Source organism: Enterobacter sp. Li2LvB3 (genome assembly GCF_056156645.1).
In genome coordinates, this window is record NZ_JBSICG010000020.1 from 1 (window position 1) to 56,291 (window position 56,291).

Annotated in this window: 58 protein-coding genes (1 of these 58 running past the window's edge); 25 read left to right on the forward strand and 33 right to left on the reverse strand. The window is 54.0% G+C overall.

Going from position 1 to position 56,291, the window contains the following annotated elements; all coding sequences use genetic code 11:
- The coding region (tssD, locus tag ACS603_RS16320) for a type VI secretion system tube protein TssD (RefSeq protein ID WP_474944571.1) at positions 1–224 on the forward strand (224 nt) is incomplete at its 5' end.
- 86 nt (positions 225–310) lie between these two features.
- On the opposite strand, the gene ACS603_RS16325 is transcribed toward tssD, so the two are convergent.
- The 3 genes from ACS603_RS16325 to trpS form a co-directional block, all read right to left on the reverse strand.
- The gene (locus tag ACS603_RS16325; protein ID WP_474944572.1) at positions 311–682 is read right to left on the reverse strand and encodes a hypothetical protein; all 372 of its coding nucleotides are present in this window, start codon (positions 680–682) and stop codon (positions 311–313) included.
- 45 nt (positions 683–727) lie between these two features.
- Entirely contained in the window at positions 728–1,072 is a 345-nt protein-coding gene (locus ACS603_RS16330) for a hypothetical protein (protein ID WP_474944573.1), read from the reverse strand.
- A 177-nt stretch (positions 1,073–1,249) separates the two neighbouring features.
- Positions 1,250–2,251 (reverse strand): tryptophan--tRNA ligase, encoded by a 1,002-nt coding sequence (gene trpS, locus ACS603_RS16335; protein WP_474944574.1) that lies wholly within the window; start codon positions 2,249–2,251, stop codon positions 1,250–1,252.
- Positions 2,252–2,449: 198 nt separating this feature from the next.
- Here trpS and fosA point away from each other — a divergent pair, with 198 nt between their 5' ends.
- Complete coding sequence (gene fosA / locus ACS603_RS16340; protein WP_474944575.1) at positions 2,450–2,872, forward strand: FosA/FosA2 family fosfomycin resistance glutathione transferase; 423 nt, start codon at positions 2,450–2,452, stop codon at positions 2,870–2,872.
- On the opposite strand, the gene ACS603_RS16345 is transcribed toward fosA, so the two are convergent.
- The 3 genes from ACS603_RS16345 to ACS603_RS16355 all read right to left on the reverse strand — a co-directional run bounded on the left by ACS603_RS16345 (position 2,869) and on the right by ACS603_RS16355 (position 5,029).
- On the reverse strand, positions 2,869–3,678 hold the full coding sequence (locus ACS603_RS16345) for a GNAT family N-acetyltransferase (RefSeq protein ID WP_474944576.1): 810 nt from the start codon (positions 3,676–3,678) through the stop codon (positions 2,869–2,871). The two genes, fosA and ACS603_RS16345, sit on opposite strands and share 4 nt — an antisense overlap.
- Positions 3,679–3,736: 58 nt before the next feature.
- Positions 3,737–4,660, reverse strand: coding sequence for a hypothetical protein (locus ACS603_RS16350; protein WP_474944577.1), 924 nt, complete (start codon positions 4,658–4,660; stop codon positions 3,737–3,739).
- 189 nt (positions 4,661–4,849) lie between these two features.
- Entirely contained in the window at positions 4,850–5,029 is a 180-nt protein-coding gene (locus ACS603_RS16355; protein WP_474944578.1) for a hypothetical protein, read from the reverse strand.
- A gap of 96 nt (positions 5,030–5,125) precedes the next feature.
- On the opposite strand from ACS603_RS16355, the gene ACS603_RS16360 reads away from it, so the two are divergent.
- Both ACS603_RS16360 and ACS603_RS16365 read left to right on the forward strand, forming a co-directional pair.
- Positions 5,126–5,896, forward strand: a complete 771-nt coding sequence (locus ACS603_RS16360; protein WP_474944579.1) for a DeoR/GlpR family DNA-binding transcription regulator — start codon at positions 5,126–5,128, stop codon at positions 5,894–5,896.
- Between the two features lie 63 nt (positions 5,897–5,959).
- The gene (locus tag ACS603_RS16365) at positions 5,960–6,565 is read left to right on the forward strand and encodes an ATP-dependent Clp protease proteolytic subunit (RefSeq protein ID WP_182059419.1); all 606 of its coding nucleotides are present in this window, start codon (positions 5,960–5,962) and stop codon (positions 6,563–6,565) included.
- A 27-nt stretch (positions 6,566–6,592) separates the two neighbouring features.
- Here ACS603_RS16365 and ACS603_RS16370 read toward each other — a convergent pair whose 3' ends face one another.
- Positions 6,593–6,889, reverse strand: coding sequence for an SH3 domain-containing protein (locus ACS603_RS16370; protein WP_315687745.1), 297 nt, complete (start codon positions 6,887–6,889; stop codon positions 6,593–6,595).
- Between the two features lie 203 nt (positions 6,890–7,092).
- Between ACS603_RS16370 and ACS603_RS16375 the strand changes: the two genes are divergently transcribed.
- Positions 7,093–8,214 (forward strand): ribosomal protein uL16 3-hydroxylase, encoded by a 1,122-nt coding sequence (locus ACS603_RS16375; protein WP_315687746.1) that lies wholly within the window; start codon positions 7,093–7,095, stop codon positions 8,212–8,214.
- 149 nt (positions 8,215–8,363) lie between these two features.
- Here ACS603_RS16375 and ACS603_RS16380 read toward each other — a convergent pair whose 3' ends face one another.
- Complete coding sequence (locus ACS603_RS16380; protein WP_315687748.1) at positions 8,364–9,281, reverse strand: LysR family transcriptional regulator; 918 nt, start codon at positions 9,279–9,281, stop codon at positions 8,364–8,366.
- Positions 9,282–9,527: 246 nt separating this feature from the next.
- On the opposite strand from ACS603_RS16380, the gene ACS603_RS16385 reads away from it, so the two are divergent.
- The 3 genes from ACS603_RS16385 to ACS603_RS16395 all read left to right on the forward strand — a co-directional run bounded on the left by ACS603_RS16385 (position 9,528) and on the right by ACS603_RS16395 (position 16,084).
- Positions 9,528–10,691: an MFS transporter gene (locus ACS603_RS16385; RefSeq protein WP_474944580.1), complete on the forward strand. Its 1,164-nt coding sequence runs from the start codon at positions 9,528–9,530 to the stop codon at positions 10,689–10,691.
- A 235-nt stretch (positions 10,692–10,926) separates the two neighbouring features.
- Positions 10,927–14,598 carry a hypothetical protein gene (locus tag ACS603_RS16390; protein WP_474944581.1) on the forward strand — a complete coding sequence of 1,224 codons (3,672 nt, stop codon included), beginning with the start codon at positions 10,927–10,929 and terminating at the stop codon, positions 14,596–14,598.
- A gap of 1 nt (position 14,599) precedes the next feature.
- Positions 14,600–16,084: a hypothetical protein gene (locus ACS603_RS16395; protein ID WP_474944582.1), complete on the forward strand. Its 1,485-nt coding sequence runs from the start codon at positions 14,600–14,602 to the stop codon at positions 16,082–16,084.
- A gap of 258 nt (positions 16,085–16,342) precedes the next feature.
- Here the strand turns inward: ACS603_RS16395 and ACS603_RS16400 are convergent, their stop codons facing one another.
- Complete coding sequence (locus ACS603_RS16400) at positions 16,343–17,758, reverse strand: aminotransferase-like domain-containing protein (protein WP_474944583.1); 1,416 nt, start codon at positions 17,756–17,758, stop codon at positions 16,343–16,345.
- Positions 17,759–17,934: 176 nt separating this feature from the next.
- On the opposite strand from ACS603_RS16400, the gene ACS603_RS16405 reads away from it, so the two are divergent.
- Positions 17,935–18,096, forward strand: a complete 162-nt coding sequence (locus ACS603_RS16405; protein WP_182059423.1) for a DUF1127 domain-containing protein — start codon at positions 17,935–17,937, stop codon at positions 18,094–18,096.
- 40 nt (positions 18,097–18,136) lie between these two features.
- Here the strand turns inward: ACS603_RS16405 and pdxR are convergent, their stop codons facing one another.
- Positions 18,137–19,525, reverse strand: a complete 1,389-nt coding sequence (gene pdxR, locus ACS603_RS16410; RefSeq protein WP_474944584.1) for a MocR-like pyridoxine biosynthesis transcription factor PdxR — start codon at positions 19,523–19,525, stop codon at positions 18,137–18,139.
- Positions 19,526–19,627: 102 nt separating this feature from the next.
- Between pdxR and ACS603_RS16415 the strand changes: the two genes are divergently transcribed.
- Positions 19,628–20,107 (forward strand): carboxymuconolactone decarboxylase family protein, encoded by a 480-nt coding sequence (locus ACS603_RS16415; protein WP_182059425.1) that lies wholly within the window; start codon positions 19,628–19,630, stop codon positions 20,105–20,107.
- Here the strand turns inward: ACS603_RS16415 and ACS603_RS16420 are convergent.
- Positions 20,094–20,996 (reverse strand): LysR family transcriptional regulator, encoded by a 903-nt coding sequence (locus ACS603_RS16420; protein ID WP_474944585.1) that lies wholly within the window; start codon positions 20,994–20,996, stop codon positions 20,094–20,096. The two genes, ACS603_RS16415 and ACS603_RS16420, sit on opposite strands and share 14 nt — an antisense overlap.
- Positions 20,997–21,095: 99 nt before the next feature.
- Here ACS603_RS16420 and ACS603_RS16425 point away from each other — a divergent pair, with 99 nt between their 5' ends.
- The 10 genes from ACS603_RS16425 (at position 21,096) to bglB (ending at position 30,841) form a co-directional block, all read left to right on the forward strand.
- On the forward strand, positions 21,096–22,511 hold the full coding sequence (locus ACS603_RS16425) for an aldehyde dehydrogenase family protein (protein WP_474944586.1): 1,416 nt from the start codon (positions 21,096–21,098) through the stop codon (positions 22,509–22,511).
- Between the two features lie 132 nt (positions 22,512–22,643).
- Positions 22,644–22,967: an antibiotic biosynthesis monooxygenase family protein gene (locus ACS603_RS16430; RefSeq protein WP_182059428.1), complete on the forward strand. Its 324-nt coding sequence runs from the start codon at positions 22,644–22,646 to the stop codon at positions 22,965–22,967.
- Complete coding sequence (locus ACS603_RS16435) at positions 22,960–23,358, forward strand: amino acid-binding protein (RefSeq protein WP_315687761.1); 399 nt, start codon at positions 22,960–22,962, stop codon at positions 23,356–23,358. The genes ACS603_RS16430 and ACS603_RS16435 overlap by 8 nt, the downstream gene beginning before the upstream one ends.
- Entirely contained in the window at positions 23,330–24,025 is a 696-nt protein-coding gene (locus ACS603_RS16440; protein ID WP_474944587.1) for an ArsR/SmtB family transcription factor, read from the forward strand. The genes ACS603_RS16435 and ACS603_RS16440 overlap by 29 nt, the downstream gene beginning before the upstream one ends.
- A 151-nt stretch (positions 24,026–24,176) precedes the next feature.
- Positions 24,177–24,644, forward strand: coding sequence for a MarR family winged helix-turn-helix transcriptional regulator (locus tag ACS603_RS16445; protein WP_474944588.1), 468 nt, complete (start codon positions 24,177–24,179; stop codon positions 24,642–24,644).
- A 2-nt stretch (positions 24,645–24,646) separates the two neighbouring features.
- Positions 24,647–25,711, forward strand: coding sequence for an HlyD family secretion protein (locus tag ACS603_RS16450; protein ID WP_315687763.1), 1,065 nt, complete (start codon positions 24,647–24,649; stop codon positions 25,709–25,711).
- Complete coding sequence (locus ACS603_RS16455) at positions 25,701–26,768, forward strand: DUF2955 domain-containing protein (protein ID WP_182059436.1); 1,068 nt, start codon at positions 25,701–25,703, stop codon at positions 26,766–26,768. The genes ACS603_RS16450 and ACS603_RS16455 overlap by 11 nt, the downstream gene beginning before the upstream one ends.
- A 69-nt stretch (positions 26,769–26,837) precedes the next feature.
- On the forward strand, positions 26,838–28,511 hold the full coding sequence (locus ACS603_RS16460) for a hypothetical protein (protein WP_474944589.1): 1,674 nt from the start codon (positions 26,838–26,840) through the stop codon (positions 28,509–28,511).
- Positions 28,512–28,748: 237 nt separating this feature from the next.
- Positions 28,749–29,756, forward strand: coding sequence for a hypothetical protein (locus ACS603_RS16465; RefSeq protein WP_474944590.1), 1,008 nt, complete (start codon positions 28,749–28,751; stop codon positions 29,754–29,756).
- A complete protein-coding gene (bglB, locus tag ACS603_RS16470) occupies positions 29,753–30,841 on the forward strand; it encodes a beta-galactosidase BglB (RefSeq protein WP_474944591.1) in 1,089 nt (362 codons plus the stop codon). Before ACS603_RS16465 ends, bglB begins: the two co-directional genes overlap by 4 nt.
- Before the next feature lie 10 nt (positions 30,842–30,851).
- On the opposite strand, the gene ACS603_RS16475 is transcribed toward bglB, so the two are convergent.
- The gene (locus tag ACS603_RS16475) at positions 30,852–32,123 is read right to left on the reverse strand and encodes a DUF445 domain-containing protein (protein WP_474944592.1); all 1,272 of its coding nucleotides are present in this window, start codon (positions 32,121–32,123) and stop codon (positions 30,852–30,854) included.
- 171 nt (positions 32,124–32,294) lie between these two features.
- On the opposite strand from ACS603_RS16475, the gene ACS603_RS16480 reads away from it, so the two are divergent.
- The gene (locus ACS603_RS16480) at positions 32,295–32,582 is read left to right on the forward strand and encodes a BrnT family toxin (protein ID WP_166717774.1); all 288 of its coding nucleotides are present in this window, start codon (positions 32,295–32,297) and stop codon (positions 32,580–32,582) included.
- Positions 32,569–32,871, forward strand: a complete 303-nt coding sequence (locus tag ACS603_RS16485; RefSeq protein ID WP_166717775.1) for a BrnA antitoxin family protein — start codon at positions 32,569–32,571, stop codon at positions 32,869–32,871. The genes ACS603_RS16480 and ACS603_RS16485 overlap by 14 nt, the downstream gene beginning before the upstream one ends.
- A 35-nt stretch (positions 32,872–32,906) precedes the next feature.
- Here ACS603_RS16485 and ACS603_RS16490 read toward each other — a convergent pair whose 3' ends face one another.
- The 17 genes from ACS603_RS16490 to hpaG form a co-directional block, all read right to left on the reverse strand.
- On the reverse strand, positions 32,907–33,545 hold the full coding sequence (locus ACS603_RS16490) for a LysE family translocator (protein WP_474944593.1): 639 nt from the start codon (positions 33,543–33,545) through the stop codon (positions 32,907–32,909).
- Positions 33,546–33,592: 47 nt separating this feature from the next.
- A complete protein-coding gene (locus ACS603_RS16495; protein WP_474944594.1) occupies positions 33,593–34,336 on the reverse strand; it encodes a helix-turn-helix domain-containing protein in 744 nt (247 codons plus the stop codon).
- A 179-nt stretch (positions 34,337–34,515) separates the two neighbouring features.
- Complete coding sequence (locus tag ACS603_RS16500) at positions 34,516–35,061, reverse strand: YfaZ family outer membrane protein (RefSeq protein ID WP_182059443.1); 546 nt, start codon at positions 35,059–35,061, stop codon at positions 34,516–34,518.
- Positions 35,062–35,449: 388 nt separating this feature from the next.
- Complete coding sequence (gene yjiA / locus ACS603_RS16505) at positions 35,450–36,403, reverse strand: GTPase (RefSeq protein ID WP_182059444.1); 954 nt, start codon at positions 36,401–36,403, stop codon at positions 35,450–35,452.
- Between the two features lie 10 nt (positions 36,404–36,413).
- The gene (locus ACS603_RS16510; protein ID WP_003856610.1) at positions 36,414–36,617 is read right to left on the reverse strand and encodes a YbdD/YjiX family protein; all 204 of its coding nucleotides are present in this window, start codon (positions 36,615–36,617) and stop codon (positions 36,414–36,416) included.
- Between the two features lie 99 nt (positions 36,618–36,716).
- Positions 36,717–38,870: a carbon starvation CstA family protein gene (locus ACS603_RS16515; RefSeq protein WP_182059445.1), complete on the reverse strand. Its 2,154-nt coding sequence runs from the start codon at positions 38,868–38,870 to the stop codon at positions 36,717–36,719.
- Positions 38,871–39,077: 207 nt separating this feature from the next.
- Positions 39,078–39,977, reverse strand: a complete 900-nt coding sequence (locus ACS603_RS16520) for a helix-turn-helix transcriptional regulator (protein WP_474944595.1) — start codon at positions 39,975–39,977, stop codon at positions 39,078–39,080.
- Between the two features lie 181 nt (positions 39,978–40,158).
- Positions 40,159–40,671, reverse strand: coding sequence for a 4-hydroxyphenylacetate 3-monooxygenase reductase subunit (locus ACS603_RS16525; protein WP_182059447.1), 513 nt, complete (start codon positions 40,669–40,671; stop codon positions 40,159–40,161).
- Between the two features lie 17 nt (positions 40,672–40,688).
- The gene (gene hpaB / locus ACS603_RS16530; RefSeq protein WP_182059448.1) at positions 40,689–42,251 is read right to left on the reverse strand and encodes a 4-hydroxyphenylacetate 3-monooxygenase, oxygenase component; all 1,563 of its coding nucleotides are present in this window, start codon (positions 42,249–42,251) and stop codon (positions 40,689–40,691) included.
- Between the two features lie 178 nt (positions 42,252–42,429).
- Positions 42,430–43,362, reverse strand: coding sequence for a 4-hydroxyphenylacetate catabolism regulatory protein HpaA (gene hpaA, locus ACS603_RS16535; RefSeq protein ID WP_315687777.1), 933 nt, complete (start codon positions 43,360–43,362; stop codon positions 42,430–42,432).
- Positions 43,363–43,371: 9 nt separating this feature from the next.
- A complete protein-coding gene (gene hpaX / locus ACS603_RS16540; protein ID WP_182059450.1) occupies positions 43,372–44,718 on the reverse strand; it encodes a 4-hydroxyphenylacetate permease in 1,347 nt (448 codons plus the stop codon).
- Positions 44,719–44,739: 21 nt separating this feature from the next.
- Positions 44,740–45,537 (reverse strand): 4-hydroxy-2-oxoheptanedioate aldolase, encoded by a 798-nt coding sequence (hpaI, locus tag ACS603_RS16545; protein ID WP_182059451.1) that lies wholly within the window; start codon positions 45,535–45,537, stop codon positions 44,740–44,742.
- 9 nt (positions 45,538–45,546) lie between these two features.
- On the reverse strand, positions 45,547–46,350 hold the full coding sequence (gene hpaH, locus ACS603_RS16550) for a 2-oxo-hept-4-ene-1,7-dioate hydratase (protein WP_108089514.1): 804 nt from the start codon (positions 46,348–46,350) through the stop codon (positions 45,547–45,549).
- A gap of 8 nt (positions 46,351–46,358) precedes the next feature.
- Positions 46,359–46,739, reverse strand: a complete 381-nt coding sequence (locus ACS603_RS16555; protein WP_446492082.1) for a 5-carboxymethyl-2-hydroxymuconate Delta-isomerase — start codon at positions 46,737–46,739, stop codon at positions 46,359–46,361.
- Positions 46,740–46,748: 9 nt separating this feature from the next.
- Positions 46,749–47,600 carry a 3,4-dihydroxyphenylacetate 2,3-dioxygenase gene (gene hpaD, locus ACS603_RS16560; protein WP_474944596.1) on the reverse strand — a complete coding sequence of 284 codons (852 nt, stop codon included), beginning with the start codon at positions 47,598–47,600 and terminating at the stop codon, positions 46,749–46,751.
- A gap of 1 nt (position 47,601) precedes the next feature.
- Positions 47,602–49,068, reverse strand: coding sequence for a 5-carboxymethyl-2-hydroxymuconate semialdehyde dehydrogenase (gene hpaE / locus ACS603_RS16565; RefSeq protein ID WP_182059454.1), 1,467 nt, complete (start codon positions 49,066–49,068; stop codon positions 47,602–47,604).
- Positions 49,065–50,342, reverse strand: a complete 1,278-nt coding sequence (gene hpaG / locus ACS603_RS16570; protein WP_474944597.1) for a 4-hydroxyphenylacetate degradation bifunctional isomerase/decarboxylase — start codon at positions 50,340–50,342, stop codon at positions 49,065–49,067. Before hpaG ends, hpaE begins: the two co-directional genes overlap by 4 nt.
- 268 nt (positions 50,343–50,610) lie before the next feature.
- Between hpaG and hpaR the strand changes: the two genes are divergently transcribed.
- On the forward strand, positions 50,611–51,054 hold the full coding sequence (gene hpaR / locus ACS603_RS16575; RefSeq protein WP_182059456.1) for a homoprotocatechuate degradation operon regulator HpaR: 444 nt from the start codon (positions 50,611–50,613) through the stop codon (positions 51,052–51,054).
- Position 51,055: 1 nt separating this feature from the next.
- Here the strand turns inward: hpaR and ACS603_RS16580 are convergent, their stop codons facing one another.
- The 4 genes from ACS603_RS16580 to ACS603_RS16595 are packed head-to-tail and all read right to left on the reverse strand — an operon-like array spanning position 51,056 to position 54,591.
- Positions 51,056–52,312 (reverse strand): FAD-dependent oxidoreductase, encoded by a 1,257-nt coding sequence (locus ACS603_RS16580; RefSeq protein WP_474944598.1) that lies wholly within the window; start codon positions 52,310–52,312, stop codon positions 51,056–51,058.
- The gene (locus ACS603_RS16585) at positions 52,299–52,553 is read right to left on the reverse strand and encodes a (2Fe-2S)-binding protein (protein WP_474944599.1); all 255 of its coding nucleotides are present in this window, start codon (positions 52,551–52,553) and stop codon (positions 52,299–52,301) included. Before ACS603_RS16585 ends, ACS603_RS16580 begins: the two co-directional genes overlap by 14 nt.
- Positions 52,550–53,653, reverse strand: a complete 1,104-nt coding sequence (locus ACS603_RS16590; RefSeq protein ID WP_474944600.1) for an NAD(P)/FAD-dependent oxidoreductase — start codon at positions 53,651–53,653, stop codon at positions 52,550–52,552. Before ACS603_RS16590 ends, ACS603_RS16585 begins: the two co-directional genes overlap by 4 nt.
- Positions 53,650–54,591, reverse strand: coding sequence for a 4-hydroxyproline epimerase (locus ACS603_RS16595; protein WP_315687792.1), 942 nt, complete (start codon positions 54,589–54,591; stop codon positions 53,650–53,652). The genes ACS603_RS16590 and ACS603_RS16595 overlap by 4 nt, the downstream gene beginning before the upstream one ends.
- 308 nt (positions 54,592–54,899) lie before the next feature.
- Here ACS603_RS16595 and ACS603_RS16600 point away from each other — a divergent pair, with 308 nt between their 5' ends.
- Both ACS603_RS16600 and ACS603_RS16605 read left to right on the forward strand, forming a co-directional pair.
- Positions 54,900–55,715 carry a helix-turn-helix domain-containing protein gene (locus ACS603_RS16600; protein ID WP_315687793.1) on the forward strand — a complete coding sequence of 272 codons (816 nt, stop codon included), beginning with the start codon at positions 54,900–54,902 and terminating at the stop codon, positions 55,713–55,715.
- Between the two features lie 138 nt (positions 55,716–55,853).
- Positions 55,854–56,291, forward strand: partial view of a dihydrodipicolinate synthase family protein gene (locus ACS603_RS16605; protein WP_182059462.1) — the start only. 483 nt of this gene lie beyond the right edge of the window; the window shows 438 of its 921 coding nt (coding positions 1–438); the start codon lies at positions 55,854–55,856; its stop codon lies off the right edge, out of view.

Below are 56,291 nucleotides of genomic sequence, written 5' to 3' on the forward strand. Positions count from 1 at the left end.
GCTGGTATCGCATTAACCATGCAGGACAAGAAGAGTGCTACTTCGTCATGACCATTGAGGGCGTGAAAGTGACGGGGATTAACCCAGGGATGCCAAACGCTAAAATGGCAGGTAACTCGCAGATCAACCACATGGAATCTGTTTCCCTGATGTATGACAAAATCACCTGGCGTTATGTTGATGGTAATGTTCAGTATACGGACGATTGGAACGTAAGAGCGTAGTAAATAGAAAAGGGGGCATTGAGTGCCCCCTCTGTATTTACGCCTGTCCTCTCAAAGGAGCCTGTCCGCAATTCGCGAAAAGTAACTCAATCATGATGTATTTGTTCTCTTACAACTTTAACCAGCACAGCATGGAGTTCGCCAACGGTTAAATCGCGTATCACAGGTTCGGGAATGCCACGTAGCCTGCGAATTAAACGGCAGATACCGAAGTAATCTATGCCCTCAGTGCTAAAAAGAAATTCGTTTTCAGCGAGGGAAAAAGTTTTCTCATAGCCATCTTCTTCAGTGACGAGCGTAACGCCAAACGCTTCCTCGCAGTCTTCAATCAGGGCATCGCCATCCATGCCGCAGATATCAAGGTCAGCTTCGATTAGGGTGTACTCATCAATGCGCTTGCGATGATGTCCAGAGGACTGACGTACAACGTCAATGACCTGCGAAAGAGTGGGTTTCATTATGTTGGATGCCTTTGGTGAAGAAAAATGTTTAAATTTATTAAGTTAGCGTCTGGAACTTAGTATCGATGGTCCAAAAAAAATTAAAATAACCCATGCAAACATCCCAATGATTTTCAGCGGCCAGGGTTCGAATACATCAAGGCACACCATTGCGCCTACCACTAATAGTGGTCCTCCTACTAATTCAAGGATCCCATCTAAAATACATAACTTATGAGGTAGTACACGATTCAGTAAAACGGCCATGAAATGTGCGCTTCCTAAAATGATGATTATTGCTATAGTGCAGTCTTTCCAGTTTTCAGTGAAACCTACGCAAATAATACAAAGTGCAATCACTAAAACACAAAGTAACGTATTCAGCATGGAAATAATAAACTTACTCATATCATTTTTTGCCACCTATTAAAAACCTAAAAAACCATGAATATAGCTTTCTCATAAAGAAAGACAAACGACAACGGCTAATAATGTATTTCAGAATTTATTGCGTCTCGCTTATTTCCGTAATAATCGAGTTAGCGGCTTCATGCCAATCTCACGCATTCCACCGCACCATCTAACTTAACTAAACACCGGCACCCCCAGCCCAACCTTCACCTCCCTCAACGTCCCCTGCGTCACTCCCTGCGCCCGTTCCGTTCCGCGTTTCAGCATCGCCATTAATTCCCCCTTGTCCTGCATATACATCGCCCGCCGCTCGCGCATCGGGGCAATCAGCTCCTGCAGGCACGCTTCCAGTTCGTTCTTACACACCCGGTCACCCAGCCCGCCCGCCTGATAGTGCGCCTTCATCGCCGCCACCTTGTCTTTGTCCGGATGAAACGCGTCGAGGTAAGTAAACACCACATTCCCCTCAATCTGCCCAGGGTCGTTCACTTTCAGGTGATTCGGGTCGGTGTACATCGCGCTCACCGCGCGGTGGATCGTCTCTTCGCTGGCGGAAAGGTGCAGCGTGTTGCCGAGCGATTTCGACATCTTGGCGCTGCCGTCGATGCCGGGCAGGCGACTGGTGTCGCTCAGCATCGCCTTGCAGTGGCGCAGCACCGGGGCGGGCAGCAGGCTGTTCATCTTGTGCACAATCTCGTTGGTTTGTTCAATCATCGGCAGCTGGTCGTCGCCGACGGGCACGCATTCGGCCTTAAACGCGGTGATGTCCGCCGCCTGGCTGATGGGGTAGGCCATAAACCCGACCGGCAGCGAGCGGGCAAACCCTTTCTGCGCGATCTCATTTTTCACCGTCGGGTTACGCTCCACGCGGGCAACGGTGACGATGTTCATATACAGCATCGTCAGCTCGGCAAGGGCGGGCAGGGCGGATTGCAGGCAGATAGTGGTCAGGCTTGGGTCGATGCCCGCGGCCAGGTAGTCGGCCAGCACTTCGGGGATGTTGTCGCGAATTTTCTGCGGGTTGCTGCCGTTGTCGGTCAGCCCCTGCAAATCGGCAATCAACACAAACTGGTTGTGCGTCTGTTGCAGCGCCACGCGCTGGCGCAGTGAACCGACATAGTGACCAAGGTGCAGCGGGCCGGTCGGGCGATCGCCGGTAAGAATAGTGGTGCTCATAAAGACTCCTTAACGTATCAATGCCGAAAGGGGTCTTTAAAACACAATAGCCGCCTTTCGGCGGCTATCTGGAAATGGGTAAAACAACTCCGGGCCGCCTTAAAAAGGCTGCCACCAACGGTTTACGGTGAGCACGGCGTGGTTTATGTTCATCCGGTTACCGTACCATGTCTCACACAAAAAACAACAGGGCACATCATGCTGCAATCGCTCAACCACCTGACCCTTGCGGTCAGCGACCTGCAAAAAAGTCTGACTTTCTGGCACGATGTACTGGGTTTAACGCTCCATGCCCGCTGGGATTCCGGGGCGTATCTCACCTGCGGTGATCTGTGGCTCTGCCTCTCTTACGACGAGGCGCGCCGTGTCGTGCTGCCGCAGGAAAGTGACTATACCCATTACGCGTTTAGCGTCGCGGAACAGGATTTTGTGCTTTTCTCGCACAAGCTTGAACAGGCGGGCGTCACCGTCTGGAAGCAGAATAAAAGCGAGGGGGCGTCGTTCTATTTTCTCGACCCGGACGGGCACAAGCTGGAGCTGCACGTGGGCAACCTCGCCGCGCGGCTGGCGGCGTGTCGGGAAAACCCCTACGCAGGAATGACGTTCTATCCGCAGGGTTAACCCTGCGTCATCTCAAACTGGGTGATCGCCAGCGGCTGATACCCGGCCGAGGTAAACAGCGGGGCAAACCGCTCAGGTACGGCAACGGGCGTGCAGATACCAGGATACAGGGCGCTAAGATTTTGCAGCATCCGGCGCGCGTGGCCCTGACCACGGGAACCTGGCTCCACAAACAAGAACCGCAGCAGCGGTTTCGTGCCAGGCGTGGTAATGGCGGCCCAGGCTCCGGTGCTATCGCTGATTATTTCACAGGGGATCAGGGGCAATGAAAGCGGATCAAGCTGCCACGGCATGTGTTCACCGGGAGCGGACCACACCACCCGCAGCAGGTCATGAAGTGTGGCCTCACGAAGCTCCCCGTTCATCGGCACATCTGCTGTTCCGCCTTTAAAGCCCCACAGGCCCTGAGAAACGTGAAAACCCAGCGCTTCATACAACGCAATCGCGACGGTATTTTCGTGGATAACTTCCAGATAAAACGGGCTGATGCCTTTGGCTTTCAGCGCTGCGAACAGCGGCGTTAGCATCCCTCGCGCCAGCCCTTTGCCACGGTATTCCGGGAGGATAGCAAACGCACCCAGCCGGGCTGCACCCGCGCGGCGCGTGATAAGGGCGATGGCGACTGGCTCGTCGCCACGCAGCCAGACGCACGAGTCTTCATAACTTAACCCTTCAGAGCCAAAGCGCTGGGCAAAGGCTTCGGGCGTCAGCGAAAACGGAACGAAATAGTCCTGAAAGCAACGCTCCAGAATGTCGGTAAGAATGGCGGCACTAAAGTGAAGTGCGCTCACGGCGGTCAGTTCCATTACCATTGCCCTGTGTCGTGGGTAGACCATCAGTGTAGTGGAACACCCGCTTTCTTTCTCACTGAACTTCCAGCGTTTTTAGCTCATTAGTGATGGCGGTATTGCGTGATTTAAGCGATTCGCACATCTGCTTGTCAGTATCCTTTTTCCCGGAACAATAGATATTCATTTGGGCATTATTAAGTAGCATACGGTTGTTGAGGGTGTTGATTTTGTTTTCGGTCGGGTTTTGTGTGCCCTCTGCCAGTGCCAGGCGTAGTCCTTCTGTAAACGAACAGCTGTTGTGGTAATCCATAAAGTCCTGAATACCCCGTGAGAGCGGATAACTGTCCAAACCGTCATCTTTTAAGTGCTGGACAATAGCTTGTGCTTTGGTATCACGTGTTTGCTGAATTTTGGTATCTACAGCGGTCAATATCATTTGCTTGTAAACGACTTCATTCACCAGCGAGCGCTCTGAGTTAAAGAACATCGCCAGTGCTGAGAAAATGGATTTGGTCACTGTGGGGGTTACAACGGTAGCAACACCTGCAAACAGGCTGGTTAGTGTTCCAGTAGAGATATTAAAGGCAGCATCTCTGCCATAAAGTTTGCGCCGATAAGCAAGGCAAATTTCATCAGATCCCGTCATTAATGTGTAAATAGCATTGTTTCTTTCGGCAAGGCAATCGTGACCAGAAACAATGTAATTTTTAGGTTTCTGGGGCGTACCATCATTTACCTCTTGGGTTGATGTAAACAGCGCATTTGAGCACTCCCCGGAGATAATCGCTTTTCTTTGGGTTACCGTCTTTTTGTCTTCTGTGTTTTCAGGCAACGCTTTTACTGGGGCTGGGTTTAAGAGTAACTGCATTATTGTATCTGGTGCTGATGTAATCGTGTCGTCAACGTCAGGACGAGAGTAACCCAGATAAAGGTCTTTATCGAAAACACACCCGGACAAAACCAGGCTCACACATATCGGCAGCAACTCACGTTTCATCACCATGACTCCCCGATGGTATTGTTATTAACCTAATCGGACAGCTGTGCTCCTGCGATAACGATAACGCATGAGAACTAAAAGGCTTTTCATGCTTATGATTGATGTCAGGCGGGAGTTACTCCCCAACAATTTCAATCAGATTTCCATCCGGAACCGTAATAGCGATCCTCCGTCATGCATGGATCTTCATAGTAATCCTCGTTGTTTGTGTTGCGTGGCTGGCATGTCATCGGCAAGGTGGGCGGGCAACTCTTCGTGCAGCACCTTTTCCCGGCACCGTTCGCGATGAACGACAGGCTCAAAACAGAAACCGTCGTAAGGCTTACTCGCCAGAACCTGATCCTGATGGCGATCGTTACTCTTCATCGTAAGGCTCCGCGCTGATCCGCCAGATTGACAGAGGGAGTGGCTATGCAACATTATGCGCATTGGTGCTCGATTTAGATTTTAAAAGGATTCTTAATGCTCGATTATGCTGCTTTTCCTGGGCAACGACAAGACCTGATCCGCCAGATCCTTCAGGAGAATGGCAGAGTGGTTTGCACAGAGCTGGCCACTCGAATGAACGTGTCAGAGCACACAATTCGCCGTGATTTACATGAGCTTAGCAAAGAAGGCTTTTGTAAAAAGGTCTATGGCGGCGCGGTGCTTCAGCTCCCGGATGCCGGGAATTTTTTCACGCGCGAGCAAAAAGACAGTGCAAAAAAGGACGCAATCGCGCAGAAAGCGGCAACCCTGATCAAAGCGGGCGGCTGTATTTTTATTGATACGGGAACAACCAATCTGGCGCTGGCGAAGGCGCTGCCTGCTGATCTCAGTATTACTGTTGTCACCAACTCTCCGGCAATCGCGGCTGAGCTGCTGCGTCATCCGCTGTGCGAGGTGATCATGACTGGCGGGCAGATCCAGCGAGCGTCCGGCGGGACGGTTGGGGCCACTGCGGCAAACCAGATCCAGGGGATTATCTTCGATCAGGCCTTTATCGGCGGCTGTGCGATGGATCCTGATATGGGGCTGACCGGCTTTGACTTTGCCGACTGCGAGTTCAAAAAAGCGGTGATCGCCCAGAGTAATCAAAGCATTGTGGTGCTCACCATCGACAAGTTGCCTGGCGTGGCGCGTTTTGTGGTGGCGAAGAGCCGCGATATCGATGTGCTGGTGGTGGAAGAGGGCATGGACAAAGACGTGCTCGATGCATTCACGGCTCAGGATGTTCGCATTGTGTGCGCCTGAGGACTTTGACATATAAAACAGGCTACACTCTGCTTTTGAGCGCTAAATGCTGAGGAAATAACAATGCACTACACCATGAAAGAAAGCGACAACAAAGATAAAGCGGAAGGGACACACGGCGCGGGCGCTTTACAGCAGAAGTTGCTGGATTCCCGTTCGATTGTTATCTCCGGCGAGATTGACCAGGCGCTGGCCGAGAAAGTGATCACTCAGTTGATCCTGCTGCAAAGCATCAGCAATGATCCTATTAAGCTGTACATCAACAGCCAGGGCGGCCACGTTGAAGCGGGTGATACCATCCACGACTTCATCAAGTTCATTCGCCCGGAAGTGCATGTGATCGGCACCGGCTGGGTCGCCAGCGCCGGGATCACCATCTTCCTCGCAGCGAAAAAAGAGCACCGTTATTCACTGCCAAATACCCGTTTCATGATCCATCAGCCGCTGGGCGGCGTGCGTGGTCAGGCGACGGATATTGAAATCGAAGCCCGCGAAATCATTCGGATGCTGGATCGCGTGAACAAGCTGATTGCTGACGCGACCGGCCAGCCGCTGGAAAAAGTGAAAAAAGATACCGACCGCAACTTCTGGATGTCTCCGGCAGAAGCGCTGGATTACGGCATTGTGGGTAAAATGATCACCCATTATGACGATCTGAAGCTCGATTAAGCCTCACTCTGCGCCCGGCAACGGGCGCTATCGCACTTCAAATACGACTGCCATCCAGTTCACCCTGTTGTTTTCCGGAAACGCCGGATAGGGATCGAGCCGCGTGCAGGCCCCCGCCCAGATAAACGTATTCTCTTCAATGCGATACCAGTGCGCATTGCCTTCAACGGCATCGCCCACCACCGCCCCCAGAACCGTTACGCGGCTTCCCGCAGGCAGTTCACAGGCGACAGGCGAGAACACGGATGGATTATCCCTGCGCGTATAGACCACCGTAGTGGTCTTCACGTTGCCCGTTGCCGGGAATTCAATGAAATCGCTCATCTCAGGCCTCATGACACGCTCTCTTAAGGTAACGATATAAGTCGCTGTAAATCTGGCGCTAACGATAAAGCGTGAAACTGCCAGGCTATGTCATACGAAGGACTGAATGCGGCGACTTTTTACCCCCCTTTGACCCACGACAAGGCAACCCGGCTTCGGCTTGCGCATAATCGCACCTGTTTACCTTTTCACTGGTGCTAACCATGGCGAATCAACTGAACCTGAACTGGCCGGAATTTCTTGAAAAATACTGGCAAAAACAACCCGTTGTGCTGAAAAATGCCTTCCCGAATTTTGTCGACCCGATTACGCCTGACGAGCTTGCAGGCCTGGCGATGGAGCCGGAAGTCGATAGCCGTCTGGTCACCCATTTCAACGGTAAATGGCAGGCCAGCAATGGCCCGTTTGAGCATTTCGATAATCTGGGCGAAACCGGCTGGTCACTGCTGGCGCAGGCGGTGAACCACTGGCATATGCCGGCGGCTGAGCTGGTGCGTCCGTTCCGCGTATTGCCGGACTGGCGTCTTGATGACCTGATGATCTCCTTCTCGGTACCGGGCGGTGGCGTTGGTCCGCATATCGATCAGTACGATGTGTTTATCATTCAGGGGATGGGTAGCCGCCGCTGGCGCGTGGGGGATAAGCTGCCAATGCGTCAGTTCTGCCCGCATCCGGCGCTGCTGCACGTTGATCCTTTTGAGCCGATCATCGACGAAGATCTGGCTCCGGGCGATATCCTCTACATTCCACCTGGATTCCCGCATGACGGATTCACTCATGAAACCGCGCTGAACTACTCCGTGGGCTTCCGTGGGCCAAATGGCCGCGATCTGATCAGCAGCTTTGCCGATTACGCCCTGGAAAACGATCTGGGCGGCGAGCACTACAGCGACCCGGATCTGACCTGCCGTGAACACCCAGGCCGCGTGGAACAGTACGAGCTTGATCGTATTCGCCAGATGATGATCGACATGATCAGCAAACCTGAAGATTTCACGAAATGGTTCGGCAGCTTTGTCTCTACGCCGCGCCACGAGCTGGATGTTGCCGCTGCGGAACCGCCATACACGCCAGAAGAGGTGCTTGATGCGCTTCAGGGCGGCGAAACCCTCACCCGCCTGAGCGGGCTGCGTGTGCTGAATATTGGTGGCAGCTTCTTCATCAACAGCGAACAGCTGGAAACGGTGGATGCAAAAGCCGCTGATGCGCTGTGCCGCTTCACCGAGTTTGGGCAGGCTGAACTCGGCGAAGCATTGCAAAATCCGGCGTTTGTGGAAGAACTGACTGACCTGATTAATCAGGGTTACTGGTACTTCGAGGAGTAGCTGTATATCCACGGTGGGAAAAGTGCCCGTTGCGGATATTTAAAGAACCGGTCTCCTTCTTACAGAGGAGGAGGCCGTCCTGTGTTGTTGCATTAATTAAGTGTTTGAATCCACCTGGTGTGGGTTGTGTTGCGTGGTCAGGCAAAGAATCACGCATTCTCTTCGCTATCGAGAGAACTCACAATCAGGTCACGCAGCCATTTATGTGCAGGCTCACGGTGTAGATGGTCATGCCAGAGCATGTTCATTTCAAAGCCAGGAATATCTATCGGCGGTTCGAAATACTGTAAAAGCGGATTGTTACTGACGAGGCGTAACGGGAGCATTCCGACCAGGTCAGTGGCAGCAATGGCAGACAAGGCGAACATAAAATGTGGGACCGACAATACAACATTCCTGTTCAATTTTATCTCAGATAGCACTTTGTCAGTGCTTCCCCAAAAGCCGCCACCGTCAGGTGAAATTATGACGAAATCCAGTTCAAGAAACAGCCTGAGTGTTGGCGCTGAGTTTAACCATGGGTGACCAATTCGACTGACCAGCACGTAACGTTCGCTGAACAGTCTGCGATAGCGTAGCCCCTGTGGCGATTCTTCCTGAATATGAAAGAATAAATCGACTTTATCCTGCTTTCCTTCTGTTACCTGATTAATCTGAGAGTTAGCGTTTTCCAGTACAGCCAGACGGGTACCTGGAGCCTTGTGATGTAGGTTTTTTAATACTGGTAGTATTACCGTGGTTTCACTGTAATCCGCAGCGACCACCTGCCAGGTATGTTCGGATTCACCAGGAATGAAGGGGGCAGGAGAGGAAATAGCATTGTTAAGTAGTTCCAATGCATGACTGAGAGGAGCGCGTAATAATTCTGCCCGGGCAGTAGGGCGCATACCTCGCGGCCCGGGTAAAAACAGAGGATCATCAAGGCTGTTTCTCAATTTTGCTAGCTGCACGCTGACCGCAGGTTGCGATAGATTCAGTTTTCTGGCTGCGCGCGTCACGTTCGGGTCTTTCAATAGAACATCTAGCGTCAGCAGAAGATTCAAATCAAGTTTCTTAAGATTATCCATCGTAATACCCGATATTGTAATAGTTAATTTCTACTCTAACTTACAATCCAATAATATTCATTAAACGTAAAGTCATAAGTAGGAGGAAGCGATTTTTTCTTTTATTGAAATTCCAATGGTTACATATCAGCTGATATAGCGCTAATTCTGTTATTGCTGAATGTTATTGTTTCATCATGACTGATAATCAAATTAAGATAAAACTATTTAGTTTGTGAATAATTATCCAATAAAGAGGGGATGGATATGCCTACAGGGCTTTTTGCCTTAGCGCTTGGCGCGTTTGGGATCGGTCTGACAGAGTTTGGTATTGTAGGTTTATTGCCACAAATAGCCACAGAACTTAATTTAACTGAACAAGTTGCCGGGTATTTAGTATCTGGTTATGCGATCAGCGTAGCAATTGGCGCCATTCTATTGACTGCCGTAATGATTCGTATGGAGCGCCGATTAACTCTGCTTTTGCTAAGTTGCTTATTTATTATCGGTAATCTGATTTCTGCTCTATCGATGAGTTATGAAACGCTACTATTCGGTCGGATCGTGGCCGCTCTTTGCCATGGTGCTTTTTTTAGCGTAGGTGCGGTGGTTGCTTCTGATATGGTCGCAGCTGATAAAAAAGGAGCAGCAATTTCGTTGATGTTTGCTGGATTGACCGTTTCCAATATTGTTGGGGTGCCGCTGGGAACCTTTGTTGGCCTGGAGTTAGGCTGGCGTATGACTTTCTGGGCGTTGTCTATCATTGGCGTGGTTACAATGGTGGGGATCAGAATGTTGATTCCGGTCATGCCTGCCAGAAGTGATACCAACCTTTGGCGCGAATTTGCTGTTTTTAACCGTCCGCAGGTTTGGATTTCAGCCTTTCTTAGCGTGCTTTCCTTCGGTGGCGTGATCGGCGGCTTTACTTATATCGCTTTCACTTTAACTCAGGTTTCCGGTTTCTCCGCGCAGACGGTACCATGGCTGCTAGTGCTATTTGGTGTGGGGACATTTATAGGCAATATTTATGGTGGCAAAGCAGCAGATAAATCATTGAACAAATCTCTAGGAACCATTTTGCTACTTCTTTGCGTAGTAATGGCCGCATTTGCTTTATTCGCGCGGAGTCAGAGTATGACAGTAATCCTTTTGTTAATGATGGGGACCGTTGGGTTGGCCACTGCTCCGGGTCTGCAATTGCGCATGATGAAATATGCAAGTGATGCTCCAACTGTTGCTTCCGGTACCAATATCGCTGCATTTAATATGGGCAATGCTCTGGGTGCCTTTCTTGGTGGCATGGCTATTGATGAGGGTTACGGATTTGTCGCTCCATTGTGGGTTGGTACTGCGCTGAGTTTGATGGCATTGACCGTCGTTATCCTTAGTAGTTTTAATAGCGGACTGAAAACTGAAAAAATACAAGGGTGAAATTCAACGGATATTCTCTGTATCCTTATTATAATGAAAGATAATTTACCGTTAGTATCAAAACTGGCAAGCGTGTGGTTTTGATACTTTTTTAGGATGGGTTTTTTGATAAGTTATTTTTAAGCGGGTTTGTTGGCTTGGGTTTTGTTTTTTTGTTATTTTAATGCGTTTAATGTCAGAGAGAATAATATTTGTGATGTGACTGTGTGGGATGGGTAAATATGGAGGTAAGGATATGACAAATACAGTTAATGTCGTCGGTTTTTTCCCGGGATTAGGTAGCCGGTCTTTTTATCAGAATGTTGGCGATGATTTATTAAAATCGGGGGATGATTTCATTGAGCAGATTTATCATGACTCTGCAGTAGCTATGGGGTACGGAGAACGACCAGAAAAAATGCTTATTACATCAGCTACGCTTCCCAAAGGAAAAATGGAACGGCAGGGGTTTATTGGCTCTAGTTTTCTCACCCACAATCTTGTTTTAGTGGCTCAATTTTGTAGTTTGATGCAGCAGTATAATCAATCTATTCATTTTGTCGCACACACCGGAGAGAGTTTTGGATTGATTAATGCTGCTGTTGCTAGCGGTGCGCTCAGTATTGGTGATGGTGTAAAGATTGCTAATTTCTTTACCCCTTATATTTTGTTGGCCTCAGAATGTGATGATTCTCATTTCAGTCAATCCATAAGTAATTATTACCCACATGAGTTAAAAGAACAAAACTTGATTAAGGAACCATATTACGTTGTTGCGCTAAGGGGGAGAGAGAAAAAATTAGCTGAGGCATATATAGCATTACAAAATGAATTTCTTTATACCGAAATAGAAAAGCATAAGGTTTACAGTCGCAGCCAAATCAATCTGTATGTGAAAGCGAGCATTAAATCATGCTTTGATATTTTTATGAAAAAATTTCCGTCAGTAGAAGTCATAAAACTCAAAGAATCGACAAAATTTATTACCCACTCGAAACAGTTAACCCCGTTAATTCAGGGACTGGAAAGATTTATTGTCGACCAACAGATAAAATTCCTCGATCCACATACTCCTCTTATTGCCAATCACTGTGAAAATTTGTTGACCCATAAAGATGATATACGCTCTGCTATCTTGGCTATTGTCGATCAGGTGATGCTTTCATCAACTACAGCCAGGATGGCGGATAAGTTCGACGCTGACGCCATCATCGAGTTCGGGGTAGGTAATAAATCGGTACAAATGCTGCGCGAAAATGAAATCCGAACTCCAGCATTCTCATTCCCTGGAGAAACGAATGAATCAATGTTTATCATGCGCGCATTTAAAGCATTAAACACTATCCGAGGCGATAGTGATGTTGCTCAAATATGCACGGGAATTGATCAGTGGATAGATCTTACACGTGAGAATGCTAAGCTTGCAGCCTCATTTTACCCTAAAATAACTGAGGCTATTCAGCGAGTAGCTCCACTTGAGTTGAACATTAGTGGAAATGTCGTAGTAAGTATAGATAGTATATACAAAAATACCTGGCTCTATAGAGAATTCTTGCAATCGGGTGAAAGAGTGATGATGGCTCGCCTGAGACGCAATATTCACGGAGATGAAACTGATAAGCACCAAAGTTATGCTGATCTAAAAATTATTACTAATGATGGTTTAATTCGTTATCATAAAACTCCGTTTATAATTCATGAGGAAAAAACACTTTTTTATTTTTCTAACCTCGATGGATTTAGCAATGCTGATGTATTTATTACGTTGCAGGAAATGGAAAGTATCCCAGATTTTGATGCTATTTGTTCGCGCATCGAAGCGGAGCACTCTACTGGGGAGCCACTACGAAAAATTTTGCAACTACGTATTTTAGATGCGCAACCTGAAGTTCAGGCTATTCGACGTATTGTTATACAGTTGATTGCTTATGAAATGATGAAAACTTTTCGCCCTGGGCTTGTACAAGCCAGTAATATTTTTTTGACTGCTCATGATTTTATTGGATGGCTCGCTTGTTTAGTTATCTCTGGAGCTGTCTCATTAGACAATATTACACTGTTTTGTTGTGATTACTATACTACGTTAGGTAGAAAGAAATCACCATGGGCAGTAGTGAAAAAATTCTCTTCCAGGATTATTAATGCGAAAGTCCCGATACTTTCTGTTAATGGACTTTCTTTGTTAGAGCATCGAGATCTTGAAATTAATACTTATAAAATATTATTAGGTGATTATCCCGAGCTGCGGGTTCAGATTGCCCTTGATTGCCATGTTTCGATCATAACTTTAGATAGGCAACTTAGCTGGGATTCTCTGAATACGGCGCCATATCAATCATATATTATTCCAATTTCATCTATACGTGATATTTGGTCGCATAATCCTGATTCTATACTTGAGCAGCGAGAGATAGAGACACAAGCACATTTAACTGAGGAATATCTTCAAGTGTCCAGATATGCAGGTCGACGAAATCTGCTATGCGGAACTATTAACGCCTATATTGAGGCGGATGAAGTTCCCGTTTTGTTTTGTCATGGTGGGAGTGAATCGATGACTATGTTTATCCAGCGCTCGCCAGTTGAGCCGATCGTTGTGCGTAAAGTACTGAGTGAGGCGTTGACCGCGGCTAAATGGTCAAGCAATGGGAAAGGTGTAATGCTGCCCCCCTTTGCCAAAGCTGCCCGACAGGTTGAATATCTCCGTGCTCTACCAGAGCGCGTCAAACCTTGGTTTCCACAAGTTTATAATGTCACTGAACGTGAGATTCTGACCCCAGTCAGTCAGATGAGAGTGGGGAAAGCTACCTGTAAAGAGGTGATCTATGAGATGAGTCTTGTTGAAGGGGAAGAAGTTAGCAAATTTATTTATCATAACAAGATTTCTCCACAAATTGTTGCCAGATTATACGAAATCATATTTATTTTTCTGCGTGATAACGTTCATCGCGAGAAGAGGGTTGTATCCGAAGGCAATACGTTGGAAATTTCCTACTTCAGAAAAATAGAAGACCGGCTTGAACTATGTCAACAGACCGCCCCCGGAGTATTTTGTCCCGAATTATTGAGTAGTGAAAAAATTATTATCAACGGTACTGAATATCTTAATATTAAACAATTGCTGAACACTTTCCGTTCTCATCATGAGTACTTACGTCAGTTGGAACCGCTCTACCACTCTCTGGTGATGGGTGATACAAATACTGAAAATATCAAGATTAACAATACAGCACCATTATTGGAGGTACAAAACCTAATTAATCAGAAGAGTAGTGAGGAAGAGATCGCTCAAGCACTGGAAGCGATTAACGCAGATCAAATAGAATTACGATTTCTAGATCCTCGAGCTATTGGCTACAAAACTGAAGGTGATGAGTGTCGGGATGATTATATGTATGACAACAAACCGTGGCATAACTCTCTTGGCCATTATGATGAACTTCATAACGAGTTGTTTACACTCGATATGAAGTTCAACGATGAAAAAACACCAGTTATTAATATTCATTTTACTGAAGGTAATGAATATCAGCAAACCTACCAGATCACTGATTGCGTTCAGAAAAATATTAACCCTTCTAATGACCAGTCAATCGTTGGAATGGAAAAGTATTTTTCTAAGGTAATGAATAATGTTTACGATAGTACCAACCCAGACTCCATATATATTAAGGAGGACCCATATTGGTTGGTGCGCTTTGTTTTCATAATGGGAACGCATTTCGCTGCGATGCCACCATTTCACTTCTCTTCTGAACTCGATGGTACTATTAAAGATAGTATATTCAATCAACGTAGGCCAGTTGCAATTTATTGCGAAGGAATTAAATGGTTAAATTGGTCGTTAGCTATTCTGCAAGGTACAACTAACCAATTTCTAGGCGTCAGCGTGCCATTTGTTGATGACGTCATAAGAGAGGTTTTATAATATGAAAGATTTTAGTACAGTGAAAATTGATAGTGATATCAAAATTGATTTGACTACCATGGATAATGAGAATCGGCTTATCACCACACCCTGGAGTAGAATAGTCAGAGGATTAGGCTTGGGGCAATATCCTGTGGACTACAATGAAAGTGTTTCATCTTTAATTCAGGAGGCTTTCTGCTTCTTGAAGGCTAAAGGTAATTATAGTGATAACTATGTGAACTTTTCAACTTTACTTTGTGATTTTATTAACCTTATCCTTAACCCTAAGAAAATAATTAGCGAGAAGGAAAGGCTTGTTTATATCGACAACATTATATCTTTGATTGAGCATGAATGTGATCCTTACCGGAGAATTATGCAATACAGTATAACAATTGACGCGCTTGCTAAACTTAATATTAATGTGTTCACTATTCTAGAGCACCGTGTTGATTTATCAGTAGTGTTGTTTAATGTTATTGGTGATATTAAATTGAATTGCATAAAGGATGAGGATAAAGGTAATCATGGTGATTACGAAAAGCTATCCGCTTATACATCAGTGTTTTTTGCACTTGCTATATGTGATAAAGCTAATTATGCAGTTACTCAAGAGCACAATCATATTATTGATGCATTAAACACGTTAGAGCATATTCCTTCTCCTTTTTATCGAGGACGAAGTGGCGGTATGTTGTTCAGCGCTATAAGTCTGCTGGGTTATGGCTGGATGCTGCAAGATAATGGTCGAAATTATCTGGCTGAGACTCTGGACTACCTTGATAAGGTAGACGTTATTGGAGTTAACCCCGTATTTCCGCAACACATGACTCCTGAGTTTATAATAATATATCCTTTGCTGACAATGTTAAACGCAATTGCTGTAACGGGAAGCCATAAATTGCTTCATTATAGAAATAATCGTATTAAGCAAGCCAGTTTATTGTTGAATGCACTTACCCCGATTGAGAGAACACATATGGGGCTATATTACATAATGGCGATGTATAATTTAGGGCTGCTTGATCATGAGAGAAATAATATTGACACATTATTGGACGATATAGTACATACAGCAAATGACATTGAACCATCTGAAAATTATTTTTTGCATGGTATATCCTGTTCTTATGTTATAGAAACCGCCAGTATTTTAGGTCGCCGGGATTTGATTTCAGACGAGGTGATAAAAAAACTTGTTAACAGTTTTTATTCTATGAATCGAACCCAGGAAGATGAAGTGAATAGACCATATCCATTCGCTTATGCACTCACTACACTTAGTGAGATAGGACATGTTGAGCGCTTATTTAAACCTTCATCGCATTATGATGGTCAGTCTGCAATTATGTGGGTAATTAACAACCTTCCTCTAAAGGAAGATGGTGTGAATGAACGGCTTTATATGTTAAGTCATGCATTGATAAATTTGATGTTGCGTATGCGTGGGGATTATTTCACAAAAAATAAAATTTATGCGAGTTTTTGTTTTCCAACTTCATGAGAGCTGAAAAAAAATCATTTGCGCTATAGACTCTGATTTTTATATTTTAACTTATGAGAAAGAGGTGGTTTATTTGCTAGGTTATATTGTAATTTTTGTTGGGGCGATATGGGATGATTTTTTTAATGTTTTAATCAGCTTAATAGTTGAGTGTTACGAAAAAATATTCATTAAGGAGAAACTGTTATGTCATTTTTCAACATAATGTATTATCTCTTATCATAAGATATAAGGTAAGACTCCAATCTGGAAAAAAATCTACTCCTCCGTCGCAATATGGATTGCCTCACCCATTTTTTTCAGCGCATCACGGTTTTTATCGGTGGGTGGCAACGCCACGTTGATCCGCAGGCAGTTGCGATATTTCCCGGATGCGGAAAACAATGACCCGGCTGCGGCCTGGATTTTCAGGCGGCACAGCTGCTTACTCACGCAGACCATGTCCACTTTCTCCGGTAGCTCCACCCACAGTAAAAAACTTCCCTGCGGGCGCGTCACGCAAATTTCCGTCGGGAAAAACTGCCGCACCCAACAGGTGTAGGTTTCCATATTCTGCTGATAAATCTGGCGCATCCGCCGCACATGCCGATGGTAATGCCCGTCACGAATAAACGCCGCTACCGCCATCTGCGTGCCCGGCACGTTAAACCCCCCTGCGGCGTACTTCATGTGCATCACCCGGTCGTAATAGCGTCCCGGCACAATCCAGCCCACGCGCAGCCCCGGGGCCACTGTTTTGGTAAACGAGCTGCACAGCAACACGCGGCCATCTATATCTAACGAATGGATCGTTCGCGGACGCGGGTATTCTGCCGCCAGCTCGCCGTAAATATCATCCTCAACAATCACGATATCGTGGCGCTGAGCCAGCGCCAGCACCTGACGTTTACGCGCTTCCGGCATAATGAATCCAAGCGGATTATTGCAGTTGGGCACCAGGATCACCGCCTTGATTGGCCACTGCTCAAGCGCCATCTCAAGGGCTTCAATGCTGATCCCCGTTTCAGGATCGGTCGGGATTTCAATGGCCTTGATGTCATACCCGCGCAGCATCTGCATGGTGCCGTGAAACGACGGGGACTCCACCGCCACGATATCTCCCGGTTTGCACACCGAGAGCAGCGCAATCGACAGTGCGCCGTGGCAGCCGTTGGTGATCACAATCTCGTTGGGGGCAACGGTTGAACCGCCGTCCAGCATCAGGCGGGCAATCTGCTCGCGCAGTTCATATCGACCGTCCAGCACGTCGTAGCTCAGTACATCGGTAGGGTTGTGCTGCGCAATGCGGCTCATTTCCCGCCACAGCGGTTTCAGGCTCGGCTGGTTCAGGTCCGGCGAGCCGCCGCCAAAAGAGATAATCTCTTTGTCGGCACGCGCATCCAGCAACATCATCACTTCATCCCACTGGGTGACATCCACCGGGCGCTGCACCGGGCGCGTCATGGCCGGAACAGGCGGCTGAGCTTTGCGCTGAGAAACAAAATAGCCGGAGCGTGGCTGCGGGGTAATGAGATGAAGATTTTCGAGGATCTGATAAGCCTGCTGTATGGTGCTGATACTGACGCCGTGTTCCTGGCTCAGGGCGCGCACGGATGGCAAACGTTCGCCGCTGCGATACAGCCCTTGTTCAATGCGTTCGGCCAGAATATTGGCCAGATGTTGATAGCGCGTCATGCTGTATCCTCTATTTACACCATACAGATAATCAAACCAGTACAGATCGCCGCAAAAAACGACATGCAGATTCTGTTTTAGCGGATCTGTATGTTAAATAAAAGTTGTTTTTGAGTCTGTATTGCATACACCGATTTCCGGGATGATAACCCCACTGGCACAGTGAGGAGAGCATCATGGAATTTCACGAGAATCGTTCAAAACGTCCGTATATTGCGTTTGTCTGGATCTGGAAAACGGTTAAGAACTGGTATCGCATCAACCGTACTCGCCGCATTTTGAGCGCCATGAGTGATGAACAGCTCAAGGATGTTGGGTTGTCGCGGTTTGATGTGTAGATCGTAGGCCGGGTAAGGCGCAGCCGCCACCCGGCGATTTTCAGCCCAGCAGTTCAAGCGTCTGCTGTTTCGGCCCTTCCAGCAAATCCAGCGCTTCCTGATACGTCCGCACATTGTTATAGCCCATCACCAGCCCGTAGCGTTTGCCCGACCCGCGATACCACTCGGAAAGCGCATTCACCTGAAGCTGGTGCTGTTGCCAGCAGCGTGCCACTTCACGGTCGCCGCTGCCTCTGGATAAAAACGCCACGATGTGCATCCCTCCGTCGTTCTGCTCGGTGAAAAACAGATCGCCGTACACCTCCTGCAAGGCGGCGATCATCCAGTCGCGGCGGGTCTGATACAGCGCACGCATCTTTTTGAGATGGCGGAAAAAATGCCCCTCATTCAGGAATGCGGTCAGGATTTTTTGCGTGAGCACCGGCTGGCCGCTGGTCACGATGTCGGCGCAGTCGGTAAACGCCGCCACGGTGCTGGCGGGCATCACCACGTAGCCCATACGCAACGACGGCATAATGGTTTTACTGAAGGTGCCCATAAAGATCACCCGGTCGTGCTGGTCGAGGCTTTTCAGCGATGGCAACACCTTGCGGGTGTAGTGAAATTCACCGTCGTAATCATCTTCGATGATCCACGCCTCGTTCTGGCTTGCCCAGTCAAGAAGCTGCTGTTTACGCGGCAGGGAGAGAGTGACCGCCAGCGGGCTCTGGTGCGATGGCGTGACAATGGCAAAACGGGCATCGTGATGGTGGTGCAGCAGGTATCCGGTATCCATACCTGAACGATCGACCGGCACGGTGTGCAGGCGCGGGACGATGCGCTTGAGCAGTTGCTGCCCCATAAAATAGCCAGGGTCTTCAAACACCACTTTGTCGCTGCGGCTGGCAAGCGTATCGAGGATCAGGCGCAGGCTGCCGCTATAACCACTGGTGATCAGCACCTGCTCGGCGGTGCAGGACAGCCCGCGCGAGATATTCAGGTAACGGGCAATGGCCTGGCGCAGCGGATACCAGCCCAGGACCGGCGGGTTGAGCATCTCCTCCTGGCGCATGGAGCGGGTGGCCTGGCCTGCGAGCAGCAGCCATTTTTTGTACGGAAAGCTGTCGAGCGCCGGAATGCCCGGGCGTAAAAATCCACTGCGTTCACGCTGGCTAATCAGTGATTCCGGGAGTGTGCCGGTGGCCTGTTCCGCAGGCGCGTTTTGCCCGGGCAACAGCAGGTCGGGATTTACCCGCGTGCCACGCGCGCCCTGGCTGACCAGATACCCTTCTCCAATGAGAATGGCATATGCCGTTTCAACCGTTTTGCGCGCCACTTTTAGCTCTTCGGCCAGCACGCGGATCGCGGGCACTTTGTCGCCGGGTTTTAGCACGCCGCGCGTAATGTTGTCGCGATAGCGGGTATAGATATCGTGATAACCCGGCTTCATGTCCTACCTCGTTTTATAGTTTTTGTATCTTTTTACTATGTCATGAGCGGCGTAAATTTACCTCATCGCATTGCATATACCGCACACAAAAGAGGAAAGACTATGAGCACTCGCGTTAACCACCATAAAGTCACACCTGCACTCGCAAAAGCGCTGTCCGACCTGAGTATGGAAGTGGCGAAAACCTCCATCGACCCGGCGCTGAAACACCTGATTGATATTCGTGTTTCTCAGTTGAACGGCTGTACTTTCTGCCTGGACATGCACTCGAAAGAGGCCAAAATTGCCGGTGAGCGTGAGCTGCGCCTGTACCATCTGGCCGCGTGGCGCGAATCACCGCTGTTCAGCGCCCGTGAAAAAGCTGCCCTGGCGTTTACCGAAGCGCTGACCCAGATTGGTGTTCACGGCGTGAGTGATGCCCTGTACCGCAGCGTGGCGGAGCATTTCTCCGATGTCGAAATTTCAGAGCTGAATTTTGCAATTGTGGCCATCAACGCCTGGAACCGTCTGGGGATCACGTCCCGCATGGCACCTGGCTCGCTGGATGTGGCGTATGGCCTGAATAAGGCTAACCTGGAGTAATTCCGCGCTCGCGCACCAGGGCGACGAAAGCCCGCAGCCCGGGTGGGACATGGCGATGCCCGGGGTAGTAAAGGCGCAGTCCGGCAAAGGGCTGCGTCCAGTCTTCCAGCACGCTCACCAGTTCCCCGCTTTCCAGCTCTTGCCGGATATAGAGTTCCGGTAAAAACCCCACCCCCAGACCGGCCTTTACGGCGCTTATTGATGCAAACAGATCGGATGTGGAAAAGCGTGGCGGAACCGCCAGGGCATACTGCTCACCGCGGCGCTCCAGCTCCCAGCGATACAGCCCGCCATGGGACATCCTCATGCCAATCCCCTGATGGTGCAGCAGATCGTCGGGCGTTTGCGGTATTCCGTAACGGGCAAAGTGGTCAGGCGTGGCGACGATCAACTGGCGGATATCTGGCGTGAGTGCCACCGCCACCATGTCCTGCGGCACCGATTCCGCCAGGCGGATCCCGGCGTCGTACCCTTCGGCCACGATGTCGATCATCCGTGCCTCGCTGACTGTTTCGACGCGCATTTTCGGGTAACGCTGCATATACGCAATCAGCAGATTGTCCAGAAACAGTGGGCCAATATTATTGGGAACGTTCAGACGCAGCGTACCGGCAGGGTCGTCGTTATCACTGTGGATCTCTTCGCTGGCCTGGCGGATCTCCTGAAGCGCAGGCCCCACGCGCGCCACAAACCGCTGCCCGGCATCGGTGAGCGCCACGCTACGGGTGGTGCGGTTAAACAGGCGTGTTTGCAGGCGGCTTTCCAGCCCGGCCACTGCATTGCTTACCGCCGTGGCCGACATGCCCAGCTCCTGAGCAGCAGCGCGAAAGCCTCCGCGGCGTACCACGGCCAGTACCACTTCCAGCTCTGTGAGTCCTGAACGATGCATATATTGTCCTGATAATCGAAACAACCCTTGCAGCATAGCGTGGATTATCGAAACGAAAAAGGCGTGCCAGACTGTGTTTACACAGCCTGAGGAGGCCTTATGCGTCACATCGAACAGATCTTTATCAACGGTGAATTTGTCACCCCGCACGGCACTGAACGTTTTGATTTGTACAATCCGGCCACGGCACAGGTGATTGGCCAGGTGCGTCTGGCGGATGAAGTCGACGCTGAGTGTGCTATTGCAGCCGCCAAAGCGGCGTTCCCGGCGTGGGCAAACACCACCCGACAGGAACGTATTGCCGCGCTGAAGCGGATGCACGCGGCGGTCGTTGCCCGCCATGACGCGCTGCTGGAGGCCATTATCGAGGAGTACGGCGCGCCGTCGTCGCGTTCGGCGTGGATGGCCAGCTATCCGGCAGAGGTTATCGCCCAGGCTATCGACGCGCTGGAGTCATTTGCATTTACCCTCACGGCAGGTGCAGCCAGGGTGCAGATGACGCCGCTTGGCGTCGCCGGGCTGATCACTCCGTGGAACAGTGATGCAGGCTTTATCTGCGGCAAACTGGCGGCCGCACTGGCGGCGGGTTGCACCGCGGTTATCAAACCCAGCGAGATGAGCGCCCTGCAAACCCAGATTATCACTGAGGCACTGCGTGATGCCGGATTGCCGCCAGGGGTGTTTAACATTGTGACCGGGCGCGGCGACACGGTGGGCGAGACAATCAGCCGCCACCCGGATGTGGCGAAAATCTCCTTTACCGGTTCCACTCACACCGGAAAAGCCATTCTGCGTAATGCCGCGGAAAGTTTTAAGCGTGTGACGCTGGAGTTAGGCGGTAAATCGCCGACGATCATGCTGGATGATGTCGATTTAGCGCAGGCGGTGCCGCTGGTGATTCAGGCGGGTTTTATGAACAGCGGGCAGGCCTGCGTGGCCGGAACCCGTATTCTGGTGCCGCAGTCGCGTAAAGCGGAGATGGAACAGGCTCTGGCGCAGGCTGTTGCGGCGGTGCGGTCTGGCGACCCGCGTGATAGCGCCACCGAGGTGGGGCCGATGGTCAGCGAAAAGCAGTGGCAGCGAGTTCAGGGATACATCCGCAAAGGGACAGAAGAGGGCGCACGCCTGCTGGCGGGTGGTGAAGGGCGTCCGGAGGGTACGCAGGATGGCTGGTTTGTCCGTCCAACGCTGTTTGCCGATGTTCATAATCAGATGGCGATTGCCCGCAAAGAGATCTTCGGCCCGGTGCTGTGCGTGATCCCCTATCGCGATGAAGCAGAGGCGATCGCCATTGCGAACGATACCGACTATGGCCTGAGCGCGCTGGTGCTGGGCAACGATGCCGGGCGTGCGCAGCGCGTGGCGCAGCAGATCCAGTCTGGCCGGGTGCTGGTCAACACGCTCGCCCATGAGCCAAAAGCCCCGTTCGGTGGGTTTAAACACTCCGGCGTGGGCCGCGAGATGGGGACATGGGGGATCAGCGCGTTTATGGAGCCGAAATCGATCCTGAGCTAAACCTCCCGGTGGCGCTGTGCTTACCAGGCCTACAGGAGCCAGCGCCCTCCGGCAACAATACTTCGCCATCCACCGAAGCATCCCGTGCTTCTTCCCTGCATTCTCTCCTTAACATCACACGGAGAGACCATCATGATCGCAGTCCTTTTCGAAGCCAAAGCGGAGCCGGCACACCAGGCGCGCTACCTGCAACTCGCGGCTGAACTCAAACCCCTGCTGGCCGATATCGACGGATTTATCGATATCGAACGTTTCCAGAGCCTGACCACCGACGGCAAAATCCTCTCCCTTTCCTGGTGGCGGGATGAAAAGGCCATCCGCAACTGGAAGCACAACGAGTTGCATCTGGCCGCACAGGCAGAGGGGCGGGCGTCTATTTTTGCCTTCTACCGCATTCGCGTGGCGCAGGTGGTGCGGGAATATTCCTCAGAAACCGGAGGACACGCAGATGTATGACATTCACGTGATTTTCGAGAATGCCCCCGGTGAACTGGCGCGGTTCGGGCAACTGCTCGGGCGTAATGGCGTGGGGCTGGAGGGCGGCGGGGTATTTGGAGTTGACGCACATTTTCTGGTGGAAGAGGGGGATAAAGCCCGGCGCGTATTGCTGGCTGCCGGGTTCAGGGTGCAGGCGGTAACAAAACCGTTAATCCGTAAGTTAAAACAGGAGCGCCCGGGGGAACTGGGCGAGATTGCCTCCGCGCTGGCAGTGCAGGGTGTGTCTATCCTTACCCAGTACAGCGACCACGCGAATCACCTCATTCTGCTGACGGATAATGATAAGCTGGCCGCAGAGATAACCGAACCCTGGGCTGCCTATGTTAAAGACCCAATTACCCCCCGATAACAGCGCTGCACTGGAGCAAGCCATTGCGGCCGTGGCGGCGGCAATGGCCGATCCGTCGAGGGTAAAAATGCTCTGTGCACTGATGGACGGGCGGGCGTGGACGGCCACCGAACTGAGCACGGCGGCAGATGTTGCCCCGTCGACCGCCAGCGGGCACCTCGCCCGGCTGGTGGAAGGAAGGCTGATTACCTGCTTGTCTCAGGGCAGGCATCGCTATTATCGCCTTGCCGGGCACGACGTGGCAGCGCTGGTCGAGCAGATGATGGGGCTTTCCTGGAGCCGCATTACGCCGCCGGAAACCACCGCGCCAAAAGCCATGCGCGAAGCCCGCACCTGTTACGACCATCTTGCCGGAACGGTGGCGGTACAGATCTATGATTTTATGCAGGCAGAAGGCTGGCTGGAGGCAGACGGTTCAGCGCTCACGCTGCATGGCCGGGAGCAGTTCCTGAAACTCGGCATTCTGTTAAGTGCTCATCCCCGTCGCAAGGCCTGCTGCGCCTGTCTGGACTGGAGCGAGCGGCGGTTTCATCTGGGCGGAGAAGCCGGCGCGGCACTACTTACGCATCTGGAAAGCAAAGGCTGGATCCAGCGGGTGGCGGGGTATCGGGAGGTGGTGGTGACGGTATCCAGGAAGGCTGCCGTCAGGAAGTATTTTAGTCACTAAACACTATTGCAGGCTGATGCCCTCACCCATTCCCTCTCCCGGTGGGAGAGGAAGAACGCCACTTTCGCAATTCTTGCTCTTTCGTCCCTCGTTTCTTGATACTTACCCTGATAACTATTATCTTGCTCCTGTGAGATGAGAGGACTCCCCTATGAGTGAAGACGATCTGTTTAGCCGGCGGCCCATGGGCATGAGAATGGCAATGATCGTGCGTCAGTGGCGCGCAGTGATTGACGATGCCATCCTCGATACCGGGTTAACCCAGTCGAGCTGGACGGTGATGATGCAGCTTCAGCAACTGGGGGATAATGTCTCTGTCAGCGAGCTGGCGGAAGTGCAGGGAATTGAACTGCCGCCGCTGATGCGCACGCTCACACAGCTGGAAACGCGGGGCTATCTGCTGCGCACCACATCGCCTTATGACAAGCGCATCCGGCTGTTGACGCTGACACCTGAGGGCAAGGCTATCCTGAAAACACTCACTCAGGTGATAGAAACCTTTCAGGCCCGCGTCTCACAAAACATCGCACCTGAACATATCGAGATTTTCAGCACTACTTTGAATCAAATCGCCTGCAATTTGCGAACAATCCGCGAAGAAGATAACAAGACTGAATAACCATGACTCCTGAACAGAAATTTGCCCGCTGGGTAAGGGTGAGTATTGCCTCTTTCCTGCTGATGTTTGTCTATTTTATCGTCGCGGATATCTGGATCCCGCTGACGCCAGACTCCACCGTAATGCGCGTGGTCACGCCCGTGTCGGCGCGTGTTTCCGGCTATGTGGCGGCGGTGCATGTGCATAACAACAGCCAGGTGAAGAAAGGCGATCTGCTGTTTGAACTTGATGACACGCCGTTTCGTAACAAGGTTGAAGCGGCGCAAATCGCCCTGGAGCAGGCGCGTCTGTCTAACGACCAGCTGGATGCCCAAATCAGCGCCGCGCAGGCCAGCCTGAAAACGGCAGAGCTGACCGCCCGCAACGATAAAGTGACGTTTGAGCGCTATCAGAAACTCAGCACCTTACAAAACGTCTCCCGGTCCGATCTGGATAAAGTGCGGACTACCTGGCAGAGCAGCGAGCAGTCCGTCAGCTCGTTGAATGCCAATATCCGCAACCTACGTATTCAGCGCGGTGAGCGGGATGAGCACCGCAACGTTACGTTGCAAAAATACCGTAATGCGCTGGATGAAGCCGAGCTGAACCTTGGCTGGACGAAGGTATACGCCGAAGCGGACGGCACGGTAAGTAACCTCCAGCTCAGCCCGGGGTTTTATGCCTCGTCGGGCTCTGCCGCACTGGCGCTGGTGAACAACCAAACCGATATCGTGGCGGATTTCCGGGAAAAAAGCCTGCGTCATACCCATCAGGGAACGGACGCTGCCGTGGTGTTCGATGCCTTCCCGGGGCAGGTGTTCCGCGCCCACGTAGTCAGCAGCGATGCGGGGATCTTAGCGGGGCAGGAAGCGGTAAACGGCGAACTCTCTGAACCAGAAACCTCTAACCGCTGGGTACGTGATGCCCAGAGGATGCGTATTCACGTGGCGCTGGATGAGACGCTGCCGAAGCATCTGCCCACCGGCGCGCGTGCCACCGTACAGCTCTATAATAGCGAAGGCCCGTTTGCGCGCTTCTTCTCCGGGATGCAGATCCACCTTGTGAGCCTGCTTCACTATGTCTATTAATACTCTGGCGAGGGTCTTTACCCCGCACGGCAACATCGTCTACACGGCAAACGACTTTCGCCAGACACTGCGCATCGTCTTTGCCGGGATGGTTGCGCTCAGCATCTCAAGTTTTTACAACACCAGCTACGGCGTGTTTTTTGTGGTTTATCCCATCATGCTGTTGTCGCTGGTGCCGGTGTTTAACCGCCACGTCGCGAAGCAGTTTATCTTCAGTGCGTCGCTAAACTGCATCGAAATGGTGATTATCATCGGCTATTTGTCGCAATGGCCGCTGATCATGACTCTGGTGGTATTTGCCCTGTACGTGATGCGTTTTCGCTTTATGAGTAAAGGGCCGCTGTTCCTGTTCGGCTCGATGGGCGTGGTGTGCCAGAGCGTAATGCTCAATTTTATGAGCTACCCGACAACCAACTGGCATACGTTGATCTTTTCCAACATCGAAGCCAGCGTGATGGCAGTGTGTCTGAGTGCGCTGATGAACTATCTGCTGCCGGACGTTGAACCCCGCAAGCCGCCACCGCTGATTGAGAAAGACGATGCCCGCGTGCGTCACGAATCGCTGCTCTCCGGCACCGTGGCTACGCTTATCTTCGTGGTGTTTCAGATTAGCGACCTGAGTGACTCCCTGTCGGCGCTGATGGCCGGGATTTTGATCCTGTTCCCGATGCACTATCGCGGCTCGGTCATGAGCTCTATCTGGCGTGTGGCAGGCGTGGTGCTGGGTTGTCTCTATATTCTGGTGGTGCAGCTCATCCTTTACGATCACAGCAGCCACATGTTGCTGATGATGCCGCTTATCGGCCTCGGGCTGGCGTTTGGCGCGCGTTTGCATGTGATGGAGAAAGTGGGGGCCGGGGTGGGCTTTGCCAGTATCACCACCATCGGCATTATGTTCGGGCAGAACATGCACCCGGACAGCGACCTGGTGTTTAGCGACCTGTATCGCATCACCTCCGTGACCTTTTCGCTGGTCGCCACGCTGACGCTGGTTTTTCTGGTGCATTTGATACTTAACTGTTTTGCACCAACGCGATACGTGATCCGCAATACCTGACACACATATTTATTTCGTTCTGTGCTATCACTGTCGGCCGGATAATCTGGCGACAAAAGGAACGGATGAATGTGGCAGACGCGAGCGCTTGAGCTAAATAATCAGGCTTACTGGAACTGGGAAAAGGCCTGCGAGCTGGTCGACTACGCCGTCGCACATGAGTTCAATACCGTGATTGTCGGGCAGGTCGACCTGTTCGACAAACTGGTTTCCCCCAAAGGTTACACCCCGCACCATTACAACGATCGTCTCTCAAGCCAGCAGCGCGCCCGCTGCGTGTATCTCAACCGCCTGGGGCTGCTGTGCCAGCAGAAAGGTCTGCGATTTTACCTTCAGGCGAAGGAGTTTAACTTCCCGACCGATCTGCTGCTGGCACACCCGCATTTGTTCGAGGCGGGCCAGGGCGTGCGCTTTGATGTCGATTTCTGGTGCGCTTATCTTTCTGAAAAAGTCTCCCTGATTTGCCAGCGCATTCCCTCGCTGAACGGCCTGCTGGTGGCAATCTCCAATACCGACGGGCTGTTGCCGATTTCACGCCCAAACTGGGAACTGTCGGCGCAGGATGATGAAAACCGCGCGAAACGCGACGATGAGCGCAGCTGTTCGCTCTACAGCCGCTGTTTCAATGCGCTATCCCGGGCGATGCAAAACGAGAATAAACATCTGGTGCTGCGCGTGTTCCCGGCCGGGAATCACGATCTCGGTAACGTGCTGGAGACCATCCGTCCGCTGCCGGAAAGCGTGAGCGTGTCCATCAAGCTGACCCCGGAACGGTTCTGGCCGTCATTCCCCAATAACCCGGCGCTGCTGGCAGTGCGCGAACGCGAAGTCTGGGCGGAAATCGATCTGGTAGGCGAAGAGGTGGGCTGGGGCATCTTCCCGTTCCCGCGTATTGACGAACTCCAGGGGCGGTTGCTTTGGTGTCGCAGTAACCCGGCTATCCGCGGCGCGGTATGCAAAACCAGCTGGGAAGGGGTCGATAACCACTGGATTATCGGCACCCTCAGCGAGTGCAACCTGGTGGCCTGTAGTCAGATGCTGATGAGTGACGGCGCACACCAGACCCAGGCGCAGCTGCTGACGCACTGGCTGGACGAATGCTACGGATGGCGGCCAGACGAGCAGACTCTCGGTACTTTCCAGTCCTTACTTGAGCAGGCCGGTCAGGTGCTTTATCAGGCCATCTATGTGCGTGACCACGTTTTTCATCGCCACAGTCAGGTGCCTGAAAGCTACGGCCAGGCGGTGTGGAGCCTGTTTGGGCAGCTAAACCGCAACCACTGGCTGCCCGGCTCTGAGCGCGATGTCTTCTTTAGCGCCAGCGATGTTGAGGCTTCTGCGGCCTCCCTTTCACGTATCGCGAAAGAGAAAGACGATGCGGGGGCGGCGTCTGCCGCTCTGCGTGAGGAGGCGCTGCGTTTTGCTGAAACCGCCGCGTTCCCGTGGTCGCTTAAACAGCGCTGGCTGGAAGAGTGGCAAGGACTGGCGCTTTACTGCCACCTGTTTTTACACGCCCAGAAGGCTTTCTTCACCCTGCGCTTTGCCCGTGAGGTGGAGAACAGCTGGAGCATGAGAGAGATTTGCCAAATCAATATTCAGGAACTGTATCGCTGTGCCTCCGAAATGGAAGATTACTGTGCGAAACACGCGGAGGCTTCCCCGGGTCTGCATGTGCTTTTCGATGCCTCCCGGGTGCGTGCCCTGGCCGACAGCCTTGGCGATGAGCTGAAAGGGCTGAAGTAGTTTGATGCGCGTCACATAAAAATCCCGACCGGATATTTTTGTGTGACGCTTATCGCATCACCCCTTTCCCTGCCCGCGAATAGCGTGACGCATATCACGCGACATTCCTGACCCCTTCCCGCTTTGTGAGTGACCAGGCAGATCCCGACAATCTGCGTGATTGGCCTCTCGCGACACTTATCAAACTCGCTGATGATACCTGCGTAATGTATTGATTCTGCGTGATATGAGGAAGCTATGTCTCAGGGTGAAGGGCGGTTGGCTCAGGGTGATGCAATAACGCATTTTCGTGTCAGCATCGCCAGAGAAGAGCGTTTTGCTGAGTTTTATACGGGAGAAGGGGCTGACGGGCGTTTGCATCATGCCAGCGGGCAGCCTGGAGAGTCGTTTTGTCGGCAGATTTTCTGCCAGACCCACGCCCGGCGCGGTGTGGATCCCTCACAGGCAATGCCTCTCAATCACATCGCTGAAAGCGGCGACAGCGGTATTGTCTCTTTCTCTGGTTTTCGCACCCTGCCTTTTCACGTGCAGTGCTGGCTGGGCGTCGATATTGTCGCGCCGCGTGATGGTGAATATGCCTTTCGGCTTGGCACCTGCGGCGGCGTGCGGGTGTGGCGTTCGGGCGAACAGCTTGCCTGTTTTACGCCGTTTACCCGCAATCAGATGCAGTACGTGCTCGTTCGGCTGGCGCTGCGTGAGGGCAAAAACAGCCTGCTTATCCATCTTGATGAGCTGTTTGAGCGTGACACCGATTTTTCGTTGCACATGGTCTATCTTGATGAGCCCGCGCTCGGTATCGTGCCGGTGACGGGAAACCCGCTGCCGGCAAACCCCGTACCGCCTGCGCCTGACGGCAATCGCCTGCTTGCACTGATAGCGCAACGCGAGTACGGCCCCGAAGCCGAGGCGCTGCTGTATCGTCTGCTAAAACAGGTGAGCGCGCGGGAAGAGGGGTCGGTATTTTCCCTGCTCACGCTTTTACAGCTGTGGAAAAACGCACGGCAGGAGGATTTCCCGGAGCCGCTGTGGCGAAGGGTGAAATCAACCATTCTGGGTTATCGCTACTGGCACGATGAACGCGGTTGCGATGCGATGGATTTCTGGGGTGAAAACGCGCCTGTGTTTCACGCGGCCCAGATGCAGGCCGGGGCGCTTTTCCCTGACGAACGTTTTATTGCCTCTTCACGCTTTGGCCATCAACAGCAGCGGCTGGGTGAAATGCGCCTGAAAGGAGTCAACGCATGAATAAAGAACAGCTAATGAGCACCCAGGAGCGCGTGGTGCGTGGTTTTTGTCGCCTGAAAAATCTTGATGAAGTGGGCGTGAGTGACGGCTTTGCAATCCATTTTGAAGAGTGGGAGTGGGAAGTCGGCGTGGGGCTGTACGGTTTCTGGCGCTTTGCCGATTTCCAGAACGATGCCGCCCTGCAACAGTCGATCCTCGAATGGTATGAAACCCAAATCGGCAAAGGCCTGCCGGAGATGCAGATCAATACCACGGCACCGATGATTGCCCTGGCGCTGGTGGCCGGGCATCATCAGCGCCAGGATCTGCTGGCAACGGTCAATGACTGGGCGGATGCCCTGCTGCGCGACCTGCCCAGAACCGAAGAGGGTGGTTTTCAGCATGTAGTGAAGGAACAACCCAACACCGGGCAGCTGTGGGACGACACGCTGTTTATGACCTGCCTGTTTCTCGGCGTGGCGGGCATTGTGCTCAAAAGACGTGACTTGATCGACGAAGCGGGATACCAGTTTTTGCTGCACACGCGATATCTCAGCGATCCGGTGACAGGGCTCTGGTATCACGGCTGGACGTTTGTGGATAAACACCACTTCGCGGGCGCGTTCTGGGCACGTGGCAACGCGTGGATAACCGTTGCCATCCCGGAATTTATTGCCCTGATGGGCGAGCATCTCGATGCCAGCGTGCGCCGGTATTTGTCGCAGGTGGTGGCGCGGCAGGTACGCACGCTTTGCGCGTTGCAGGCTGATAACGGCATGTGGCACACGGTGCTGGACGATCCGCTTTCCCCGCAGGAATCGTCCGCGACCGCGGGGATCGCCTACGGGATGCTGCGCGCGGTGCGCATGGGGATCCTCGATGAGTCCGTTAGCCGCTCTGCCCTGCGGGCGTTTGAGGCGGTGATCGCGCGGATCGACGACGGCGGACTGGTGCTCGAAGCCTCACGCGGTACGATGCTCGGCTGGGATATTCAGTACTACTGCGATATCGCGATGGCGCCGGTGCCTTACGCGCAGGCGCTGACGATGCTGCTGTTGCTGGAGATGGAGCAGGGCGGCTGGCTGGAAGAGAAAACCGGGGCGTAATGCCCCACTTTTATAGATGCAGTACCGTCGGGATTTGCGAGAGCAAAAACAGAATTAAACCAATGGTCCCGCCTACCAGCGTGCCGTTGACGCGGATAAACTGCAAATCTTTGCCGATATTCAGCTCTATCTGGCGTGACATATCTTCGGCGTCCCAGCTTTTTACCGTGTCGCTGATGTGGCGGGTGAGGAACGCAGCAAAGTCCGGCGCAACACGGTGTGCCGCCTGTTCCAGATGCTCGTTAAGCGAAGCCTGCAAGCTGGCATCCGCCATCAGCGTTTCGCCAAACCACAGCCCGGCGTTGGCGATGCGTTGCTTCACGCGTGAGTCTTCGCTTTGCATATCTGTCTTCAGCCACTGGCGCAGGTCGGCCCACATCTCCCCAAGATAACGGTTAAACGCCTCGTCATTTTTCAGGTAATGCTTGATGTTACCGGCTCTGGCGGCCATCTCCGGATCGTTTTTCAGGTTGTCGATAAGCTTTAGCGTGGCCCTGTCGAACGCCTGGCGGATCTGGTGGGTACGATCGTGGCTGATATCGTCCAGCAGGGTATTCACCGCGTTAGAGATCATCTCTGCGCTCTGCTCCCCCAGCCATTCGGTTGGCAACACCATCGCTTTGCGCGGGTGTTCCGTCTCAAGCCAGTGAACAACCTGTGTGGCGATAAATTCCCGTGAACTTTCACGCTGAATCAGCGTAATCAGCCTATTGATGATGGCGTCCAGCAGCACCTGATGGCGGTTGTTTCTGGTCATGCTTTCGAGGATGACGGCGCTGGTTTCGGTGAAATCCACCTTATCGATGGCCTTATGTACGGCGCGCTTTAGCAGGCGCTGGATGCGTCCGTCGTCGGTGAGTTCGAGGAACCCGCTCATCACCTGAATCAGATGCTGCCCCACGCGCCTGGCGTTGTCGGGCTGGCTGAACCAGCCGCCAATCATTTTGGCCGGTTCATAGCGGCGGATCAGCGCCACCAGGGACTGCGTATCGAGAAACTTCTCCTGTACGAACAGGCCGAGATTGTCGCCGATCCGGTCTTTATTGCGCGGAATAATCGCCGTATGGCGCGAGATAAACGGGACCGGCACGCGGCGAAACAGTGCGACCACCGCAAACCAGTCCGCCAGCGCGCCAACCATTGCCGCCTCGGCAATGGCCTTCACACCCCGCACCCAGAGGGTCTGAGGCAGGAGGAGCGTTGTGATAAATGCTGCGCCGGCAATCAGCAGCAGCGACAGCGCCAGCAGCTTGGCGCGCTTGAGTTCAGTCTGTTTTTCCATGGGGTAAGGATAGAGGCAAGCGGGGGGAAGATGCAAAGTGGGTGAAACATCATCTTATTTGCGATTCTGGAATACGGCTTCAGGAACGGGAGTGTACCGAGGGAAGTTTCGTTTAATTTTCCATCGTTTTGTATATTCTTTTTTGTATATACAATCAGGGAAGGGTACACTATGCCTACGGAGTTTGAATGGAATAGCAGCAAGGCGAAAAGCAACCTGCAAAAGCACGGGATCCGTTTTGAAGAGGCGGTTTTGGTTTTTGACGATCCCTGCCATTTGTCTGTACAGGAGCGTTATGAGAACGGCGAGTTTCGCTGGCAAACAATCGGACTTGTGCATGGCATCATTGTTATTCTGGTTGCGCACACGATCCGTTTTGAAAGCGGGAATGAAATCATTCGTATCATCAGCGCACGTAAGGCAGACCGTAAAGAAAGGAGCCGTTATGAGCATTGTTAAACATAAACGCGGTAGTGCTGCTGAAGTTAGCGTTCATCGCGAGGCCGAACTTCACGCGTTAGCGGAAAAACCCGACACGGAAATTGACTATAGCGATATTCCGGCAACGGATGGGGCGCTGTGGAACGACGCGGTGCGCGGCAAGTTCTATCGACCGTTAAAAACCCAGGCGTCTGTGCGTATCGATGCAGATGTTATGGAATGGCTTAAACGCCCGGGAAAAGGGTATCAGACGCGACTCAATGCTATTTTACGCGAGGCGATGCTGCGCGATCAGAACAAAAAATAGCGCTTAACGGGCAGCGCCAATGGCTGCCCATTCGCTCAGAAGGTGCTTCCCAGTAACCGCCACAGCACCCACCCGCCAAATACCATCAGCACTCCACCTGCCGTACGCTCAATAATCCAGACTGAGTGGCTTAACCTCTCCTGCACGGCGGGAAGCCCGATCAGTGACACCACGGCTAAGTCCCACACCAGCACAACCATCACCATCCAGATGCCGCTCACCGATTGCTGTAGCAAAGTTACGTCCGGCCCCAGCAACGCCGTCATTAACGCCAGGTAGAACAGGGCATTTTTCGGGTTCAGCAAGGCGGAGCCAAGCCCGAGCAGGATCTGTTTGCGCCATGTGGGGATGTGCGGGTTTGTTTCTGTTAGCGAAAGCGGCTGCGGTGTGCTGCGCACCAGCTGCGAACCGATCCACAGCAGGTACAGCGCTCCGCAAAGCTCGATAAGCGTAAACAGCCACGTAAACTGGCGCAGCGCGCTCCATCCCACAACCACCAGCAAAATATACAGCCCGTTGCCTGCGGCAATCCCTATGCACAGCCCGGCGCTTCCGCGCAGGCGGTAGCGTGCGGCGTAGCCTACCAACAGGAAAAAATCCGGCCCCGGGCTTAACAGGGCGACAAAATGTGCCAGCGCCAGGGCGAGAAATGCGGAGGGGAAGAACAGCTCCATAGTGACCTCATCATAAAAACAGAGGTCAGGTTACGGCTACCCAGAACCTATTTATTGTCTGATATTGATCGGCCCGTTGCGTACTGGCGAGGTGTGGCCGCCGTATAACTCACGAAGGTTTTGTGGAAATGGCTCTGATCGGCAAAACCGCTCTGGTAGCCAACGTCTGCAATATCATCTCCGGCACGCAGCCTCGCTTTGGCGTACTCCACGCGTGAGATGTTGAGAAAACTGCCCGGCGTTAAGCCAGTATCTTGCTTAAAAGAGCGGATCAACGTCTCTTTACGCAAGGAAAATTGCTGCGCCAGTACGTCCAGCGAGGGCGGGGTGGCAAGGTCAGACAGCAACGCCTGCTGGAGTAACTGGCTGGTGGGTCGCAGTACGTGTTTGTCTTCGTCGCACTGGGGGAGAGCAGAAAGCAGTGCATTAAGCGCAGAGGGCGTCATATTTTCAACAATATCAAGATAATGCGCAAACAGTGATTCATCGCGGATAACCTGCAGCGCGAGAGGCAAATCGGTGTCGATATAGAGCATATGGTAGCTGCGCGGTTGATCTGCCACTGGGTTACAGCTGTGTGGTACGTAGGCCGGGATCACCACGATGTCGCCAGCCTCCAGAAGGTACTCTTGTCCATTACATACGCAGTGCGTCTTCCCTTCCACAATGGCGCCGACTGAGAGCTGAACATGGCTGTGGCGTTTATATGCCTGCCTACTGTGCCATGTGCTGCGCAGCTCTACACCCGGTTGCCGGGAAAAGGTCTGGTGAATATGGCGCGGTGTTGTCATTGGTCTGTCCTGACTTCGTTTTATTTTTTATAGCACAGCTGAATGCAGAGTCGGAGATCAGGATGGCGAGAAAGCGATTTGTTTTATGTCACATTTAACATTAATCGTATCAATAATTGGCTGGACGAGCGTTAATAAAAAACCTGCCATCTGGCAGGTTTTTTTGAACCCAAGAAGACTTAGAAGCTCACGCCGCCGCCAACATAGGCACCGTCGATCAGAGTGTGGTTTGGACGACCGTCTTTGCCATCAACGCTCACGTGGCGGTAACCCACTTTCAGGGTCACAGGTTTGATTGGGGTCCAGCTCACGCCGCCGTTTGCTTCTACGTAGTTTTTCACGCTGTTGTTCAGGCCGTCTGGTGCCACATAGCCTTCACCAAACACATTAATGCTGTCGGTCAGGGCAACGCTCACGCCACCACCGATAGGGAAGGCCACGCCGTTATCGCCTTTTTTCGGGCCAACGTAGAGGGCTTTCGCACCTGCGTTCAGCATCACCGGGCCAACTTCGAAATTGTAGCCTGCACCCACGCCACCGGTCGTGGTGCCGTCATCGGTATTTTTCAGCCAGCTACCTTCGGTGTATAAACCAGAGGTCGATTTGCCCATTTCAACATTCAGGTTAGTGAAGTTTTTACCCTGCTCAATACTCCCGCCCATTGCCAGTGCGGAACCCGACACAACAGTCAGAGCAGAAAGGATAAGAACGTTAAGCTTTTTCATGAGTGTTTCCTCGTCATCAAATTAATCTGAGGACACCTTAACAAGCGATGTTTATGACTGCAAATGTGAGGTGGTTCGCAATTTTATGCTTATTTTGTTAATGGATTTATCTTTTAGTGTTGGTTAAAGGTTGGTTTACCGCGGCGTCAATACGTATTGTTTTGGAGTTTAGAAAAAGTTTAATTTTCTATCTAAACAGACGTTGAACAGGCAAGGGATATTGGTTTGGTATGAATTAATTGCGCTTCTTATAATTTCCAATAATGTTTCTGTCGTTATGGATGAATACCTAAATTTACATTTTAATGTTTAATTTATACGCAGTTCGGCGCTTATAGACGCTCCCGTTAACCCTTTTCTTCGAGGAGAGGATTAACGGGATGGGGCGCTACTTACGTAACCCCGCAAACGCCGCCCGGATCTCATCTTCCGGCAGCGCCAGGCCAATAAACACCATCACGCTCCGTGGTGCTTCATCACCCCAGGGTCTGTCCCAGTCGGCGCTGTACAGGCGCTGCACGCCCTGGAACAGCAGGCGGTTTGGCTCGCCGTCTATCCACAACATCCCTTTGTAGCGCAGCAGCTTATCGGCGAATGACAGCAGCAGGTTTTCCATTACGCGGGACACGTCGCTGATATCCACCGGGTAATCCAGCTCGACCACAATCGACGACACATCGTTTTGCTTGTCGGCCATAAAGTGAAAGCGCGGCTTCGAGGTGACGTTCTCTTCCAGCATAAAACCGTTGGTGTTGAACAGCTGAGACAGGTCGATATCGCCGTGGGTCACGGTATAAACCGGTGCACGTGAGTTAATGCGTGCCAGGCGTTCGCGCAGCTTTTCGCTGTCGCCCGCCACATCGGTTTTGGTCAGCAGGATGCGGTCGGCGTAGCCCACCTGAGACTGGGCGATGGTGAACTGGTTCATCTGTTCGTCGGCGTGTACCGCATCAACCAGCGCAATCACGCCGTCCAGCAGGTAGCGCTGGCAGAGGATTTCATGAGAGAAAAAGGTCTGAATAATCGGGCCGGGATCGGCCATGCCGGTGCATTCAATCACCAGGCGGTCGAAGTCGATCTCCCCGCGATCCCGGCTGTCGAGCAAATCGAGAAGAGCGTCTTCTAATTCATTAGAGCGGGTACAGCAGATGCAGCCGTTGGTCAGGGTTTTGATCTGCGTGGCGCGATCGCCAATCAGCTGGTCGTCTACCGAGACTTCGCCGAATTCGTTTTCGATGACGGCGATTTTGAAGCCGTGCTGTTCGTTCAGAATATGGCGCAGCAGGGTGGTTTTACCTGCGCCGAGAAAACCGGTCAGCAGGGTGACGGCAATCGGGGTCATGGTCTCTCCTTTAGCAGCAGCGTACGCCGCCTTCTCCACTTCCGCCGTAGCGTGCTTCCTGACGCTCGCGGAAGAATTCGGTGTAGGTCATGTACGGCTTATCCGGGTGATTGGTCTTCATATGCTCAACGTAGTTGTCATAGTCCGGGATGCCAATCAGCATTTTCGCCGCCTGACCAAGGTATTTTTTCGCTTCGCCTAAATTACCAAACATTGTGGTTTCCAGATAGAAAAAGCCCGACGAGGGGGCCGCCGGGCGTTGTTTCCCCTCACCCCAACCCTCTCCTAAAGGGAGAGGGGGGAGGATTGCGGATTAATGGTGTGAAGAAGTCTTCACGCCACCTTCAGGAACCGGTACATACGGGGTTTCTTTATCCGTACGACCACTCGCGTTACGCACATTCATCCAGGTTTTGATGCCGTAGAAGATAATGCTGTACACCACCACCAGGAACAGAATACTCAGGCCTGCGTTGGTGTAGTTATTCACCACGATATGGTTCATGTTGGCAATCTGCTGCGCGGTCAGGTCCGCGCCGCCTGCGGCAATCTTCGCTTTGTACTGGTTAGCCATGAAGAAGAAGCCTTCCAGCTGCGGGTTGGCGCTGAACAGTTTCAGGCCAAGCGCCCAGGTGGTGCAGAGCAGCAGCCACAGCGCAGGTACCACAGTCACCCAGATGTATTTGGTGCGTTTCATTTTCACCAGGACAACGGTACCCAGCACCAGGGCAACAGCCGCCAGCATCTGGTTAGAGATACCGAACAGCGGCCACAGGCTCTTCACGCCGCCCAGCGGGTCGACAACGCCCTGATACAGCAGGTAACCCCACAGACCAACACAGCCCGCAGTACCCAGCACGCCTGCCACCAGAGAGTCGGTTTTCTTCAGGAACGGCACGAAGTTGCCGAGCAAGTCTTGCAGCATAAAGCGGCCAGCACGGGTACCGGCGTCCAGTGCAGTCAGGATGAACAGCGCTTCAAACAGAATACCGAAGTGGTACCAGAAGCCCATGTCCGCCCACGGCAGCACTTTGTGGAACACGTGGGCGATACCCACAGCCAGCGTCGGTGCGCCACCCGCACGGTTCAGAACCGACGGTTCGCCAATGTCCTTCGCCGTCTGCATGATCTGCTCAGGTGAAATCACAAAGCCCCAGGAGCTGACGGTTGCCGCAGCGTGTGCGCTCGCATCTTTCAGCTGCGCCATGATCAGCGCCGCGTTGTCACCGCCCATCTCGTGCAGGTTTGGCATGGTGATGCCCAGACCGGCTGGTGGAGTATTCATCGCGAAGTACAGGCCTGGCTCAATAATGGACGCTGCCACCAGAGCCATGATCGCCACGAAGGATTCCATCAACATGGCACCGTAGCCGATCAGACGCGCGTCTTTCTCGTTCGCCAGCAGCTTCGGTGTGGTACCGGAGGCAATCAGCGCGTGGAAGCCAGATACAGCGCCACAGGCGATGGTGATGAACAGGAATGGGAACAGTGCGCCTTTCCACAGTGGGCCAGTACCGTCGATGTACTGCGTTACTGCTGGCATTTTCAGATCCGGGTTAATCACCAGGATACCGATCGCCAGACCGACGATCACGCCGATTTTCAGGAAGGTCGCCAGGTAGTCACGCGGTGCCAGAATCAACCAGACCGGCAGCAGGGCTGAGACGAACGCATAACCGATCAGCGCGAAGGTGATGGTGGTGTCCTTGAAGGTCAGCGCCGGGCCCCAGTACGGGTCGTGTGCAATCACGCCACCGAAGTAGATGGACGCCACCAACAGCACAATACCAATCACCGACACTTCGCCCACACGTCCTGGGCGCAGGAAGCGCATGTAGATACCCATGAACAGCGCAATCGGCACGGTAGAGCAGACGGTGAAGACACCCCACGGGCTTTCGGCCAGTGCTTTCACCACGATTAACGCCAGCACCGCAAGGATGATGATCATAATCAGGAAGCAGCCGAACAGGGCGATAGTCCCCGGCACGCGGCCCATCTCTTCTTTGACCATCTCACCCAGAGAGGCACCGTTACGGCGAGAAGAGATAAACAGCACCATAAAGTCCTGCACTGCACCCGCCAGCACCACGCCTGCGAGCAGCCACAGGGTACCTGGCAGGTAACCCATCTGTGCCGCCAGTACCGGGCCGACCAGCGGACCTGCACCCGCAATCGCGGCAAAGTGGTGGCCAAACAGCACGTAGCGGTTGGTTGGCACGTAGTTCAGGCCGTCATTGTTGATGACCGCCGGCGTGGAACGCGTCGGGTCAAGCTTCATGACCTTTTGCGCGATATAAAGACTGTAGTAGCGATAAGCCACAAGGTAGACGGAAACAGACGCGACCACGATCCACAGGGCGCTTACGTGTTCGCCCCGGCGTAATGCGACAACCGCCAGACAGAAAGCGCCGAGGATCCCGAGTAAGGCCCAGGGCACGTGCTTCAGTAGTTTTTTAGTATCCATAATAGACCTGGTTTTTTATGTAAAGAAAAAAGGGTCAGGGTTCGTTGTGTGGAGGTATTGATTAATGCTGGTGGGATCGTGCCAGATCGTTACACATGTAAAGGAAGGTAAATGGGCGAGTGGTTGTAAGTCGTGGGTAAGCGGTCAAAGATGCGGGCGAGTGGTTCAGACTCGCCGCAGGCGGTAAAAATTATGTGATTCAGATCACTACGTTAGCGTCTCTGGCTCCTGGGTCAGGTAGCCTTCCAGCGTATCCAGAAGCTTATCTTTCAGCCATTGCGGCTCCAACACCCGAATGTCGGGCAGCCAGTAGAAAATCAGCGGCAGGATCTGATTCTCGTGCGCAGCCTTGCAACGAAGCGTTGTGCCGCTGTGTTGTTCGGCAATCAGCTCCTGTTCTGGCAGTAAATTCCGGCGTCTGAAGTAGTGTGAAATATTATTGTTTATGAATATTTTCACCTCGAAAGTATTTTCCGATACCCAGGGGCCAGGGTTTTTTTCCAGCAGTGCAAGGGTGCTTTCTTCAGGGGTAAATGTGACGTTCTGAATATCAAACCAGCTTATCTGGCTTAGCGAAAAGGATTTCAGTCGGCTATTTTCGGTGGCTTGTAAATACCATATATTCTTTTTGTTAATGAGTTTGTAGGGGTTAATTTGACGTGTTTTACCTTTATAAACGATCTGGCAAACATTACAATTTTTAATCGATTTCTCAATATTGGGTAAATGGCGACGAATATCCGTTTTCACGGTATGTTCTGCATTGTTGCCCAAAATGAGAATATGATTGTCATCCACGCGGGTTTCGAGCTGTTGCCAAAAATCAGCATTTCGCTCAGGAAAAAAATTATCAGCATTCAGGAAGTTAGCAATGGTGTGGTGCAGCCCCTGCCCGGAGGGCGCTTGCGGGGAGTGGATCAGTCGATATTGCCCATTACCGGTGTGCTCAACAATGGGTGAGAGTGCATTCAAATCACGATACACGGTGCGCTCAGTAATTTTAAATTTATCCATCAGCGCACTTCGGTTTACCACACCGTTTAAATGTAGCTCTACCAGAATATCGACCAGACGTTCAGCCGAGCGGCTCCGCGTCGCATTAGCCATAAGGTATTCCTGTTAATTTAATGGATTTACGCTGAATTATGCGGACGGCACTGACACGGGATGTCAGTATTCAGGCGCAGTAAATTTCTCTTATGGTTATATAACGGCGTGATTTAGCGGAAACCTTAATATTTTTTGCGGGAAGCCGCGCTGGCCGGGGGATAGCCAGCGCGTAGAGGGGTCAGATGACAGCGTCCATCTCCGTCATTACCGGGTGGAAACGACGTTTAAAATAGATCAGGCCGTGGCCCTCCTGGCTAAGGGTGATATTTTTAATTTCAACCAGATAGACCAGATGTGTACCAATGGTCTGCACCTGGCTTATCTCTCCTTCAAGGCTTGCCAGCGCACCTTTAAGCACTGGCTGTGCCAGCGGGCCTTTCTGCCAGCAGGAAAGATTAAAACGCTCTTCCATCACCATGCCGGTCATTCCGGCGAAGTGGCGAGCCATGATCTCCTGCTCGTGGTTCAGCACGTTAACGCACAGTCTGCCGTTGCCCTGAAAAACCGGATTCATGGCGCTGTTGGCGTTGATGCATACCATCAACGACGGTGGTGTGTCCGTGACGGAACAGACGGCGGTAGCGGTAATGCCGCAGCGGCCGGCATCGCCTTCGGTGGTGACAATATTGACCGCGGCCGACAGGCTGGCCATTGCGTCGCGAAAACGCAGGCGTTGTTCATCTGATTGCATTGAAACCTCCCGCTGCGTTATTTCAGCAGCTTGTCCAGCATGTTGATATCGGTGTTGTTGTGCAGGTGCGGTACCGTCCAGCCGTGCTGGTCATACTCAGACATGCAGCGGTCGACCATCGCCATCATTTTGTCCATGTTGCCGGAGCTTTGCGCCTGACGCAGGCATTGCAGGCGAATTTCATCCTGGCTGCCGGAGTAGTTGATCTCATACAGCTCATGACGGCCGCCAAACTCGCTGCCGATGGCATCCCACATCAGTTTTAAAATCTTGATGCGTTCAACGTGATCCATACCGTTGGAGCCACGCACGTACTTCGCCAGATACTTGTCGATTTGCGGGTTGTTCAGGTCGCGGGCGCTGGAGGGCAGATAGATAAGCCCGCTGGTAACGTTACGCTCGATGATGTTTTTGATCTTCGCATAGGCCATTGGCGCCATGACGCGATAGGTTTGCAGCGCGGCATGATCCGGCAGATATGCGCCGTTCACCCACGGAGTCGCTTCTGAACACATGGAGTCGCTCAGTGCCCAGAACATATTACGCCAGGCCACCACTTCGCCCAGGTCTGCCTGCACGCCGCGGAACTCCAGCGTCCCGGTGCACTCCAGCGATTTCTTCAGCAGAGCAGTGATAAAGTCGAGTTTCACCGCCAGACGCACGCAGGCTTGCAGCGGATACATGCGGGCAAAACCGCCTTCCATGGTCCAGCGACGGCAACGGTCGAAATCGCGATAGATGAGCACGTTTTCCCACGGGATCAGCACATTGTCCATCACCAGAATGGCGTCGTTCTCGTCGAAACGGCTGGAGAGCGGGTAATCGTAAGGGGAGCCGGTGGCCCCGGCCACCATCTCGTAAGAAGCGCGCGAGATAAGCTTCACGCCTTCGGCATCCATCGGGGCGACGAACATCAGCGCGAAGTCCGGGTTTTCCCCCATCACCTGCGCAGAGCCAAAGCCAATCATGTTGTAGTGGGTCAGCGCCGAGTTGGTTGCCACCACTTTCGCGCCGCTGACGATGATCCCGGCGTCGGTCTCTTTTTCCAGCTTGATGTAGACGTCTTTCACCTCGTCCGCCGGTTTGTGGCGATCGATCGGCGGGTTAACAATCGCATGGTTGAAGTACAGGCCAGTTTCCTGAATGCGGGTGTACCAGTTGCGGGCGTTCTGTTCGAACTGGCCGTAGAAGGCCGGGTTAGCGCCAAGCGCGCAGCCAAACGCAGCTTTGTAATCCGGTGTGCGTCCCATCCAGCCGTAGCTCAGGCGCGACCACTCGGCGATGGCGTCGCGTTGCTGGCGCAGGTCGTCGGCGCTTTTCGCCACGCGGAAGAACTTATGGGTATAGCCGCCGCTGCCAGTGTCGGTGCCCCAGCACAGCGTGTCCTGCATGTCCGGTTTGTGCAGGGCGTCGTACATCTGCGCGATGGATGCCGCCGCATTACGAAACGCCGGATGGGTGGTGACGTCTTTGACGCGTTCGCCGTAGATATAAATCTCACGGCCGTCCTGGAGGCTTTTTAAATACTCTTCGCCGGTTAATGGACGTTTGGCATCAGCGCGGAAATCTTCAGGCTTCATAGGGACCTCGTATCGGAATAGGGTTTGTTAAATTTGTGTTTTGTTTTTGTTGTTTAATTGAAGCCTGAGAGGGGCGGAACGTGAAGGGACGTTTGGGACAACGGCGGGTACTTTTCGCGAGAGATCGCAGAGTGTGATTTCCCTCACCCTAACCCTCTCCCAAAGGGAGAGGGGACGGTTACTCCCTCTCCCTTTGGGAGAGGGCAGGGGTGAGGGGAACAGGGGAAACCGGTACTTTCTGCGCCCGGTACGTGCTGGGTGAACATCCCACTAAGCGATTAAAAAATCGGGCGAAATAGGCCGGATCTTTAAACCCCAGCTGCCAGGCAATCTCGTTCACCGCGTTATCGGAAAAAAGCAGCAGCCGTTTGGCTTCGCGCAGTTGCCGGTCGAAGATCAGCCGTTTCGGCGGGCGGTTGGCGAAGCGGCGGCAGATATCGGTCAGGCGGGATTCGGTGAGATGCAGTTCGCAGGCGTAGTCCGGCACCGTCCAGTGCTGGTGGTAGTGGGTGTCGATCATCTGGTTAAAACGCTGGAACAGCTTCAGCTCGCCGCGCATCCCGCTGGCCGCGTGGTCGTCGAGCTTCGCGTTGCGCAGCAGCAGAGTGAACACCGCCTGGGCTAAAAGTACCAGCGTATGTTCGCGTCCGGGCAGTTGTTCCGTGGATTCGCGTTCGATCAGCCGCCAGTAATGTTTCAGCGCCGCCAGCTCGTCCGGTTTGTCGGCCAGGGACAGGCAGATCCCCGGCAGGCCGAACGCTTCCCGCGTGCCGGGGTAGAGCACTTCAAGCAGGGGCCAGACCAGATCTTCGCGTACCGTCAGCACATGCCCGTCGCTGTCGGATTCAGTGATAAACGCGTGCGGTACCGACGGTGGCGTGAGCACAAACAGCGGAGCCTGTACCGAATAGCGATGATCGTCGAGCTGAAGCTCAATCTGCCCGGTATCCAGAAAGTGCATCTGAAAGAACTGGTCGTGGCGATGCGCCTGCATATCGCGGCCAAAAAAGGCCGCCATGCGGGCAAACGACTGATAGTGCACATCGTCGGTGCCCAGACTTTCGTCGTACTCTTTGCTGATATCGATATTCGCTATCGGGCTTTGGCACATAACCGCTCCTTAGTGGATCTTCTGCGCCGCCATGCCTGGCACATTTTCACGGCTTTCCCGCTGGGTCATCGGGATACGCGTCAGCACCAGCGCGCCCACCACCAGCAGCCCGGCCACAAACCACAGCCCTGAGCTAAAGCTGCCGGTTGTATCGCGCAAGATGCCGATCAACAGCGGGCTGACGGCCGAACCCACATTCCCGATGGCGTTGATCACCGCCAGTGCCACCGCGCGGGATTGCAGGCTAATAACCTGATCCGGTGTGGTCCAGAATATCGCCATAGCGGTAAAGGATCCGGTTGAGGCCATGATGATGCCAAGCAGCTGGATCAGGCTGTGGTCGGTCGCCGAGGCCAGCATCCATCCCGCCGCCGCGAACAGATACGGCAGGATGGTGTGCTTTTTTCGCTCTTTCAGCCTGTCGGAGCGGCGGCTCCACCAGATCATCCCAAGGATGGTACAAAACTGCGGGATCGCCGCCAGCAGGCCAATCACGATATTGCTGCTGTGGCTGTTAAAGCTTTGCAGGATCTGCGGCGTCCAGATGTTGATCGCACTCAGTGTGTTGGTCAGGCAGAAATAGGCCAGCGTGTAGAGCAGTACCGCCGGGGTCAGCACTTCACGCAGCGTCGAGCGCGGGGTGGTGGCGTTTGCAATCGCGTGCTCCTGCTCGCGGGCAATCATCGATTTCAGCGTCTGTTTTTCTTCATCATCAAGCCAGGTGGCCTGATCTGGCGTGTCGTTAAGGAAAAACCAGGTCACGACGCCGAGCACCACTGACGGCAACCCTTCCAGAAGGAACAGCCACTGCCAGCCTTTCAGGTTCCACAGGCCGTCCAGCGCCAGAATATAACCCGAGAGGATCGAGCCGAGCATCATGGTCACCGGCATGGCAATCATAAATAGCGCGTTGGCGCGGGCGCGGTGATAGGCGGGGAACCACCAGGTGAGATACACCAGGATCCCCGGCAGGAAACCGGCTTCGGCAATGCCGACCAGCATTCGCAGTACGTAGAGCGTCTGCGGGCTGGTGGCGAACATCGTACAGGTAGACGCAATGCCCCACACCACCATGATCCCGGCGATCCAGCGGCGCGCGCCGATCCTCGCCAGCATGATGTTGCTTGGGATCCCGCACAGCACGTAGGTGACGTAAAACAGCGTTGCCGCCAGGCCAAACATGGTGGAGGTCAGGCCCAGATCTTTGCCCATCGTCAGCCCGGCAAAGCCAATGTTAATGCGGTCAAGAAACGAGAAGACAAACAGGATAAAGAGAAACACGATCAAACGACGGAACAGCTTGTTAATCACGCGATGTTCTACAGCTTTATTATCTTGCAGGGTAGAGGTCGTCATGGTGCGCTCCACATCGTCCGTTCAGTAGACGGATTTATTGTTATTGACTGATGTAACCGGTTTTTCGATAAAACGGGCTGCCAGCGCTTCGGCGCTACGGGCCAGCAGGGTGGTATCCACACCCACGGCGACAAACAGCGCACCGAGTTCGAGATAGCGTTTTGCCAGCGTTTCGTTAGCCATCAGGATACCGGGCGCTTTACCTGCGCTCAGGATCTGCCCGATGGCCTGTTCGATGGCGGCCTGCACATCCGGGTGCTGCGGATTACCGGCAAAACCCATGTCGGCGCTGAGATCCGCCGGGCCGATAAACACCCCGTCGACCCCTTCGACATCCAGGATCTGCGGCAGGTTTTTCAGCGCTCTTAGGGTTTCTATCTGCACCAGCACGCACATGGCATCGTTCGCCTGCTGCAGGTAATCAGGAATACGGTTCCAGCGCGACGCGCGGGCCAGCGCACTGCCAACCCCGCGGATCCCCGCAGGGGGATAACGGGTGGCGCTCACCGCCAGACGGGCTTCGTCGGCATTTTGTACCATTGGCACCAGCAGGGTTTGCGCGCCCACATCCAGCAGCTGTTTGATCTGCACCGGATCGTTCCAGGACGGGCGCACCACCGGCTGGCTGGCGTAAGGCGCAATCGCCTGTAACTGTGTTAAGACGGTTTGCACGTTGTTTGGCGCGTGTTCGCCGTCGATCAGCAGCCAGTCGAAACCCGCGCCTGCCAGCAGCTCTGCGCTGTAGCTGCTGGTCAGCCCCAGCCACAGGCCGATTTGCGGCTTTCCGGCTTTCAGCGCGGTTTTAAATGCGTTTTGCATGGTGAACTCCTACACAAAGCGGCAGCTAATCGAGCCCATGTTGCCGTAGTCCACGTGGAAGGTGTCGCCCTTGCTGGCGGCCACCGGGCGCGTAAACGAACCGCCGAGGATGATTTGCCCCGGTTCAAGCTGCACGTCGTACGGCGCCAGTTTGTTTGCCAGCCACGCCACGCCGTTCGCCGGGTGGTTGAGTACGCCTGCGGCGACGCCGGTTTCTTCGATCACGCCGTTGCGATAGAGCAGGGCGGAGATCCAGCGCAGATCCAGCTCGTCGGGTTTAATCGGCCGTCCGCCGAGGATCACACCGGCGTTGGCGGCGTTATCGGAAATGGTGTCGAACACTTTGCGCGGGCGCTGGGTGTCGGGATCGATGTTGTGGCAGCGGGCGTCGATCAGCTCCAGCGCCGGGATCACATAGTCTGTGGCGTTGTAGACATCGAAGATCGTGCAGTTAGGGCCGCGCAGCGGTTTGGCCAGCACGAACGCCAGCTCCACTTCAATACGCGGGACGATAAACCGATCGACGGGAATGTCGCTGCCGTCGTGGAAGAACATGTCGTCCAGCAGCGCGCCGTAGTCCGGTTCGCTTATCTGCGAGCTGGCCTGCATGGCTTTGGAGGTGAGGCCGATTTTATGGCCTTTCAGCACGCGGCCTTCGGCGATTTTCAGGCTTACCCATTCGCGCTGTACGGCGTAGGCGTCGTCGATGGTGATCGTCGGGTAATCCAGCGAGATCTGGCGGATCTGCTCGCGGGATTGCTCCGCCTGGTGCAGACGATGTGCGATCAGGGTATGGGTGTGTTTATCGAGCATAAAAGACCTCAGCGAAACAGTGCGTGCACATTGTTTTGTTTGTAATTGAGCGTCGGGTGCAGTTCGTCGAGCTCAAACGACAGCGCCAGATAGCGGCTTTCCATCAGCTCTGCAAAATGCGTTTTGATAAGCCCAAACAGCATCTCTCCCACCGCCTCGCGGCTTTCCAGGCTGCGCCCGGTGCCTATTTTCAGTGTCATATGCACAAACGCGTAATCGTGCTTACCGTCGGCCATCTGCCAGGTATCCAGCCAGTGTGCGCGGCTACGGATACCGCCGAGCGGGAAAATGCCCGTGGCGGCGAGCGCCTCGTTCACTTTGGCGAACAATCCCGGCAGGTCGGCCTGCTCGCGGATATTGTCGGTACATTCAGCAATAAAATGCGGCATGGTGGCTCCTTACGCGGGAAGCGGGAAAACAGCGTTGACCTGGCCGGTGCCGGAGCTGGCGAACAGCTCGGTGAGAAACTCCACCTTGCCGTTGTATTTATCCCAGCCGAGCATCCCCAGCAGCATCACCGTGTCGTGCATATTGCCCTCGCCGTAGCAGTAGTCAGCATACTCCGGCAACATGCTGCAAAACTCCCTGAACTGGCCTTCGCGCCACAGCTTCACCACGCGCTCGTCCATCTGGCGGTCGAACTCGCGGGTATAGCTGTTCATCCCTTCTTCTGCACGCTGGTCGTCGATAAAACGGTGCGACAGGGAACCGCTGGCCAGCACGGCGACCGTGCCGTCGTATTGCGCAATCGCGCTGACGATAGCTTCACCGAGTCTGCGGCTGTCGGCGAAGTCGTGCACGGTGCAGAACGCCGAAATCGAGATCACTTTGAAGTGCTTGTCGCTGTTCATGTAGCGCATCGGCACCAGCGTGCCGTACTCCAGCTTCAGGCTCGGGATGTTATGCGCTTTGGCCCGCACGCCGAGCTTCACCGCTTCGTCGGCAATCAACTGACCGAGTTCTGGATTGCCGTCGTAGTCATAGGTCATGTCACGGATAAAGTGCGGTAGCTCGTTGCTGGTGTAGAGGCCAGAAAAATGATCCGCACAGTTAATGTGATACGCGCTGTTCACCAGCCAGTGGGTGTCGAAAACGATAATGGTATCGACGCCCAGCTCGCGGCAGCGCTTGCTGATCTCTTTGTGTCCGTCGATGGCCGACTGACGGCAGCCGTGGTTTTTCCCCGGCAGCTCAGAAAGATACATCGACGGGACGTGGGTGATTTTTGCCGCTAACGCTAACGTACCCATATCAGACCCCCCATTTTGGAATCGGATGGTTGCCCATAGAGATACAGACGTTTTTCATTTCGGCGAACACTTCAAAGCTGTACTCGCCACCTTCGCGCCCGGTGCCGGAGGCCTTCACGCCGCCAAACGGCTGGCGCAGGTCGCGCACGTTCTGGGTGTTCACAAACACCATGCCGGCTTCGATATTGCGTGCCAGACGCAGCACTTTGCTCACATCCTGGGTCCAGATATAGGACGCCAGACCGTACTCCACGTCGTTGGCCAGGCGCAGACCTTCTGCTTCGTCTTTAAACGGCAGCAGGCACGCCACCGGCCCGAAGATCTCTTCCTGGGCCACGCGCATCCGGTTGTTCACATCGGCCAGCACGGTCGGGCGCAGGAAGTTACCGCCTTTCAGGTGTGCAGGCAGGTCGGTGGGTTTGTCCGGCCCGCCCGCCAGCAGGGTGGCACCCTCTTCAATACCGAGGCGGATATAACCCGAGACTTTTTCCCAGTGTTGCTGGCTAATCAGCGCACCGACCTGCGTGTTCGGATCGGTTGGGTCGCCCACGCGCAGGCGGTTGGCGCGCTCGGCGAAACGTTTGACGAATTCCGGGTAGATGCTCTGCTGAATGAAAATGCGCGAGCCCGCGGTGCAACGCTCGCCGTTGATAGAGAAGATGGTGAACAGGGCGGCATCCAGCGCGCGCTCGATATCGGCATCTTCAAAAATCAGTACCGGTGATTTGCCGCCCAGCTCCATCGAGTACTTTTTCAGCCCGGCATTTTTCATGATGTTGCGCCCGGTGGCGGTACCGCCGGTAAAGGAGACGGCGCGCACATCGTGGTGACGCACCAGCGCATCACCTGCTGTCGCGCCATAGCCCTGCACCACGTTCAGCACGCCCGCCGGAATACCGGCTTCCAGCGCCAGCTCGCCCAGACGGTCGGCAGTCAGCGGGGAAAGTTCAGACATCTTCAGCACCGCGGTATTGCCCAGCGCCAGACACGGCGCGACTTTCCAGGTGGCGGTCATAAACGGCACATTCCACGGTGATACCAGCGCACAAACGCCCACCGGCTGCACCAGGGTGTAGTTCAGCATCGTGTCATCAACCGGGTAGGTTTTGCCGTTCATCTGCTGGCACACTTCGGCGAAGAACTCGAAGTTGTGCGAGGCGCGCGGGATCAGCACGTTTTTGGTCTGGTGGATGGGCAGACCGGTGTCGGCGGTTTCCATGGCGGCTATTTCAGGTACGTTCTGGTCAATCAGATCGCCCAGGCGGCGCATCAGGCGCGCGCGCTCTTTCATCGGCAGGTTAGCCCATTTCGGGAACGCCTCTTTTGCCGCCGCAACGGCCTGATTTACCTCGGCTTCACCGCCGGAGGCCACTTCTGCCAGTACCTCGCCAGAGGCTGGATTAGTAGTGTGGAAGTAGTCACTTCCCGCTACGTTTTTGCCGTTGATCCAATGGTTTATCTTTTTCATTTTGTCGTCTCCTCACTGACAATTCGGTTCACCAGGCGGCCCACGCCTTCCACTTCCACCACCACTTCGTCGCCAGGCACCACGTCGGAAAGCCCTTTCGGCGTGCCGGTGGCAATCATGTCCCCCGGTTGCAGGGTCATAAATTCGCTCAGGTACGCAATCAGGAAGGGGATGCTGAAGATCAGGTCTGCCGTGGTGCCTTCCTGGCGTAATTCGCCGTTAACGAAGGTGCGCAAGGCCAGGTTGTGCGGGTCGGGAATGGCTGCTTTCGCCACGATGTTGGGGGAAATCGGCGTCAGCCCGTCACGGCTTTTCACCCGCAGATTCGGGCGATAGTAGTTTTCGAGGTAGTCGCGGATGGCGTAGTCGTTACAGACCGTATAGCCCGCGACATAGTCCATCGCCTCGGCTTCACTCACCTTGTGCGCAGTTTTGCCAATGACCACCACCAGCTCCGCTTCGTAGTGCATATATTCAACGTTGTCCGGGCGGACTGACGTCTGGTTATCACCGTTAAAGGTGTTCGGGGCTTTGATAAACACCAGCGGCTCGGTGGGTGGTTTGAAGTCCAGCTCGCTGGCGTGATCGGCGTAGTTCAGCCCCAGGGCAAACAGCGTAGGGTGTGAATGTGGGCCTTGCGCAGGGGCGATATCGCGTTCGTTGACGACCGGGTTTTCCAGCGCCGGGAAACCTTCGGCCAGAATGCGCACCCGATCGCCCGGACGCAGCGCCACGCGGGCCTGCGGTGTGCCGAGCAAAATGGCATCGCCAGGGTTCAGGGTGGCAAATTCGCTCAGGGCGCTGAGCAGTTCGGCGGCGCTGCGCTGTAAATCTGCGGTGTTCCAGTGGTCTGCTTCACGGCCATTGATTTCGGTAATGATGGTCAGGTTATCGACGTTATCAACCGCCACAAGCTCACCCAGAGGGCAGAAGCCGTCACGGCATTTGGCTTTGATGGCCGGGCGGTAGAAGCTCTCTTCCGGCAGGCTCACTTCGTTTGCGAGTGCGTATCCGGCGATGTACTCCGCCGCGTCTTCAGCCTGCACCTTGCGGGCGGTTTTCCCCACCACCAGCGCGACCGTGGCCCCGCTTAACACCGTTTCACCTTGCGGGAACGGGATGGGGTCGCCGGCACGAATAACGGTGTTGCCCGGTTTAATAAACCAGACGGCGGTTTTCGGCGGGGTGTTATAGGGGGCTTTTTCAAACGCTTCACGCCAGGTTTCACGCTGGCTTTGATGATTCAGCGCGACGGCAAAAACAGTACCTTTCATTGACTACTCCTCAGGCCGGAGGTCCGGATTATGATTTCATTAATATGTTAATGATCTGGTTTTATGCTTTTGCTGTTTGTTTCGCAATCAGAAGTGAAAATTTTGTGATAGGAATAACAATAAATTTACATATATAATTAAAATGATATATTTATCAGTGTGTTAATAAAAATCCGTTGTTTCTGTTAGACTTTTTGCCAGAAAACGTGTTGTTTATAAAAACAGCTTTTTTGAATTGTTTACTTGTTAATGATTTCCGGGAGTGGCTATGCATGACTCATTAACCATCGCGTTATTACAGGCGCGGGAAGCGGCGATGTCTTACTTCCGCCCGATTGTGAAGCGGCATAACCTGACCGAACAGCAGTGGCGGATTGTGCGCGTGCTGGCTGAACATCCTTCGATGGATTTTCACGATCTGGCGTTTCGGACCTGCATTCTGCGCCCGAGCCTGACGGGCATTCTCACGCGCATGGAGCGCGACGGGCTGGTGCTACGCTTAAAGCCGGTGAACGACCAGCGCAAGCTGTACGTGTCGCTGACCAAAGAGGGTAACGCGCTGTATGAACACGCCCAGGCGCAGGTGGAAGAGGCTTATCAGCAGATTGAGGCGGAATACACGCCGGAGAAAATGCAGCAGCTGACGGCGCTGCTGGAAGAGTTTATCGCGCTCGGCAACCGCCATATCGCCGAACGCGGGGAAGACGAGTAACTCAGCCCTCCGGCTTTGCCAGATGGATAAGCGTGTCGATTCGCGCGGGGGAAAGTGGCTCGCGCGGGTGCGGCAGCGGCCAGCCGTACAGCCAGCGGGCGCTGGTGGCGCAGGTTTTCCCCTGACAGGCGCCCATGCCACAGCGCGAGGCGAGCTTCGCCGCCTGCCAGCTTTCGGCATTTTGCACATCGCCACAGCGTACATCTTCGCAGCGGCAGAGCAGGGTGTCGGCAGTGGTAACGTCTTTTAGCGATTCCGGTAAGGCGAATGTGGCATGGAGCGCCCGGGCAAAACGCTGCCAGCGTGTACGGGCGGCGAGGGCTTTTTCTGCCTTCCCGGGGTTATCCGCTGCGATATAGCCCGCAATTTCCCCTTCGGCCAGTGCCAGCTCACTGCCGCCAAAGCCGGTGCATTCTCCCGCAGCATAGATATCCTCCACGCTGGTGCGTTGAGAAGCATCGACCCGGATAGCCTGATTTTCGGTTGCGCAGCCGAAGATAAGCCCCGGCTCGAGATTGGGCACCAGTCCGTAGCCGATAGCCAGCCTGTCACAGGCTATCTCCTGATTTTTCCCGCCGTGGCGTACGGTCACGGACTGAAGATGTGCCTCTCCCCGGGCACGGATAACCTGGCTTGCCGGGCGATAGTGGGCCGGAAAAAGCTCGCCGAGCTGGAACAGTTTTTCTGGCCAGCGCCAGAGCCCTGCCGCGAACCGGGCCAGCGCGCTCACCGGCGCTTGTTCGATGATGGCAACGATATTCCCGCCTGCGCGTTTCACCGTACTGGCAACCGCCAGCAGCAGCGGCCCGCTACCGGCGATGACCACCCGCTCGCCGTTGAGCGGCAGGCCGTGTTTAATCTGCGCCTGTAACCCACCGGCCCCCGTTACGCCAGGAAGCGTCCAGCCAGGAAACGGCAGGGAGAGTTCCCGTGCGCCGCAGCATAAAATCAGCCGCTGCCAGCGGATCGCGCCGCAACTGTCTGCGGTTTCAAACACCACGGAATGCGGTTCAGGGCGGGCAATCAGCCGGGCACCGTTAAGCAACGTAATGGCTGGCTGTTCCGCCACCGCCTGACGCAGACGTAAGGCGCGCGGAGGCAGCGAAACCTGCGGGCCATCGCGCCAGATTTGTCCGCCAGGACGCGGGTTGTCGTCGAGAATTATCACTGATTTTCCGCAACGTGCGGCGGCCAGTGCCGCCGACAGCCCGGCTGGCCCTGCGCCGAGGACAAGGATCTCGCAGTCAAACGTGCGCATGTTGGCTCCTTTCTATCACCATATCGGGCTGGCATTCCGTCTGGCAGGCCAGTACCCGGCATCCATTCACCGTAACGCGGCACTCCTGGCAAATGCCCATGCCGCAGAAGGGGGCGCGCGGCTCACCGCTGACCGAACGGCGCGTTACGCTATCGCCCGTCAGTGCCAGCGCCGCCGCGATGCTGATGCCCGCAGGAACGTCACAGGGTTCACCTTCGATAATCAGGTTCAGGGTTGTCATGCGATGGCCTCATGTTTGTGCAGCCGCGCGGGGAGCCAGGCATCCGGGGAAACGGGCGGACGTTCGCCGAGGATCTGTGCGCAGAGCAGTTCGGCGGTTGCGGGGGCGGTGGTGACGCCCAGCCCTTCGTGCCCCAGCGCCAGCCAGACTCCCGGGCGCGTGGGATGCGGGCCGATGAGCGGGTTGCCGTCTGCCGATGCGGCACGAAAACCGCTCCAGCAGCGGATGATATTCAGACTCTCCAGCGAGGGTAAAAAATGACGCGCACGCGCCAGCATGGTTGCCAGAAGAGGCAGATCTATCTCGCGGTCGGTGTTGTCGAACTGGCGGGAAGAGCCAATCAGCAGTTGCCCGGTCGGGCGCGGCTGGATATTAAACGCCACCGACGTGCCACCCGCATGAGCGCTGGCACCGTACCCCAGCTCGACCAGCTGATGGCTGAGCAACGGGCCGTAGCGATCGGTGATCGCCAGCTGGCCTTTTTTCGCCCGCAGCCAGTTTTCATCCAGCAGCCTGTTGGCGCCCAGCCCGCAGGCAATGACGATGGTGCCCGCCCGCAGGCGTTTGCCGCTGTGCAGGGTGACGTAAGGGGCATCGACTGCGAGGGCGCGGTCATGAAGATGCGTGATATCGGCATCCTCAATAAACCAGCGGGCGACGTTCGGCGCGTAAACAATTCCGTCTCCGGGCACCCACAGCCCGCCGCTGAGCCGGGAGGTGAGCAGGGGTTCACGTGCGGCAAGCTGGTCGCGGGTCTGCATGTCGCTGGCGACCTGGTATTGCGCCATCCGCTGTTGTTTTTCCTCTGCCAGCTCAAGCTCCTGTGGCGTTTCCGCCAGCCACAGCGTGCCGCATCCGCGCCAGGCACAGCTTTCCGGCATGTGGGGCGTCAGTTCCCGCCAGCGCGCCAGCGACCGGGCTGAGAGGGTAAGTTCAGCGGGATCGTCATCCATACACACCAGATGCCCCATCCCTGCCGCCGTTGCGCCCGCGTTGCCGTCGTCTACCAGCGTGACCCGCTGCCCGCGCTTTGCCAGTTGCCAGGCGCAGGCAGCACCGATGATCCCGGCTCCAATGACAATGACGTCGGTTTCGGTCACAACGTGATCCCCCAGCGGAACGGATCGTCCGGATTGAGGATCAGCCGGTTATCGCCGCAGACCCACGCTTCACCGCGGATCGTCGGGATGATTTTGCTGCCATGCGGCACGAAATGGGCAGTAAATTCGCTGCCGATGATGCTCGCCTGCCGCCAGCTTTCCCCGGGCCTGAGTTTGCCGTCCCCGGCCAGACAGGCCAGCTTGGCGCTGGTGCCGGTGCCGCAGGGGGAGCGATCCCAGGCTTTACCCGGGCAGAGCACAAAGCTGCGGCTGTTTGCCCGGTCATCTTCTGCGAAGAGTTCAATATGGTCGATAATGCCGTCATGTTCGCCACGAATGCCCGCACGTTCTAACCCTTCCCGGATTGCCCAGGCATACTCCGTTAACTGCGGGATCTGGTCCGGTATCACGGCGAACGGATGATCGTTGACGAGGAAGAACCAGTTCCCGCCCCAGGCGATATCGCCCGTTACCGTGCCGTGTGTGGTTTCAACCTGCACCTGTTTGCGCCAGCGATACGCCGGGACGTTCTCTACCGAAACGCTGCCATCCGCGTGCAGCGTGGCGGTCACATCACCCACCGGGGTTTCAATCAGATGTTTACCCGGCTGAATACGCCCAAGCCAGGCCAGCGAGGCGATAAGGCCGATCGTGCCGTGGCCGCACATGTTCAGAAAACCGCTGTTGTTGAAGAAGATTACCCCCGCCGTGGCCTGCGGTGACAGCGGCTCGCAGAGCAGGGCACCGACCAGGACATCGTTACCGCGCGGCTCAAGGATGATGGCTTTGCGCCAGTCGTCATAGTCGCGGGCGAAGCGATCCCGGCGCTCGGCCATATTTCCTGTGCCCAGATCCGGAAAACCGTCGATCACCAGGCGGGTTGGTTCGCCGCCGGTGTGGGAGTCAATTACTCTCAGTTCGCTGTGCTGCGCTGTCATGGGATCTCCGGAAAGTTAATACCTTGTTGCTAAATGCTGGCGTAAGGCTGGCATTCCTGCTTGATCGCTTTCGCCACCAGAAATGACGAAATCAGCACAGTGACCGGTTTCATTCTTAAGTGAAATTCATATTTATTTCTTATTAATCATTCTGTTGATGGTGTGGTAAACCAAAAAAGGCAACAGCGCCAGTGGATGAAACAGGGTAAATCATAAACCTGTGGCAGGATCGCAAAACGTGGTTAGGGCGCTTGATGAGTTAACGAAAAGTTAATAAAGATCCAGCTCACTAATCGGGAGGAAGCGTTATGTCCTGTGTTATTGATGATGTGCTGGCACCCTCGCCAGCGCTGGAAGTGGCTGAACTGAGCCAGATCTGTGAAGGGCTGGCGCGTCAGCGTCCGGACAATATTCAGACGTTGCTTCATGCAATGGCGTTGATTGCACCGCTGCTGAATGCCATTCCTGATGTGGTGTTTTTTGTCAAAGACGTGCAGGCGCGCTATCTGATGGTCAATATGACCCTGGCCAGGCGTTGCGGGTTTAAGACGGTGGTTTCTCTGCTGGGGAAAACCTCTGCCGATGTTTTCCCTTCCGCGCTGGGGCAGGGCTATACCGAGCAGGATATGCGGGTGCTGCGCGAAGGCGTGACGCTGCGCGATCAGCTGGAGATGCATCTCTACAATGGCCGCGAGCGCGGCTGGTGTCTGACCCAGAAGCTGGCGCTGCGGGATGCCCAGGGTCAGGTGATCGGCATGGCGGGCATTTCTCACGACCTTCAGGAAGCGCAGGCGCGCCACCCGGCGTGGCAGCGGCTGGCGATCGTCGACGAGCATATTCGCAATCATTATCACCGGCCGATCGCGATGGAGGAGCTCACCGCGCTGAGCGGCATGTCAGTGGCGCAAATCGAACGCTACTGTAAGCGTATTTTTCACCTCACCCCGCGTCAGATGATCCACAAAGTCCGGCTGGAAAAAGCGACCGAATTGCTGGCGGGCGATACGCCGATTACCGATATTGCCCTGCAATGTGGCTATACCGATCACAGCGCTTTTAGCCGCCAGTTCAAGGCCATGACCGGCTCCACACCGCGTGATTTTCGCGTCACGCTGGCCGGGTAAGAGAAACGCACTGTGCTAATTTCGTCATCAAAGGGGAGGAAAACCACCAAGCCGTTGGCCGCCTGAAACGTCAATCTGTCAGTGAATATTCACCATTCATTCACTTTGATTTAACAAATTGACGACAAGGAACCGAACATGAGCAAGAAAGCCATTCACTGGAGCGGTGTATTCCCGGCAGTCAGTACCCAGTTTCGTCGCGACTACTCTGTCGATCTGGATGCCACCCATGCGGTGATGAAAAACCTGGTCAAGGATGGTGTTTCCGGCCTGGTGGTGTGCGGCAGCGTGGGCGAGAACACCTCTCTGACCACGCAGGAAAAGCTGCAAATTATCGAAGTAGCGAAAGACGCTGCGGGCGGCCAGATCCCGGTTATTGCCGGTGTCGCTGAATTTACCACCGCCTTTGCGCAGAAGATGGCGAAAGAGGCCGAGCGTGTGGGTGTGGACGGCATTATGGTGATGCCCGCGCTGGTTTACTCTTCAAAACCGCATGAAACTGCGGCCCACTTCCGCAGCGTGGCAACCGCCACTGACCTGCCAATCATGGTCTACAACAACCCGCCAATCTACAAA

Bases quoted from the DNA above. Each gene is read 5' to 3' on its own strand.
- ACS603_RS16325 (WP_474944572.1), bottom strand. From the start codon at position 682: ATGAAACCCACTCTTTCGCAGGTCATTGACGTTGTACGTCAGTCCTCT.
- ACS603_RS16330 (WP_474944573.1), bottom strand. From the start codon at position 1,072: ATGAGTAAGTTTATTATTTCCATGCTGAATACGTTACTTTGTGTTTTA.
- trpS (WP_474944574.1), bottom strand. From the start codon at position 2,251: ATGAGCACCACTATTCTTACCGGCGATCGCCCGACCGGCCCGCTGCAC.
- fosA (WP_474944575.1), top strand. From the start codon at position 2,450: ATGCTGCAATCGCTCAACCACCTGACCCTTGCGGTCAGCGACCTGCAA.
- ACS603_RS16345 (WP_474944576.1), bottom strand. From the start codon at position 3,678: ATGGAACTGACCGCCGTGAGCGCACTTCACTTTAGTGCCGCCATTCTT.
- ACS603_RS16350 (WP_474944577.1), bottom strand. From the start codon at position 4,660: ATGAAACGTGAGTTGCTGCCGATATGTGTGAGCCTGGTTTTGTCCGGG.
- ACS603_RS16355 (WP_474944578.1), bottom strand. From the start codon at position 5,029: ATGAAGAGTAACGATCGCCATCAGGATCAGGTTCTGGCGAGTAAGCCT.
- ACS603_RS16360 (WP_474944579.1), top strand. From the start codon at position 5,126: ATGCTCGATTATGCTGCTTTTCCTGGGCAACGACAAGACCTGATCCGC.
- ACS603_RS16365 (WP_182059419.1), top strand. From the start codon at position 5,960: ATGCACTACACCATGAAAGAAAGCGACAACAAAGATAAAGCGGAAGGG.
- ACS603_RS16370 (WP_315687745.1), bottom strand. From the start codon at position 6,889: ATGAGCGATTTCATTGAATTCCCGGCAACGGGCAACGTGAAGACCACT.
- ACS603_RS16375 (WP_315687746.1), top strand. From the start codon at position 7,093: ATGGCGAATCAACTGAACCTGAACTGGCCGGAATTTCTTGAAAAATAC.
- ACS603_RS16380 (WP_315687748.1), bottom strand. From the start codon at position 9,281: ATGGATAATCTTAAGAAACTTGATTTGAATCTTCTGCTGACGCTAGAT.
- ACS603_RS16385 (WP_474944580.1), top strand. From the start codon at position 9,528: ATGCCTACAGGGCTTTTTGCCTTAGCGCTTGGCGCGTTTGGGATCGGT.
- ACS603_RS16390 (WP_474944581.1), top strand. From the start codon at position 10,927: ATGACAAATACAGTTAATGTCGTCGGTTTTTTCCCGGGATTAGGTAGC.
- ACS603_RS16395 (WP_474944582.1), top strand. From the start codon at position 14,600: ATGAAAGATTTTAGTACAGTGAAAATTGATAGTGATATCAAAATTGAT.
- ACS603_RS16400 (WP_474944583.1), bottom strand. From the start codon at position 17,758: ATGACGCGCTATCAACATCTGGCCAATATTCTGGCCGAACGCATTGAA.
- ACS603_RS16405 (WP_182059423.1), top strand. From the start codon at position 17,935: ATGGAATTTCACGAGAATCGTTCAAAACGTCCGTATATTGCGTTTGTC.
- pdxR (WP_474944584.1), bottom strand. From the start codon at position 19,525: ATGAAGCCGGGTTATCACGATATCTATACCCGCTATCGCGACAACATT.
- ACS603_RS16415 (WP_182059425.1), top strand. From the start codon at position 19,628: ATGAGCACTCGCGTTAACCACCATAAAGTCACACCTGCACTCGCAAAA.
- ACS603_RS16420 (WP_474944585.1), bottom strand. From the start codon at position 20,996: ATGCATCGTTCAGGACTCACAGAGCTGGAAGTGGTACTGGCCGTGGTA.
- ACS603_RS16425 (WP_474944586.1), top strand. From the start codon at position 21,096: ATGCGTCACATCGAACAGATCTTTATCAACGGTGAATTTGTCACCCCG.
- ACS603_RS16430 (WP_182059428.1), top strand. From the start codon at position 22,644: ATGATCGCAGTCCTTTTCGAAGCCAAAGCGGAGCCGGCACACCAGGCG.
- ACS603_RS16435 (WP_315687761.1), top strand. From the start codon at position 22,960: ATGTATGACATTCACGTGATTTTCGAGAATGCCCCCGGTGAACTGGCG.
- ACS603_RS16440 (WP_474944587.1), top strand. From the start codon at position 23,330: ATGTTAAAGACCCAATTACCCCCCGATAACAGCGCTGCACTGGAGCAA.
- ACS603_RS16445 (WP_474944588.1), top strand. From the start codon at position 24,177: ATGAGTGAAGACGATCTGTTTAGCCGGCGGCCCATGGGCATGAGAATG.
- ACS603_RS16450 (WP_315687763.1), top strand. From the start codon at position 24,647: ATGACTCCTGAACAGAAATTTGCCCGCTGGGTAAGGGTGAGTATTGCC.
- ACS603_RS16455 (WP_182059436.1), top strand. From the start codon at position 25,701: ATGTCTATTAATACTCTGGCGAGGGTCTTTACCCCGCACGGCAACATC.
- ACS603_RS16460 (WP_474944589.1), top strand. From the start codon at position 26,838: ATGTGGCAGACGCGAGCGCTTGAGCTAAATAATCAGGCTTACTGGAAC.
- ACS603_RS16465 (WP_474944590.1), top strand. From the start codon at position 28,749: ATGTCTCAGGGTGAAGGGCGGTTGGCTCAGGGTGATGCAATAACGCAT.
- bglB (WP_474944591.1), top strand. From the start codon at position 29,753: ATGAATAAAGAACAGCTAATGAGCACCCAGGAGCGCGTGGTGCGTGGT.
- ACS603_RS16475 (WP_474944592.1), bottom strand. From the start codon at position 32,123: ATGGAAAAACAGACTGAACTCAAGCGCGCCAAGCTGCTGGCGCTGTCG.
- ACS603_RS16480 (WP_166717774.1), top strand. From the start codon at position 32,295: ATGCCTACGGAGTTTGAATGGAATAGCAGCAAGGCGAAAAGCAACCTG.
- ACS603_RS16485 (WP_166717775.1), top strand. From the start codon at position 32,569: ATGAGCATTGTTAAACATAAACGCGGTAGTGCTGCTGAAGTTAGCGTT.
- ACS603_RS16490 (WP_474944593.1), bottom strand. From the start codon at position 33,545: ATGGAGCTGTTCTTCCCCTCCGCATTTCTCGCCCTGGCGCTGGCACAT.
- ACS603_RS16495 (WP_474944594.1), bottom strand. From the start codon at position 34,336: ATGACAACACCGCGCCATATTCACCAGACCTTTTCCCGGCAACCGGGT.
- ACS603_RS16500 (WP_182059443.1), bottom strand. From the start codon at position 35,061: ATGAAAAAGCTTAACGTTCTTATCCTTTCTGCTCTGACTGTTGTGTCG.
- yjiA (WP_182059444.1), bottom strand. From the start codon at position 36,403: ATGACCCCGATTGCCGTCACCCTGCTGACCGGTTTTCTCGGCGCAGGT.
- ACS603_RS16510 (WP_003856610.1), bottom strand. From the start codon at position 36,617: ATGTTTGGTAATTTAGGCGAAGCGAAAAAATACCTTGGTCAGGCGGCG.
- ACS603_RS16515 (WP_182059445.1), bottom strand. From the start codon at position 38,870: ATGGATACTAAAAAACTACTGAAGCACGTGCCCTGGGCCTTACTCGGG.
- ACS603_RS16520 (WP_474944595.1), bottom strand. From the start codon at position 39,977: ATGGCTAATGCGACGCGGAGCCGCTCGGCTGAACGTCTGGTCGATATT.
- ACS603_RS16525 (WP_182059447.1), bottom strand. From the start codon at position 40,671: ATGCAATCAGATGAACAACGCCTGCGTTTTCGCGACGCAATGGCCAGC.
- hpaB (WP_182059448.1), bottom strand. From the start codon at position 42,251: ATGAAGCCTGAAGATTTCCGCGCTGATGCCAAACGTCCATTAACCGGC.
- hpaA (WP_315687777.1), bottom strand. From the start codon at position 43,362: ATGTGCCAAAGCCCGATAGCGAATATCGATATCAGCAAAGAGTACGAC.
- hpaX (WP_182059450.1), bottom strand. From the start codon at position 44,718: ATGACGACCTCTACCCTGCAAGATAATAAAGCTGTAGAACATCGCGTG.
- hpaI (WP_182059451.1), bottom strand. From the start codon at position 45,537: ATGCAAAACGCATTTAAAACCGCGCTGAAAGCCGGAAAGCCGCAAATC.
- hpaH (WP_108089514.1), bottom strand. From the start codon at position 46,350: ATGCTCGATAAACACACCCATACCCTGATCGCACATCGTCTGCACCAG.
- ACS603_RS16555 (WP_446492082.1), bottom strand. From the start codon at position 46,739: ATGCCGCATTTTATTGCTGAATGTACCGACAATATCCGCGAGCAGGCC.
- hpaD (WP_474944596.1), bottom strand. From the start codon at position 47,600: ATGGGTACGTTAGCGTTAGCGGCAAAAATCACCCACGTCCCGTCGATG.
- hpaE (WP_182059454.1), bottom strand. From the start codon at position 49,068: ATGAAAAAGATAAACCATTGGATCAACGGCAAAAACGTAGCGGGAAGT.
- hpaG (WP_474944597.1), bottom strand. From the start codon at position 50,342: ATGAAAGGTACTGTTTTTGCCGTCGCGCTGAATCATCAAAGCCAGCGT.
- hpaR (WP_182059456.1), top strand. From the start codon at position 50,611: ATGCATGACTCATTAACCATCGCGTTATTACAGGCGCGGGAAGCGGCG.
- ACS603_RS16580 (WP_474944598.1), bottom strand. From the start codon at position 52,312: ATGCGCACGTTTGACTGCGAGATCCTTGTCCTCGGCGCAGGGCCAGCC.
- ACS603_RS16585 (WP_474944599.1), bottom strand. From the start codon at position 52,553: ATGACAACCCTGAACCTGATTATCGAAGGTGAACCCTGTGACGTTCCT.
- ACS603_RS16595 (WP_315687792.1), bottom strand. From the start codon at position 54,591: ATGACAGCGCAGCACAGCGAACTGAGAGTAATTGACTCCCACACCGGC.
- ACS603_RS16600 (WP_315687793.1), top strand. From the start codon at position 54,900: ATGTCCTGTGTTATTGATGATGTGCTGGCACCCTCGCCAGCGCTGGAA.